This window comes from Richelia sinica FACHB-800 (assembly GCF_014698825.1).
Classification (GTDB): domain Bacteria; phylum Cyanobacteriota; class Cyanobacteriia; order Cyanobacteriales; family Nostocaceae; genus FACHB-800.
In genome coordinates this window covers 115,344-157,589 of sequence record NZ_JACJTT010000009.1, presented here as the reverse complement: position 1 = coordinate 157,589, position 42,246 = coordinate 115,344, and the positions used below count along the sequence as shown (strand labels likewise).

Annotated in this window: 37 protein-coding genes (1 of these 37 cut by a window edge); 19 read left to right on the top strand and 18 right to left on the bottom strand. The window is 39.1% G+C overall.

Annotation, left to right across the window (positions count from 1 at the left end):
- Positions 1 to 192: 192 nt before the first annotated feature.
- From H6G73_RS09800 to H6G73_RS09790, 3 genes are all read right to left on the bottom strand, one after another.
- Positions 193 to 1,161 carry a GDP-mannose 4,6-dehydratase gene (locus tag H6G73_RS09800; protein WP_190603784.1) on the bottom strand — a complete coding sequence of 323 codons (969 nt, stop codon included), beginning with the start codon at positions 1,159 to 1,161 and terminating at the stop codon, positions 193 to 195.
- 38 nt (positions 1,162 to 1,199) lie between these two features.
- Positions 1,200 to 1,625, bottom strand: coding sequence for a hypothetical protein (locus tag H6G73_RS09795; protein ID WP_190603783.1), 426 nt, complete (start codon positions 1,623 to 1,625; stop codon positions 1,200 to 1,202).
- A gap of 190 nt (positions 1,626 to 1,815) precedes the next feature.
- The gene (locus H6G73_RS09790; protein WP_190603780.1) at positions 1,816 to 3,252 is read right to left on the bottom strand and encodes a glycosyltransferase family 4 protein; all 1,437 of its coding nucleotides are present in this window, start codon (positions 3,250 to 3,252) and stop codon (positions 1,816 to 1,818) included.
- A 607-nt stretch (positions 3,253 to 3,859) separates the two neighbouring features.
- On the opposite strand from H6G73_RS09790, the gene H6G73_RS09785 reads away from it, so the two are divergent.
- Complete coding sequence (locus H6G73_RS09785; protein WP_190603778.1) at positions 3,860 to 6,082, top strand: GumC family protein; 2,223 nt, start codon at positions 3,860 to 3,862, stop codon at positions 6,080 to 6,082.
- A 75-nt stretch (positions 6,083 to 6,157) separates the two neighbouring features.
- Here H6G73_RS09785 and H6G73_RS09780 read toward each other — a convergent pair whose 3' ends face one another.
- Complete coding sequence (locus tag H6G73_RS09780; protein WP_190603776.1) at positions 6,158 to 7,408, bottom strand: competence/damage-inducible protein A; 1,251 nt, start codon at positions 7,406 to 7,408, stop codon at positions 6,158 to 6,160.
- A 62-nt stretch (positions 7,409 to 7,470) separates the two neighbouring features.
- A complete protein-coding gene (gene glyA / locus H6G73_RS09775) occupies positions 7,471 to 8,754 on the bottom strand; it encodes a serine hydroxymethyltransferase (RefSeq protein ID WP_190603774.1) in 1,284 nt (427 codons plus the stop codon).
- Between the two features lie 562 nt (positions 8,755 to 9,316).
- On the opposite strand from glyA, the gene H6G73_RS09770 reads away from it, so the two are divergent.
- Together H6G73_RS09770 and H6G73_RS09765 are read left to right on the top strand one after the other, a co-directional pair.
- Complete coding sequence (locus H6G73_RS09770) at positions 9,317 to 9,514, top strand: hypothetical protein (RefSeq protein ID WP_190603771.1); 198 nt, start codon at positions 9,317 to 9,319, stop codon at positions 9,512 to 9,514.
- A gap of 106 nt (positions 9,515 to 9,620) precedes the next feature.
- Positions 9,621 to 10,097 carry a Tic20 family protein gene (locus H6G73_RS09765; protein WP_190603769.1) on the top strand — a complete coding sequence of 159 codons (477 nt, stop codon included), beginning with the start codon at positions 9,621 to 9,623 and terminating at the stop codon, positions 10,095 to 10,097.
- 3 nt (positions 10,098 to 10,100) lie between these two features.
- On the opposite strand, the gene H6G73_RS09760 is transcribed toward H6G73_RS09765, so the two are convergent.
- Complete coding sequence (locus tag H6G73_RS09760) at positions 10,101 to 10,874, bottom strand: fumarylacetoacetate hydrolase family protein (protein ID WP_190603767.1); 774 nt, start codon at positions 10,872 to 10,874, stop codon at positions 10,101 to 10,103.
- Positions 10,875 to 11,040: 166 nt separating this feature from the next.
- Between H6G73_RS09760 and rpsF the strand changes: the two genes are divergently transcribed.
- Positions 11,041 to 11,364, top strand: a complete 324-nt coding sequence (gene rpsF, locus H6G73_RS09755; protein ID WP_190603765.1) for a 30S ribosomal protein S6 — start codon at positions 11,041 to 11,043, stop codon at positions 11,362 to 11,364.
- 447 nt (positions 11,365 to 11,811) lie between these two features.
- Complete coding sequence (locus H6G73_RS09750) at positions 11,812 to 12,369, top strand: Npun_F5560 family protein (protein WP_190603763.1); 558 nt, start codon at positions 11,812 to 11,814, stop codon at positions 12,367 to 12,369.
- A 176-nt stretch (positions 12,370 to 12,545) separates the two neighbouring features.
- Here H6G73_RS09750 and H6G73_RS09745 read toward each other — a convergent pair whose 3' ends face one another.
- Entirely contained in the window at positions 12,546 to 12,899 is a 354-nt protein-coding gene (locus H6G73_RS09745) for an STAS domain-containing protein (RefSeq protein ID WP_190603761.1), read from the bottom strand.
- Positions 12,900 to 13,373: 474 nt separating this feature from the next.
- On the opposite strand from H6G73_RS09745, the gene H6G73_RS09740 reads away from it, so the two are divergent.
- The gene (locus tag H6G73_RS09740) at positions 13,374 to 14,003 is read left to right on the top strand and encodes a DedA family protein (RefSeq protein WP_190603759.1); all 630 of its coding nucleotides are present in this window, start codon (positions 13,374 to 13,376) and stop codon (positions 14,001 to 14,003) included.
- Between the two features lie 79 nt (positions 14,004 to 14,082).
- Here the strand turns inward: H6G73_RS09740 and H6G73_RS09735 are convergent, their stop codons facing one another.
- Complete coding sequence (locus H6G73_RS09735) at positions 14,083 to 15,282, bottom strand: argininosuccinate synthase (RefSeq protein ID WP_190603758.1); 1,200 nt, start codon at positions 15,280 to 15,282, stop codon at positions 14,083 to 14,085.
- 126 nt (positions 15,283 to 15,408) lie between these two features.
- Between H6G73_RS09735 and H6G73_RS09730 the strand changes: the two genes are divergently transcribed.
- Both H6G73_RS09730 and H6G73_RS09725 read left to right on the top strand, forming a co-directional pair.
- Positions 15,409 to 16,377, top strand: coding sequence for a glycosyltransferase family 2 protein (locus H6G73_RS09730; RefSeq protein WP_190603756.1), 969 nt, complete (start codon positions 15,409 to 15,411; stop codon positions 16,375 to 16,377).
- A gap of 7 nt (positions 16,378 to 16,384) precedes the next feature.
- Positions 16,385 to 16,681: a hypothetical protein gene (locus H6G73_RS09725; protein WP_190603754.1), complete on the top strand. Its 297-nt coding sequence runs from the start codon at positions 16,385 to 16,387 to the stop codon at positions 16,679 to 16,681.
- A gap of 22 nt (positions 16,682 to 16,703) precedes the next feature.
- On the opposite strand, the gene mgtE is transcribed toward H6G73_RS09725, so the two are convergent.
- Entirely contained in the window at positions 16,704 to 18,056 is a 1,353-nt protein-coding gene (mgtE, locus tag H6G73_RS09720; RefSeq protein ID WP_190603804.1) for a magnesium transporter, read from the bottom strand.
- Between the two features lie 961 nt (positions 18,057 to 19,017).
- Positions 19,018 to 19,506 (bottom strand): hypothetical protein, encoded by a 489-nt coding sequence (locus H6G73_RS09715; RefSeq protein ID WP_190603752.1) that lies wholly within the window; start codon positions 19,504 to 19,506, stop codon positions 19,018 to 19,020.
- 166 nt (positions 19,507 to 19,672) lie between these two features.
- Between H6G73_RS09715 and H6G73_RS09710 the strand changes: the two genes are divergently transcribed.
- Positions 19,673 to 21,649, top strand: coding sequence for a serine/threonine-protein kinase (locus H6G73_RS09710; RefSeq protein WP_190603750.1), 1,977 nt, complete (start codon positions 19,673 to 19,675; stop codon positions 21,647 to 21,649).
- Between the two features lie 241 nt (positions 21,650 to 21,890).
- On the opposite strand, the gene H6G73_RS09705 is transcribed toward H6G73_RS09710, so the two are convergent.
- The 4 genes from H6G73_RS09705 to ndhL form a co-directional block, all read right to left on the bottom strand.
- Complete coding sequence (locus H6G73_RS09705; protein WP_190603748.1) at positions 21,891 to 22,556, bottom strand: heterocyst differentiation related protein; 666 nt, start codon at positions 22,554 to 22,556, stop codon at positions 21,891 to 21,893.
- 241 nt (positions 22,557 to 22,797) lie between these two features.
- Complete coding sequence (gene trpA / locus H6G73_RS09700; protein WP_190603746.1) at positions 22,798 to 23,601, bottom strand: tryptophan synthase subunit alpha; 804 nt, start codon at positions 23,599 to 23,601, stop codon at positions 22,798 to 22,800.
- A 164-nt stretch (positions 23,602 to 23,765) separates the two neighbouring features.
- Complete coding sequence (locus tag H6G73_RS09695; RefSeq protein ID WP_190603744.1) at positions 23,766 to 24,077, bottom strand: DUF3007 family protein; 312 nt, start codon at positions 24,075 to 24,077, stop codon at positions 23,766 to 23,768.
- Between the two features lie 24 nt (positions 24,078 to 24,101).
- A complete protein-coding gene (gene ndhL / locus H6G73_RS09690; RefSeq protein ID WP_190603742.1) occupies positions 24,102 to 24,311 on the bottom strand; it encodes an NAD(P)H-quinone oxidoreductase subunit L in 210 nt (69 codons plus the stop codon).
- 1,331 nt (positions 24,312 to 25,642) lie between these two features.
- Between ndhL and H6G73_RS09685 the strand changes: the two genes are divergently transcribed.
- The gene (locus tag H6G73_RS09685) at positions 25,643 to 26,974 is read left to right on the top strand and encodes a hypothetical protein (RefSeq protein WP_190603740.1); all 1,332 of its coding nucleotides are present in this window, start codon (positions 25,643 to 25,645) and stop codon (positions 26,972 to 26,974) included.
- Positions 26,975 to 26,991: 17 nt separating this feature from the next.
- Here H6G73_RS09685 and H6G73_RS09680 read toward each other — a convergent pair whose 3' ends face one another.
- Positions 26,992 to 27,909: a lysylphosphatidylglycerol synthase domain-containing protein gene (locus tag H6G73_RS09680; protein WP_190603738.1), complete on the bottom strand. Its 918-nt coding sequence runs from the start codon at positions 27,907 to 27,909 to the stop codon at positions 26,992 to 26,994.
- Positions 27,910 to 28,110: 201 nt separating this feature from the next.
- Between H6G73_RS09680 and H6G73_RS09675 the strand changes: the two genes are divergently transcribed.
- From H6G73_RS09675 to H6G73_RS09640, 8 genes are all read left to right on the top strand, one after another.
- A complete protein-coding gene (locus tag H6G73_RS09675) occupies positions 28,111 to 28,566 on the top strand; it encodes a DUF6658 family protein (protein WP_190603736.1) in 456 nt (151 codons plus the stop codon).
- A 36-nt stretch (positions 28,567 to 28,602) separates the two neighbouring features.
- Positions 28,603 to 29,205: a hypothetical protein gene (locus tag H6G73_RS09670; protein WP_190603734.1), complete on the top strand. Its 603-nt coding sequence runs from the start codon at positions 28,603 to 28,605 to the stop codon at positions 29,203 to 29,205.
- 900 nt (positions 29,206 to 30,105) lie between these two features.
- Complete coding sequence (ppsA, locus tag H6G73_RS09665; protein WP_190603732.1) at positions 30,106 to 32,559, top strand: phosphoenolpyruvate synthase; 2,454 nt, start codon at positions 30,106 to 30,108, stop codon at positions 32,557 to 32,559.
- A 98-nt stretch (positions 32,560 to 32,657) separates the two neighbouring features.
- Entirely contained in the window at positions 32,658 to 33,239 is a 582-nt protein-coding gene (locus H6G73_RS09660; RefSeq protein ID WP_190603730.1) for a GNAT family N-acetyltransferase, read from the top strand.
- 3 nt (positions 33,240 to 33,242) lie between these two features.
- Positions 33,243 to 34,745 (top strand): dolichyl-phosphate-mannose--protein mannosyltransferase, encoded by a 1,503-nt coding sequence (locus tag H6G73_RS09655; protein ID WP_190603728.1) that lies wholly within the window; start codon positions 33,243 to 33,245, stop codon positions 34,743 to 34,745.
- Between the two features lie 455 nt (positions 34,746 to 35,200).
- On the top strand, positions 35,201 to 37,498 hold the full coding sequence (locus tag H6G73_RS09650) for a sensor histidine kinase (protein WP_190603726.1): 2,298 nt from the start codon (positions 35,201 to 35,203) through the stop codon (positions 37,496 to 37,498).
- Positions 37,452 to 37,898: a response regulator gene (locus H6G73_RS09645; RefSeq protein ID WP_190603724.1), complete on the top strand. Its 447-nt coding sequence runs from the start codon at positions 37,452 to 37,454 to the stop codon at positions 37,896 to 37,898. Before H6G73_RS09650 ends, H6G73_RS09645 begins: the two co-directional genes overlap by 47 nt.
- 101 nt (positions 37,899 to 37,999) lie before the next feature.
- Positions 38,000 to 39,157: a hybrid sensor histidine kinase/response regulator gene (locus tag H6G73_RS09640; RefSeq protein WP_190603722.1), complete on the top strand. Its 1,158-nt coding sequence runs from the start codon at positions 38,000 to 38,002 to the stop codon at positions 39,155 to 39,157.
- Positions 39,158 to 39,165: 8 nt separating this feature from the next.
- On the opposite strand, the gene H6G73_RS09635 is transcribed toward H6G73_RS09640, so the two are convergent.
- Entirely contained in the window at positions 39,166 to 40,317 is a 1,152-nt protein-coding gene (locus H6G73_RS09635; protein ID WP_190603720.1) for an acyltransferase family protein, read from the bottom strand.
- Positions 40,318 to 40,429: 112 nt separating this feature from the next.
- Complete coding sequence (locus tag H6G73_RS09630; RefSeq protein WP_190603718.1) at positions 40,430 to 41,629, bottom strand: acyltransferase family protein; 1,200 nt, start codon at positions 41,627 to 41,629, stop codon at positions 40,430 to 40,432.
- Positions 41,630 to 42,003: 374 nt separating this feature from the next.
- Between H6G73_RS09630 and H6G73_RS09625 the strand changes: the two genes are divergently transcribed.
- The gene (locus tag H6G73_RS09625) at positions 42,004 to 42,213 is read left to right on the top strand and encodes a hypothetical protein (RefSeq protein WP_190603715.1); all 210 of its coding nucleotides are present in this window, start codon (positions 42,004 to 42,006) and stop codon (positions 42,211 to 42,213) included.
- Between the two features lies 1 nt (position 42,214).
- Here H6G73_RS09625 and H6G73_RS24770 read toward each other — a convergent pair whose 3' ends face one another.
- Positions 42,215 to 42,246: the 3' portion of a hypothetical protein gene (locus H6G73_RS24770; RefSeq protein WP_256443815.1), read on the bottom strand. It continues 97 nt past the right edge of the window; only the last 32 of its 129 coding nucleotides appear in the window; the start codon falls outside the window, past its right edge; it ends in the stop codon at positions 42,215 to 42,217.

The window sequence follows — 42,246 nt, the reverse complement described above, 5'->3', positions numbered from 1 at the left end:
GAATATCTTTGCTATCGAAATACTCTTAAAAATTGGCATACTTTTATGCTCCTCTGAGCAACTTCAAAACTATTTTTCTCACTGTTGTTACTCTACCACTTAGTCGCACAAAGTGCTGTAATCAGTTGCTTCTTGAGTAAATCCAGGTAGAGACGTTGTATATAACGTCTCTACAAATTTTATCTATGTAACTTATTTACCTGAAATATTCTCTAACCTAGCTGCAACCATCATTTTGACTACATCTTGCATCTTATACTTAGCTGCCCATCCTAGCTGCTGTTTGGCTTTAGCTGGATTACCTTTACCCACTGCTAAATCCGTAGGTCTGAATAGACTTTGATCAACAACTACATGGTTTTGCCAATCTAAATTGAGAGACGCAAATGCAGATGCTACAAACTCTTCCAAAGAACTACTAGTTCCAGTAGCGATTACATAATCATCAGGCTGTTTTTGTTGCAACATTAAATACATTGCTTCAACGTATTCAGGGGCCCAACCCCAGTCACGCTGAATTTGAATATTGCCTAAATATAATTTTTCTTTAGTACCCTGAGCTATACGACAAGCAGCGGCTACGATTTTTTGTGTAACAAACCTTTCTGGTCTCAGGGGAGATTCATGATTAAATAAAATACCTGAACAGGCAAATAAACCATAGGCTTCCCGGTAATTAGCCACTTCCCAAAAAGCTGCTGCTTTAGCTACAGCATAGGGGCTTCTGGGACGAAATGGTGTTGTTTCTGTGGCACCTATCCCTCCAGTATCGCCAAAACATTCGCTGGAACCAGCATTGTAAAGTTTAATAGGTAATCCTAAAAAGCGGATGGCTTCTAATAAATTGAGTGTGCCAGTGGCTACACTTTCTAGGGTCTCTACTGGTTGTTCAAAGGACAGTCCAACGGAACTTTGGCCTGCTAGGTTGTAAATTTCGTCTGGTTGGATTTTAGTTAATATCTGCAAGACGCTGCGGAAGTCAGTCAAAGCCATTGACTCTAACTTTACTTGGTCTTTGATACCCAAATAAACTAAGTTGCGGAAAGCAGACATCTGGGCATCCCGTGAAGTTCCACAGACACTGTAACCTTGACTGAGAAGTAACTGTGCTAAATAAGCTCCATCTTGACCTGATATGCCGCAAATTAGAGCTTTTTTCATGGGTTAGGGTTGCTCTTGTTAGAAAATATATTTAAGATTTAAGTAATAACGCGAAAGTCTTTAAGACTTTTGTTGTTTGTCATGCGTGAATGTCTGATTGTGAATTCACTGATAGCTGGACTCATATGTGGATGCAATACACCAGTGGCTTGCTGCCAAAGTTCTATAGGTGCAACTGAAATTTCATAACTGGATTTATGTTTGCGGACATGATACCATTTTTTTTCTTGGCAATGTTGACACCAAAAAGCTTCTAGCCACTCACCCCCTAAAGGAATCGCTGTTTTGGCTGCTACTAACATCAGTGCTTCTCTTCTGGGAATGCCTCGCTGTTGTAACTGTCTAGGACGTTCGGCAAAAAGCGGGTATTTAGGGCTAACACTGTCGAGATAGCAGCCATGTATCGGACAATAGATGGCTCTACGTTTAGAACGATTCCGATTTCGGTCACACCTTCTCTGCACTTCGGCCTCCTAACATTAGTAGATACAACATACATTCTCAGAAGGTTGCGTGGGAGGGGCTGAGATCCAAAGACCATCAAAGCCCAACTCCCCATATGAGTGAGTTATTAAGTTTGAGTAGTTCAGTTTCTTGAACTAGGAGTGCATAGTAGCACATGAATCAAAAATTAGACTATGGGAGTTATAGCCTCTATGAAATAGCCTGATGTAATACTTTCAGATATTCTTTAGCTATAAGTTCAGGTGTAAAGTGAGACTGCAAATATTGGCGGGAGGCATTACCCATCCGTTTGGCTAATTGGCGATCGCTCTGGAGTAAGCGAATAAAATCAGCTAAGGCTTTACTGTCGCCATTACTAACGGTGGTACCACACTGACCTTCAGTAATTAACTGTTTTAAATATGAAGATTCTGAACAAATTACTGCCACCGGTCTACCAGCCGCTAAGGCTGGATAAAGTTTACTGGGAGCTACTAAATTGTCCATTCCTGGCTCTACACTCACTAGCGATAAGTCGCAGGCTGTGAGAGAGTAAGGCAAGACTTTTTTGTCTTGATAGGGTAGAAACAGGAAGTTACTCAGTCCTAATTCTTTGACTGATTGAATCACACTATCTCTTTTCGCACCACCTCCTATGCAAACGAATTGAATAGGCTCGTCTTGGAGTTGTTGGGCAGTTTCTATAATGGTGTCCATATCATGACACCTGCCCATATTTCCAGAATACAAAACTGTAAATTTCTTAACAAGATGATGTTTTTGAGCAAACCAGTTGTCTTGTTTGGCAATGGGTACAATTAAGTCTGGGTCACCCCAACTATGAATTACAGACACCTTGTCAGCAACCTCTGGACAGTGGGATACTATCCGCTCTTTCATGGTAGGACTCAAAACAATAATGCCTTTGGCTCTGCGCCAAATTCTTTTGTTGAGTCCTAACCAGAGTTTTGCTAACCAATGATGTTTGGATACCACACCTAGTGCGATCGCAATATCTGGATAGAGATCATAAATTAAACATACATAGGTAACTTTAAAGCAAAGATGCGCTAGATATCCAGCAATAGTTAAAAAAGGTGGTGCTGATGTTAGTAAAAAAACGTTGTGACGCTGACAATTTTTGACAATATGTAGAAAAGCCCGCAATGTAAATAAAACACCATTGGCAGCTTTGCCTCTAATCCTACCCGACCACAGTTGAGTAGAACGGGAGCGTTGAATTCTTAATCGCCCTAATTGTTCAACAACAGGTGCTTTCTCAGTAGCAAAAGCATACCCTGGTTGTCCTGTAAAAACCTCTATTTTGGTTCCTTGTTGCTCTAATTGCTTAACTAATTCTTCGATTAACTGTCCTGTGGCAGCATAGTCTGGAGGGAAAAATTCAGTAATAACCGATAATTTTAGTAATTTACTATACCATTTATTTTCGTTTTCTAGCAAGTAATATTGATTTACAGATGCTAACTCAGAATCCTGAGGGTTTTGATCTTTGGGAGCTTGATATATTCCTGTGGTTGGTATGTCAGGAAAGAGCAAATCTGAGTGCTCCTGTTTCATCAACTGTTGCTTTTGAGATGTTGGGGTTGGTGACTTGGTTAATTTTTTGGGCCATTCACTGAATGCCATGAGTATATAGTCCCATAAAAAGATTTATAGAGATAGGTGTGTGATGAACAGCAATCCTCCCAGGAAATAGTTTGTCCTGATAGTTGAACTTGATTTTGAACCTCATCAGTATTTGACTATTCAACACTTACACTCTAAATGACAACAGGGTAAATACTTGATCCGGAAAGAGTAACATATATTCATGTCTAGAATCTTACCTTTTTGCAAAAAACCCTTACTAGGAAACTCTGAGTCCTAAAATAACGTCAACTAGGTGTCACCCCCCATACTTCTGAGGTCATAGAGTAAGAAAATCTAATCAATTCAGAAATTACCAAGGTTAAGATACAGAGTTTTAACTTTTTAGCCTCAGCAAATACAACCATGGATAATAGACAAACACTGATTCAATATACTTTTGTAAAACACGATTGTCACAACTCCTGACGAAGTAGAAATTTACCTGTTATATATATAGCAAGTATCTACTACAAATAGTAGTTTTTTATAAATTTTGTGCCAGATTGGTATCAAGTATGTTGTATTAAAAATAATTAACTTTTACAAAGTTAAGGCGATAAAGTTACTGAGCATAAATTACTTACTGAGTCAGATAATTACATCTATGGATAATCACTCTACTATCACCCCCCTTGCCAACAGCAAAACAATTACTGTGCCCCCTGCGGCTACACTTGCTCCTTTTATAGGGTTTGAAGCTAAAAATGGTGATGGTGATTTTCGTCAAATATTAGGAGTTCTCAAACGGCGCGTCTTAGTAATTTCTGGGTTGGGTGTGGCTGTTAATGGTGCTTTTGCTTACTCTACATTTCAGCAGGAGTCAGTATATCAAGGGAATTTTCAACTTTTAGTTGAACCTGTCAATGATGATAATAGCTTGGGTAAACTCACACAAATAGATGCAAATATCGCTAAACCAAGTCTAGATTATGAAAGCCAAATTCAGGTACTTAAAAGTCCTGAGCTATTGGGAAGTGTAGTTAAAAAATTACAAAGCTATTATTCAGATATTAATTACAATTCTTTGCTTCAAGACTTAACTATTAATCGTGTTGGTACGACAAAAGTTATAGAAGTTCGATATAAAAGTAACAACGCCCAAAAAATTAAAGTTGTATTAGATGAAATTTCCAAATTTTACCTCAACTATAGTTTAGAAAAGCGGCAAACTAAGTTACGTCAAGGAGTACAATTTGTTGATAAGCAGTTACCAGATATTAAAAATAGGGTACTGCAAATGCAAAAAGAATTACAAAACTTCCGTCAAAAATATGGGTTTATTAATCCTGAAACTCAGGCTCAAGTAGTTAATCAACAAATGCAAAGATTGGCAGAGCAAAGATTGAATATCAATCAACAATTAGCTGCTGCTCGTGCTAATTTTGTCAGTTTAAAAGGAACCCAAGGAGAATTAGCTGCTCTCAATAATGCTCCCACATATCAGCAATTAATCTCTCAACAGCGTCAATTAGAAGCTCAGATATCTGGCGAATTAGCTCGTTTCCAACCAGATAACCCAACCATCCAAATGCTAGAGGAAAAAAGGCAAAACTTGTTGCCATTATTACAACAAGAAGCCAAGCGAGTTATAGATATAAAATTCGCAGAAGCACACACAGCATTAAGAAATTTAGATGTACAAAGTCAGTCCTTAGCCCAAGCGGAACAAGAATTACAGCAAAGAGTAGAGCAATTACCAGTTTTGGCTAGGAAATATAATGAATTGCAGCGAGATTTACAAATTGCTACTGATAGCTTGAATAGATTTTTAACGACTCGTGAAACACTACAAATAGAAACTGCTCAAACAGAATTGCCTTGGGAATTAATCAAAGCTGCTACTTTGCCAGATACGCCTATATCTCCAAATATTCAAAGAAACTTACTGCTAGGGTTAGTTTCGAGCTTTTTATTAGGTATTGGTGCTGCTTTATTGATGGAGAAATTAGATAATACATATCATACTTTGGAAGACATTAAAGATAAAATTAAACTGCCTTTATTGGGTGTTTTACCGTTTGATAAAAGCCTGTCTACAGGAAATTTATTAACTTTAGAAACCAGAAAAACTGAGAATATATTAACAGGAACACCTGTATACGCAGGGATAGGTAAGTTATCTAATTTGTTCCCAAATCGTTCTGAACACCATGGCTATTATGGACAAGGACAATTTTGGGAGTCTTTGCAACTTCTCTATAGCAACTTGCAATTACTCAATACCGATAAACCAATTCAGTCTTTAGTTATTTCTTCTGCAATGCCAGGAGATGGAAAAAGTACAGTAGCTTTCCATTTGGCTCAAATTGCCACAGCAATGGGGAAAAAAGTTTTACTAGTAGATGCTGATTTGCGCCGCCCCCAATTACACACTTTATCAGATTTGAATAACTTCTGGGGATTAAGTAATTTAATCTCTAATCACATACCAATGGAGCAAGTGATCCAGCAATTTCCTGCTATGCCAGAATTATCTATTATTACTTCTGGCCCCACACCACCAGATCCAGCTAGGTTATTGTCATCAGACAAGATGAAGCAGTTGATGGCCCATTTTCATCAACATTTCGATTTAGTGATTTATGATGCTCCACCAATGATGGGATTGGCTGATGTGCGCGTACTTACCCCGCAAACTGATGGTCTTGTCTTAGTGGTGAGGATGGATAAAACAGATAAATCAGCTTTGATGCAGGTTGAGGAAAGTTTGAAAATTTCCTCAATGAAGCCACTGAATCTCTTAGGAATAGTAGTAAATGGAGATAAAACTCAAATGAGTGGGTACAACTACTATTACAATCGTTACAGAGAGAAAGAGTACAGATAAGTTTTGTCAAAGATAGGGAGTAGGACAACAGCGGGTCATTGACACAAATTTGCCTACCCATATCCATGATCCCTATCACTGACTCAATAAACATCGCCGTAAATGGTCTAATGCTGCACAAGCGCTTAAATGACGAATAATAGACCTACCGCGCATCGTACCCAAGCGATGCTCAAAGCTATAAACTTCGTTATTGGGCCCAGCTAAACCGATATATACCAACCCTACAGGCTTATCATCAGTGCCTCCGGTTGGTCCAGCAATGCCAGTAATGCTTAATCCCCAGGTGGTAGAGAGGCGATTTTTGACTCCCTGGGCCATTTGCTGGGCCACTGTGGCACTAACTGCCCCAAATTGGTCTAAATCTGCTGGATTGACACCTAGTAACCTGAGTTTTGCAGAATTATCGTAAGAAATGACTCCACCCCAAAAATAGTCAGAACTCCCGGAGATTTCCGTCAACATTTGCCCTAGTCCTCCCCCGGTACAAGATTCTGCTACAGCGAGAGTTTCCCCTGAAGACCTTAATAATTGACCGACAACAACAGCCAATGTATCGTTATCTTTGCCGTAATAATCTAGGCCACCGATGTCCCGAAGTTGCTGTTCAATAGGGGCAATCAATTCTTCTGCGACAGATGGGGAACTGGCTTTAGCAGAAATTCTCAGCCTCACTTCACCTTTGCCAGCGTAGGGTGCTACTGTGGGGTTGGTGAGGTTCAAATAGTCAGCAACTTTCTCGGCCAACACCGACTCACCAATGCCCCAAAATTTTAAACTGCGGCTGTAAATAATTTCTTGTCCCCAACCTTGACTTTTGAGAAAAGGAACTGCTGTTTCTTCCCACATCCGATACATTTCACTGGGAACACCAGGAAAAGTCAAAATGGTTAATTCTGGCCGCGGTTGCCAAATTATCCCCGGTGCTGTTCCTGTGGGGTTGGGTAAAATTTCTGCCCCTTGGGGAATCAACGCTTGTTTATAGTTACTGGGAACCATTACCCGACCCCGTTGGGCGAATTTCTGGGCAATGTCTTCGATAATTTCGGGACGTTCTACTAAAGGTACACCAAAGAAATCGGCAATAGTTTCGCAGGTGAGGTCATCTGGTGTGGGGCCCAGTCCACCAGTGAAAATGAGAATATTGACTCTAGACGCAGCAATTTCAATGACTTGCTGTAATCTTTCACGATTATCCCCAACTACAGTTTGATAGTAGTGGGGTATACCTAATTTTGCTAATTGCTGGGCTAGATATTGGGAGTTACTGTTGAGGATATCTCCTAACAGTAGTTCCGTACCAACACAAATAATTTCTGCACTCATCGGATTTTGGATTGGCAATTTTGGGTGGGGGATTTTGGAGCACATCCAAAATCCAAATTGGCTTAAGCTAGGACTGGTACGGGTATTTCTAAATGGGGATACAAGGGGAAGCGATCGCACAATGCAGCCACTCTCTGACGGCAATCGTGGGCTACTGCTTCTGAATCTGGAGACAGCAAGCGATCAGCAATAATATTACCAATTTCTGTGAATTCTGCTGTTCCTAAGCCCCTGGTGGTCATGGCTGGTGAACCTAACCGCAAACCACTGGTAACAAAAGGTGATTCTGGGTCAAAGGGAACGGTATTTTTGTTAGCGGTAATATTTACACCACTAACTAGCTGGTCTGCTTTTTTGCCAGTCATGCCAATTGACCGCAAATCTACTAACATCAAATGATTGTCCGTACCATCTGATACTAATTTAATGCCCCGATTTTGTAATTGGGTCGCTAAAGCACGAGCATTTTCAATTACTTGACCAGAGTAAGTGGTAAACTCTGGCTTCAATGCTTCACCAAAAGCTACAGCCTTACCAGCAATCACATGTTCTAAGGGGCCGCCTTGTGTTCCAGGGAACACAGATTTATCCAGCTTTTTACCTAATTCTGCATCACGGGTTAAAATCAAACCTCCACGGGGTCCACGTAAAGTTTTGTGAGTAGTTGTGGTAACAACGTCACAATAGGGGAGAGGATTAGGATGATGACCAGTGGCAACTAAGCCAGCGATATGAGCAATATCTGCTAGTAAGTAAGCGCCAACTTCATCAGCGATCGCTCGGAATTTTTCAAAGTCAATGATGCGAGGGTAAGCAGAATAACCGCAAATCATTAATTTGGGACGTTCTTTTAAAGCCAAATCGCGAATTTGATCATAATCTAGCTGTTCTGTGGCTTGGCTCACTCCATAGTGACGTACCTGAAACCATTTACCAGAAACATTCACTGGTGAACCGTGGGTCAGATGGCCTCCATGAGACAAATCCATACCCATAATGGTGTCCCCTGGTTCTAGTAGGGTGAGGAAGACAGCAAAATTGGCTTGAGCACCAGAATGGGGTTGGACATTGGCATGAGCCGCACCAAATAATTGTTTAGCTCTGTCAATCGCTATTTGTTCAATTTTGTCAATAAATTCGCAACCGCCATAGTACCGTTTACCTGGTAGCCCTTCGGCATATTTATTAGTTAAAACAGAACCTTGGGCAGCTAAAACTGATGGAGAGGTAAAGTTTTCACTGGCAATGAGTTCCAAGTGGTCACGTTGACGCTGTAATTCTTGGTTAATTAAATCGTTAACAGCAGGATCAGAAGATTGAAGAAAATCGGAGTTAGTTTTAGTCACGTTCACTATCCTTGTGCTGGGCAAAACTGGAAACTGAGCTAGGCTGTGGTATCACAGCTACTTTGTCAGTTGATTACAGACAATTCATCATACCGACGTGATGAGATGCTCAAAATCATGAGCGCTTTCACTGATCAGTAAGCTTTAGGTTGAATAATATATTGTGACACTTCCTACAAATAACTTAACGGAAATGCCGCTATCGACCCTGGCTGTGTGGAAAGAAAATATAAATAATAATATTTATGTATTACTTTGTACTAAAAATTTAGAAATGTCCCAATTATACAACATACAATAAAAGTAGGTGTAGTAGGGAAATTTTTCAAATTGCTCCTTCTTTACATCAGTGCCAACCCAAAACTCTGCATAAGTAGTAGAGTTTGGTCGAGGAGCATCCAGAAAAATTTTTCACTGAGATTCCTTTTTGATCAGCTAATTGTCCTGCTCACTGAATACAAGTAGAGATACTAAATATAACATTTTCCCAAACATTACCGTTAAATTCCTGAGTGTCCCTGGGTAATATGGCATTAGCTGATGATTCTACAGGAGGTGTTGGATGTTAGTCATTTTAATGGACAACCAAATCCTTGCCCCTGAGCAAGTTTGTCAGTCTTGTTTACTGGCTAACGGGAATGGTCAACCTCGATGGCGTGGTGGTCAACTCACCTGCGGTCAAGCCATTCGCAAACTAACTGAACAGCAGCCGATGCAATATGAATGTGTGATGGGTTTTCGAGTAGCCAACATAGATTGAAAGGACTATCAATCTGGGGCGGTTGGATGAGAAATTGGGATACTGCCAACAACTGCGTTATCCTATGCTCAATAGGTTTAAAAATATCATCTTAGGAGGATATACAATGTCTTGGCGCGGGTCTACAACTGTTAGCGATCGCCTGTTTGCTTGTTTACCTTATTTGCTACCCTTGGTAGAAGTCTTTGCCTTTGGGACATTTTTGTTCAGAGATTTTCCCCTGCTGCAAATTATCTTTTTACCTTTGATGCCATTGTTAAAAATTTACTATGGCGTTCGTTATGCCGGACTGATTATCTTCTTTGCTTTATGGTTGTTGGTAGTCAGAAATGAAAAAATCAGCCATTTTATTCGCTTCAATACAATGCAAGCAATTGTGCTAGATATAGTAATTGTATTGTGTAGCATTCTGACTGATATGGTGGGTTTAGTACCCAGTAGTGGTTTTGCGATTCAAACCCTCTACACCACAATTTTTATGGGAATAGTCGCCGCAGTTGCTTATTGTGTCGCTCAGTCGGTTCTGGGTAGATACGCAGAAATTCCTGCTATTTCCGATGCGGTGCATATGCAGGTGCGTTAACAGTTAGCGAGGCACAACAGTATTTTCTAGGCGACCAATACCTTCAATTTCCACACGGATGCGATCGCCTATTTTCACCGGACCCACACCCATCGGTGTACCTGTCAATACTATATCCCCAGGCATTAAGGTCATCACTTGACTGATATAAGAAACCAACACATCTGGGGAAAATACCATTTCATCAATAGTGGCAGATTGTACAGGTTGAAACTCATCGTTTACAAAAGTTTGTAATCTGGCTCCAGGATTTAATTCTCGGACAATCCAAGGGCCCAAAGGACAAAATGTATCAAAACCTTTTGCTCGCGTCCATTGACTATCCTTTTGTTGTAAATCCCTAGCAGTAACATCATTGGCGATGGTGTAACCCCAAATTTTGGTTTGGGCTTGGGCTGGAGTACAATCACTGGTGCGATCGCCGATGACCAACGCCAATTCCCCTTCATAGTCTACTCGTTGTGATTGTTGGGGATATTTTATTTCCATTTCCGAAGCGATAACCGCTGTGGGTGGCTTGAAAAAAATCAATGGTTCCGCAGGTACAGGGGTTCCCATTTCAGCCGCATGATCAGCGTAATTTTTACCTACAGCCACAATTTTAGAAGGCGCACAGGGAGCCAGAATTTTGTATTTCTCTGGTTCCAAGATTAAATCAGTGGGTTGACCATCCAACCAAGGAGGAGCGTCCAAAACCTCCACATTCAGGGATAGTTGTAGCAACCCATAGTAAATTTTGCCATCTTGACTTTGAACTCGCACGTAGCGCTGCGCCATAACCTTGAAGAATCTCCTTAGAGATCGAAATTTCGGCCGATTGGGTTAATGATTTAAATTGAAAACTGGTAAGATTATAATTCCTTGTTGCTTCAGATGTAGATAATGTCCCGTACAGTCAATCTCCATCGGCAGCCATTTTGTCCATAAGGTGACTTTCAAATATATGACGACAGTTTACGAAACAATGTACATCCTGCGCCCTGACTTAGGAGATGAGCAGGCCGAGCAAGCGATCGCTAAATATGAAAACTTGCTTCGTGACAACGGTGCTGACAATATCCAAATTCAAAACCGTGGTAAGCGTCGTCTCGCTTATGAAATCAACCGCCATCGTGATGGTATTTACGTTCAAGTCAACTACACAGGCCCAGCTACTGTAATTGCTATATTTGAACGTGCTATGCGATTGAGCGAAGAAGTAATTCGCTATTTGACCATTAAGCAGGAAGTTCACGAAGAGAAAGCCGAAGCCGCAGCGACAGCTTAAGCAACTCTAGCAGTGATGAATACTGATGAATTTCAGATATTCATCACTCACATCAAGTATACAAATGACAATTTAAATTCTCCATCTCCACCTAAAACTTAGGCCAGTATTTATTTTCCCTTCTCTACAACATAAGTAAAATTTGACCATTCAACAACTATGGGAGTAGTTGTCAATTTCTCGTAAGTACGATATGGTTTTGTTATTTCGGTGGTACATATAGCAATTCCTAGAGAAATGAAGACACTCACTAGTTGTGTCAACATAGCTTAGGCATAATCAAAACCAAACACCAACAGACTTTCCAGCCTGTTATCTGGTAATTGTTTAAAGTTTCCTGCTATACAACCACAAAACCCAACCGTGCTAAGTTTGCGGTACTTCATCGAGTACCTGCTACAGACATTATTATCGAATTGATACATAAAATAAGAGCTTTAAGCCACTGTGAGCCAATCTGACACATCAAACATCCAAGCTCTCTCTACCGAAGTCTCTCAGTTGCGCCAAGAGTTGCAACTCAGAGACCAATTAGTACAACAGCTATCTCAAGAACTCTTCCGGCTGGTTAAGGGTAATACTAACTTTATGCCTCCACCGCAGGAGTCTGAATATGACTCAAGTCAAGTACAGGCTCTCAGAGAACAACTCCAAGCTGTTGAACAACAGGTAACTTTTTACCAAGAGCAAATTACCACTCGCGATGCGGAAATTTATCAATTACGTCAGTCAGTCCAAGAACTAACTGACCGCAGTCGTATGTTAGAGCAAGTGGTTCAAGAATTACCTCAGATTTACCGTCGTAAGTTTGAGGAACGAATGACACCCGTCAGAGATAAAGTTGCTATGCTGCAACGAGAAAATCGCCAATTGCAGGCAGAGTTGCAAAGCGTCAGTTATCGTTTAGCACTCAAAACTCGCTATACCCAGCATAGTGGAATTGATTTACCAACCTTTCCTCGTCCAGGTGGTATGAGTAGTATTTCTGAACCCCAAAATGCCTAATATTTGTGAATTTAGTTAAATTTCCCATAAAATGTAAATTCCGCAATTCCTGAAATTAAGAATTGCGGATTTGATTTATGGGTTGGTTGTGAGGATGCGATCGCTTATAGGTTTTTTGGCTATTTGAATGAAAATTTAGTTTGAAAAAGAAAGATTACCCTGAGTAATAGATGAATTTAACTGGCTAATTGTAAACTTGCCCCTTGGGTCGAGGCAAAAATTTCTTCATAACTATCGAAAATTTCAAATACCGAGTCTAACTGACTAAGTTCTAAAATCAATCTTACAGGTGCTTTGACATTGCAAAGAACCAAACGACAACCAACTTGACGAGCTACGGTTAACCCTTTGACTAAAGGGACTAGCCCAGAACTATCCATAAATTCTACTTCTGAAAGGTCAATCACCCAGAGTTGATGTGGTTGAGGTTTGGCTTTAGACATCTGTTCACTCAAAACCATCCCACCATGCAAGTCTATACTGCCTTGGGGTTTGAAAAAAATCACTTGGGGTTCTTGTGTAAGAGTCATGGATTTAACTGGGTAGTTGAAATACTCTGAAAACAAGACTGACATCAATACTCTTTAGGTTCCAACGGTAGAATTACTGTTTACTTTAACTGCCAAAGCTGACACTAATACTCCGTGGATGGAACATTACTAAGTATTAATGCCCTATAACTTTTGGTTATCCATGAATATAAGCACAAATTCTAGGGAGATTTGGTAGCAAAGATATCTTTTACAAACTTTTTATAATTTTTTTAATTATTTATATTTTTAGATAAAAAAGATTAATTGAAATCTGAATTATGATATATGGAATTAGGTGGGGATTTATTGGATCAATAAATATTTTTGGCTATTTAAATAAATAAAACCGAATAGCTACAATAGTATTCACACTATAAATTCATCAACACCAGTGTCAGCTTAATTGACACCCCAAGCAAACACAAGCGAAGATATAGTAAAAGTAAAAATTTGTAAAGTCGGCGGTGCTGGATGTCTTTTGAGGTAATTTCACTAGAAAACATCCAAGAAATAGCTCAATCTTATGGTTATTGGGCTATTTTTTTGGGAATTTTGCTAGAGAATTTAGGCATTCCTCTTCCTGGTGAAACCGTTACTCTAGTAGGCGGCTTCCTAGCTGGTAGTGAAGAACTAAATTACTGGCTAGTTCTCAGTGATGCAGTTGCAGGAGCCGTTATCGGCGGTACGTGCGGCTATTGGATTGGTAGGTTTGGCGGTTGGACTTTCCTGCTGCAAGTGGGTAAGGTCTTCCGCATATCTGAGGCGCGTCTACTGAGTATTAAAGAGCAATTTAGTGAAAATGCTGCTAAAGCTGTATTTTTCGGCCGCTTTTTCGCTTTGCTGCGAATTTTTGCTGCGCCCTTAGCTGGTATTGCGGAAATACCTTTTGGCAAATTCTTAATTTATAACTTTGCTGGAGCATCAGTCTGGGCTAGTGTGATGGTCACTTTAGCTTTCTTTGCGGGGAAGATTATTTCCCTGGAACAGTTGGTAGCATGGGTGAGCCAGTTTGCACTCCTAGCTTTACTAATTTTAATTGTTGTCATTGTTGTGCCGATTTGGTGGGAGTCTCGCCAAATCAAGCAGGAAGCAGGGGAATAGTTAACTGGAGACAGGAGACAGAAAGTCAAGAAATATTTTTCTCAATCTATCTGTTCCCTGTCGCCTTTTCCCTGTAGCGTTATTTACCTGTCTGGGCCCAAATCCGGGTGGGTAGTCCCCAAACGTAGATAAAACCTTCTGCGGCTTTGTGATCAAATTGGTCTTCCGCACCGTAGGTGGCTAAGTCAGGGGTGTAAAGGGAATTATCACTCCAACGACCAACAATGGTAGCGTTACCTTTAAAGAGTTTAATTCTGACGACTCCAGAAACTCGTTCTTGGGTCTTTTGAACAAAAGCATCTAAAGCAGCTTTGAGGGGGCTATACCAAAGACCGTTATAAACTAATTTGGTGTAGGTTTCTTCAATACCTCGTTTATACTGACTGACATCTGCTGTCAAGGTGAGGCTTTCTAAATCACGGTGAGCATTAATGAGGACGACCATTGCCGGTGACTCGTAAATTTCCCGTGATTTGATACCTACTAGGCGGTTTTCAATCATATCAATCCGCCCAATGCCATGACTACCAACGATTTGATTGAGTTCTTGAATTAATTGGACGGGGGCTTTAGGTGTACCGTTGATGGTAGTGGGAATACCTCTTGTAAAACCAATTTCTAAATATTCTGGCTCGTTGGGAGTATCAACGATGGCCTTGGTCATTTCATAGATTTCTTCTGGTGGTTCAAATTTGGGATCTTCTAGGACACCAGCTTCGATACTGCGACCAAGTAAGTTTTTATCAATACTGTAGGGAGAAGATTTTTTCACAGGTGCAGGAATGCCAAATTTTTCTCCGTAGGCAATGGTTTCTTCTCTGCTCATTCCCCATTCTCTAGCTGGGGCCAGGATTTTTAAATTGGGGTTGAGGGCTGTGCAGGAAACATCAAAGCGTACTTGGTCATTACCTTTACCTGTACAACCGTGAGCGATCGCATCCGCACCATATTTTTCGGCGACTTCGACTAAAATCTTAGCAATTAAAGGTCTAGCTAGGGCTGTTCCTAAAGGATAGCGATTTTCATATAAAGCGTTGGCTTGAATCGCTGCAAAGGCATAATCTTTAACGAAACTATCTTTTACATCTACTACCAAGGATTCACTGGCACCAGATTTGAGAGCTTTTTCCCGAACTGGCTCTAATTCATCTCCCTGACCTAAATCTGCGGCTAGGGTAATAACTTCTTCTACACCCCATTCCTGCTTTAAGTAGGGTATGCAAACGGAGGTGTCTACTCCCCCAGAATATGCTAAGACAACCTTTTTGGCGCGACCCATTGGTTTCTCCAGTTAGGAAAACAAAATAATGAGTCATTATTATATCCGAGTTACCCAGTGTATATTTTGCTGATGCAACTGGATTTGCTCAGGGACTGGTAATTGATTTTTTGTCCTATCCTGAATATGGGAACTAGTGATGTGGGTAAAACTGTGTTTTTCAGTGTTGTAATTCCAACTTACAATCGTCTGCCGATTTTGGAAAAGTGTCTCCGTGCTTTGGAAGCACAGGATTTGAGTGCATCCAGTGTCGTAACTGGATATGAAGTGGTGGTAGTAGATGATGGTTCTACAGATGGCACATTAGATTGGTTGACAACTCATCAAGAGGAGTTTCCCCATGTAAGGTTGTTTGAGCAAGACCATGCTGGCCCTGCTGCGGCACGAAATTTAGGTGTAGAAAAGGCTGTAGGGGACACAATTATTTTTATTGATAGTGATTTGGTTGTCCTTAACAACTTCTTGCAAGCTCATGGGAATGCACTCAAACAGGGGCAAGAGAAATTGGGGAGCGATCGCTTTTTCACCTATGGTGCAGTTATTAATACTTGTAATTTTGACAATCCTACTGCTGAACCCTATAAAATTACTGACTTTTCGGCAGCTTTTTTTGCTACAGGCAATGTGGCGATTCCTAAACATTGGTTAAAAACAGCAGGTCTATTCGATACTGGATTTCAACTCTATGGCTGGGAAGATTTGGAATTAGGGGTAAGATTGAAAAATTTAGATTTGAAATTAATTAAATGTCCTGAAGCCGTAGGTTATCACTGGCATCCACCATTTAATTTAGAACAAATTCCTAAATTAATTGACCAAGAAATCCAACGGGGACGTATGGGGGTTTTATTTTACCAAAAGCATCCTACTTGGGAAGTCAAGATGATGATTCAAATGACTTGGTTACATCGATTGCTGTGGGGAATTTTATCTTTAAATGGGGCATTAAATGAAAAAACTATGGCACCTTTCTTGCAATGGTTAATTAATTTAGGCAAACCGCAATTAGCCCTAGAAGTGGCACGCATTTTCCTCAATTGGTACAACGTCAAGGGAGTTTATGAAGCTTATGGAGAAATGCTCAAAGCTTCATAAATTGCCATTGACAAAAATAATTCTGTTTTTAGACCACATCTTAAATCAATCTCTGACTTTGCGTCTTTGCTCCTCAAGCATCTTGGCGAGAAAATATCCTGAAGATGGGGAGCATCCCAATTTTGCAAAAATAACCGCAGCAACACCAAAAACTCTCTTCTTCCTTCTTACCTATCCCTACGGGACGCTACGCGAACGTGTCCTTTCCTCCTATGCCTTCGGCACGCTTCGCGAACGTGGTTCGTTTATTTCAAGTCTTGAACTCAAGCAAAAAATAAACTTACACATTTGGGATGCTCCCTGAAGATGTGGTTTATTTCATCCCATCAAGGATGTAAATGAAAAACATTCAAGGCAATAGAAATTAAACTGAGGAAAGTTAAGAAACCAATAGTATCTAACATAGTTGTCACTAATGGGCCACTCACTAAAGCAGGATCTAACTTTAAGCGCTTCAATCCCATGGGTAACAATGTCCCCAATGTCACGGCCACAATGGTATTAGTTGCCATCACTGTGCCCGCAATTAAAGCTACCCATCTTTCTTCTGGTTTGGCCCAAATTAAGGACAGCAAAATCATCGTTACACATAAAGCTACTGCTGTCCCTAACCCTGCTAAAAGCTCTTTACGGAGGATTTTCATGGTGTCTTTAGGTGTGACTTCACCTACACCTAAACCGCGAATAGTGACGGTTAAAGCTTGAATACCCACTGTTCCCCCAGTGTTAGAAAAAATCGGCATAATTACCGCTAACACAGGTACAGCAGCAATTACTTGTTGAAAAGGAGCGATCGCACTAGCTGCACCGATGTACAATGCCATAATCGCTAACAACCAAGGCAACCGTTTGCGAATTGTCACCTGGGGAGGAGATAAGGCTTCTTCATCACCACTCACCCCTGCCAATTTTTGAATATCTTCTGTCGCTTCTTCCTGTAAAATATCGACAACATCATCGATAGTAATAATACCGACCAATCTTTCTTCCCTGTCTACTACAGGCATGGCGATTAAGTCGTAACGCTGCATAATTCGGGCTACTTCTTCTTGAGAAGTTTCCGTTTTCACTTTGATGACATGATCACTGGCAATATCTTTAATTAAGACATCGGGAAAAGTAAATAACAATTGACGCAAGGAAACAACACTCACCAATTTACGGTTATCATCGGTGACGTAAGCATAGTAAATAGTTTCCTTATCTTCGTCTTGACGACGAATTTTGCTTAAAGCTTCACCTACCGTCAAACCTTCCCGCAGACGCACATATTCTGTGGTCATCACCCGACCCGCAGTTCCTTCGGGATAACCAAGAATAGTAGCTGTAGCTTGTCTTTGTTCTTGACTCAGTTCTTGCAATAACCGTTTAACTACCCCTGCTGGTAGTTCATCAAATAATTCTGCCCGTTCATCAGGACTCATTGCTTCTACTAGTTGCACTACTTGCACATCATGCAGGGAATTGATGAGTTCTTCCTGTATATCTGTTGGCAAATATTCAAATACATCTATTGCTTGAGTTTTGTTGAGGAGACGGAAAGCGATCGCTCTTTGTGTTTCCGGTAATCTTGTAATATATTCTCCCACGTCTACAGGCTGCAAGCAATTTAAATCAAACTTGAGTTGGTTTAAATCTGCAACATCAATAGTGGAATTGCAAATATCTTGTGTGAGCATGATACCTCCTAAAGTCTCCCCCGCGCTGGGAGACTTACTCACCAGCTTAGAGGAGGATACTACTGCCATCTGTTGGACTTTTGTCCATAAAATCTCAAGAATTCAATATCGATAACCTATATGGCATCGCTAAGTCATAATCTTAGCTTGGAAGTGTAATTTCCGATAGATGCCGATTTTATTTGCTAATCTCGTGTTTACTTACACAAGTAGCTTTGTTTTTACCTGCTTTTTCGTTCAATTAATGTAGATTTTACTACTCATATATTATGTGTCAAGCTAAAACCATAAATTACTTGGAAACTTCACATAGTCAAAATATTTACAAAATAATAAGGAAATATTACTGTTAAAGAGAAGGTTAACACTATGTAAATTTTCTGAAGTATTTATTTACTGTTTGCTAACACAGAAAAAACATACATAGATGTAACTGAGTTAGCCAGAATTGCCATCCACTCGCTGAGTTAAATATGAAAATTGTCTATAGTGAATTTTGCAGGGGCTTTTCGTGTAAATAAAGTCATTTTCTGGCTAAATTTCTGAAAATTTCTCACCTAATTCCTTAATATTCATTCTATCGTCAATTTAAAATAGATATGGTTAGACAATGAATTTTGTAGATTTTAAACAATTATGTTTTGATATTACAAACCTTATGTTATTCCGCACCGAATCCTGAAATCTATTGTTTATCATGATATCTGTATTTATCCCCGGTTATCTGCATTCAATTATTAATTCTATGCAACTTGATCTGAATTGGGGATAGAACTATTGTCTAGATCAAGACAAAATCAATTATGTAATTATCTCTCTTATGGGCAGGTCATTAGAAACTGCTGTTATGATATTCAGGAAAATTTGCCTGTGAATTTTGAATTGCTGTTGTGCATTGAAAATGCACAACATACCCGCCCCCAACATCTAAAATTAAGCCTCTCTGTTTCCCCTAGTATTATCAATCTCCTGGCAAAGTTACAAACACATTCCTGACTAACCTTTTGGTTTTATCTTCTAATTGTTGCCAATCCACATCCCCAAATTCATCAATTAAACTAGTATCAATATTCACTACATCTTCTTCAGAACTGTAATTTAAAAAACATACTTGATAACACAGATCCCATAAATCAACACTGACTTCTTGCTCTTGACGTTGTAAACGCAAATGATATCCTGGATGGGGCATAGGCAGACGACTGAGATTTTCTCGAATTGCTTCAGCCTGTTCTGGTGTTGCATTTTCCATCTCTTGCAACAACTGAGTCACCACAGCCTTAGTTTCATCAGTGGTATGAGGTGGCCAAATCAGCACATCATGGTAAGTTCCTTTCCAGGAAGATTCATCCAGCTGCTTGCGAATATTATCAACTACACGAATGAAAGCAGGCTGCATTAGGAGTTCTGCTTGCTGCCAGACGGTAGGATTAGTTATCTTAGGTGGCATTGCTAGTACACAGAGATAGAGAAAAAAAAGTTAACAAATTGGTTTTATTAAAAAAACTGCATTGCTAGTCTAAATCTTTTCTCAAGATAGCGGATTTATTGGCAGAAAATTTGGAGATACTAATTACCATCTAGAAAATTAGGTGTGAAAACTGGGGAGGGAATTTATGATAGGCAAGTTACTAGACCATCGTTACCAAGTCACAAGCGTTTTGGCGACGGGAGGATTTGGTCGCACCTACATTGCCCAAGATACCAGACGACCAGGCAACCCAATCTGCGTTGTCAAGCACCTGAAACCCAACAGTTCTGACCCGAAGATTTTTGAAACTGCCAAACGTCTGTTTAATATTGAGGCGGAAACCTTAGAAAAACTGGGTAATCATGACCAAATACCCAGGCTATTAGCCTACTTTGATGAGAAGCAAGAATTTTTCTTAGTCCAAGAATTTATTGATGGCAATACTCTAGCGGAGGAACTTATCCCTGGACAACGCTGGAGTGAAAAGCAGACTATTCAAATGTTGATTGAAGTGCTGGAAATTCTGGAATTTGTCCATCAGCAAGGAGTAATTCACAGAGATATTAAGCCAGACAATATCATCCGTCGTAGTGCTGATTATAAGTTGGTGTTAGTAGATTTTGGGGCTGTCAAACAGTTGCGTTCTTCTCTCGTGACAGTTGGCGCACATCCCACTGCTACAGTAGCCATTGGTACTCCTGGCTACATGCCAACAGAACAAGGACAAGGTAAACCCCGTCCGAATAGTGACATATATTCTCTGGGAATTATTGCTATTCAAGCTTTAACGGGTGTGCCCATTAATCAGTTAGAAGAAGATGCAGACACAGGAGAAATCGTTTGGCTGCATCTAGCATCTGTTAGTCCTGGTTTAGCAGCTGTTTTGAGTAAAATGGTGCGTTATCACTTTAAAGAACGTTACCAGAATGCTACAGAGGCTTTGGCAGCTTGCCAAGAGGTAGTGAACTTTTCTTCTGGACAAAAAACACCTTCTGTTTACCCTCCCCCTCTTCCCACTACCTACAGACCTTACAAGCCGACTACTGGTGTGGTCAGACAGCAAACTATGGCTGTGGCCCCTGCTAATCCTGTCCGTTCTCCCTCGATTCGTAAAGATTCTGGTAAAGCTGACCCATTACCTCTATTAATTGGCATTTTATTAGCGAGTGGTGCTGCGGCTTTAGCTACCAATATATATCCCACCTTTAAAGACTTTGCTAGTAATTTAACTGCTAGTAATACTAATTTAGGAAAAAGCTGTGTGGCTGTGGTAGAAGCTAATTCTAATATCCGTTCTGAACCTAGTAGTATTAATGAAGATAATGTTTTGAGAAGTATTGGTGAAGATAGCGAATTTGCAGTGACAGGTAGAAGGACGAAAGGTGGTTGGGTAGAACTGAAACTATCTGATAGTTCTTATAAGTCAGCTTGGGTCAACTCTAAAGTAATTACTAATAATGAACAATGGACTGCTTGTTTAAGAGATAAGGGAATACCTATTAGCATTGTAGATGATAGTAAATTAATTGCAGCGCGACCAATGCCGAAGGTTGAACCTAAATCTGCTGAGTTAGATCCTCCTGAATCTGAAGAAGAAGTAGAAGTAGAAGAAAAAGAGGTTGAGGAAAAAACACCCTCTAAAAATTCTCAACCTGCTTCAGCACCGAAAAAGAAAAATGAGGTTGTGGAACAAGCAAGACAAAAGTTTGAATCAGGGGACTTACATGGTGCGATCGCTACTCTCAAATCTATTCCCGCTAATGCTGCCTTAGGTATCAAAGAAACAACGGAAATTATTTATCAATGGCAGCAAGATTGGGCAAAGGCAGAAGCTATAGCTAATGATATCAATAAAGCAATTGATAATGGTCAATGGGATAAGGTACTCGCTTTTAAAGATCATCCAGAAAAATTACCAAATATCAAATATTGGCAAGATAAACTAGAACCTTTGTTTAAAGAAGCGGCAGAAAATGCCAATAAGAAAGCTATTTCTCAGGGTAAAAAATTACTCAATAAAACTAGTACATCACCAAAGCCGAGTAATAGTGGTCATGAAGATAAAGCTTCTACGAAGAAAGAAAAGTCCCATTCCAGCAAAAAAGCTGAAACTGAATTATAGTCTTCGATAAAATTGATTAATTCCAGCTTAAAGTGTGCGTTAAGCGTTTACGCAGCTAAATTTTATAATCCTGATATAGTTAAGTCTTGTAGTGCGGGCATCTTGCCCGCTAGACTTATACCCAATTTACTTGCTAAATAAGCTGTGATTGACCAATAATTTAACAAAACAAATTGGTTAGAAGAAAAGTTACATCATTCTGCTTTCCTCTAACCTATGGAATTTTCGATGTTGAATTACATTAGTGCATTTCGTCGTATTCTGGCGCTCCCACTCTTCTGGACTCGATGCGCGATGGTAAAAATTCAGCGCGCCGAATAGGGGCTAAAGGGGGTACAGAACTGTTATATGGATGGATAACTTGTACTGTCCGAGCAGGACGTTGACGAGGACCAAATAAAGCCAGGACTCCTGCCACAACTATACCACCACCAATGGTTAAACTCATCCCACCAACGGCCCAAACTATGGGTGAAGACCACCAGGGATTTTGTGGCTGTTGTTGCTGCTGAAAAGCTACCATTCTTTGTTGCTGTTGTTGCTGTGCTAATTGCCACTGTTGTTGAGTGAAATTCTGCACTTGACCTTGCAACTGTTGATTTTGGAAGCGTAACTGTTCATTGTCGCCTTTCAGCTTTTCTATCTGCATGTTCAGCTTTTCCATTTCCAAGCGTTGGTCAGGGTTAGCTGCTGCTGATGGTTGGTTGGGAGAATTAGGGTTAGTTAAACCAGGATTTGGTTGTTGATATATGGGAGGCTGCCAAATTTGCGGTGTAACTCCTGTACTCGTTATTTGGGGAGGAATGGGAAAATTTGTTTGGATTGGGGTATTAGTACCTTTGAGAAGTAAGAGTGCTGCCAGTCCAGCTACGGCCACACCACCGATAAATGCCATACTTTCACTCATCGCTTTTACCCCTCAACTAGGACGGAACCATAACCAAGTTTCGACTGACTTACTCTCACACTCATAATTTTATGCCTACGACATTTCACATAAAGTCCAGGTATAAACGGACTTGTCAGGCAGTTTTGGGGCTACCTGAAACTTGCTGTTAATATTCAAAACTATAACAGTCAAATTGTCTACCAAGGGAGGACAAAAAAAATACGCTGTTATACTTTTTTAATCTACTTTTTCCGAGTCATCAAGTGGTAGTTTTGACCGAGTGTTTCAAATCTTGGCAAAATTGCGCGATCGCTTCTAATCCGGCTGCTGGTGTATCTGCTGCTAGGCGTTTGACAAAGGCGCTACCAACTATTGCTCCATCTGCCCCCCATTCTCTCACTTGCTGGGCTTGTTCAGGGTGGGAAATGCCAAAACCTACGGCAATGGGTTTATCAGTCACACTGCGAATTTGGGTAAGTAAATCAGAAACACGGCTTTCCATTTGTGATCGCATCCCGGTAACACCAGTGACACTGACCAAATAAATAAATCCTTGGGAAGCACGAGCGATCGCTTCAATTCTATCCGCAGAACTCGTAGGAGCTACCAACAAGATTAAATCTATCCCTATTTCACTGGCTGGTTGCAGTAATCCTGCTGCTTCCTCTAAAGGTAAATCAGGAACTACCAATCCTGAAACCCCAGCAGCCTTAATTTGCTGGAGAAAAGGTTCAATTCCCCGATGCAAAATCGGATTGTAATATGTGAATAAAATGATGGGTGCTTTGATACTGGGAGTAATTTTGGTTAATATTTCCAGCACCTGTTCCAAGGTCGTACCCCGTTGTAATGCACGAGTAGCAGCCGCTTGAATCACAGGACCATCTGCCAACGGGTCGGAATAAGGCACACCTAATTCAATGATGTCTGCTCCACAACGATCTAGAATCTGTAGAGCTTGGGCAGTAGTTTCTAAATCAGGATCTCCAGCAGTAATAAACGGAATCAGAGCGCACTCCTGATTCCGTCTCAAAGATGCAAAACAATCAGAAATAGCAGTCATTAGTTAGTTTTAGTCTGGGTTCAGGCAATTTTGAATTTTCGACTTTAAATTTTAGATTGTTTCTTCCCTATAATCAAAAATCCAAAATCCCCAATCTCAAATTGCTATGGTCAGTAGTCAATAGTAACAAACAACTGACAACAACCCACTGTACCAACCAAACTCTACTGCTGGGACTTTTGCTCCTGTTCAATTTCCTCTTGAATTTTCGCTAATTCTTCAGGAGTTAACTCATCCAAGCGTTTTTGGAAAAAAGCCTGTTCATAGGCTTCTCGTTGTTGATGGTAGGTCATATTCTTTCCTGTTGCTCGTACCGCATAGGTAACTACCCAGCCAACTAATCCCACTACCAGTAAAACCTGACTCCAAATACCAGCGTTTTGACTGTCTAGACCAATTAGCTGTAATGCTACATACGCCAAACCACCAGCAACAAACACGCCTAAAACAATACTAATCGCATCAATACGTCGCATGAGAATTATGACCTACCCAATTTGCTAAACGATTTGTCGCCGTTGGGGTCGAAAATTTAAAAACGGCGAGAGAACTAGTAAACCTGGAAAGAAAAAGAAAACCAAAAAGTACATAAAAGTACGTTCAATCGAACTAGCACTATACCAGCGCCACTTCAAGTACAACAACACAGCCACAGGGATAACCAGCAAATAAGCGCCAGCTAAAATCAGATAGAGTAGGGCTACAACCATAATTCTGCGAATAAGGATTTGGTGCTTCTGTCTTTCATCATAGGCTGAACGACTAGAGCAAGGGAAGCCTTCTCCCTGGTTTTTGCCATAGAAGCAGTCAAAGGTTGACTATAAATTTTCACCAAGTGGATCAAAAATAAAAAGTTGTGTTATAATAGAAATCGCTTGACAATTGCTAAGTGCAACACAAATAGCCAAAGCTACTATTTTGTTGTTACCTAAAGCTCTTTTTTAGGGTTTAAACACCAGGAAGTAGCGATCACGAAAAAAATTTTTCGATCTTGTTGGACAAAAAAGGCAATTGTATGGTGGAATAGATGAGGAGGTAATTGCTGCCTCTAAATCAGTAACCCTACGGGGGTGTGGCGGAATGGTAGACGCTACGGACTTAGAAAACTGAGCCTTGCGAAAGAAATTTTTCAAGTGTAAGCTCTCAAATTCAGGGAAACCTAACTCTGGCAACAGATATGGCAATCCTGAGCCAAGCCCGAAAAAGTCTGGAAATTAAAACTTGTTTTGTGGTGCTCGTACCAAAACATAGTTTTTAATTACCAATCTTCAGGGAAGGTGCAGAGACTCGACGGGAGCTACCCTAACGTCAAGACGAGGGTAAAGGGAGAGTCCGATTCTCAAAACCTAAAATTGCTTAAGCAATTAGGTAGTAGTGAAAGCTGCAAGAGAATGAAAATCCGTTGACCGTAAAAGGTCGTGTGGGTTCAAGTCCCACCACCCCCATATAAAATAAGTCAACAACACTTGATTTGTGTGATAGTTTGTAAATCTACGGTATTTATCGTCGATGACACACTGGTTTGAATGCCAATTCGTGTTGTGTATAATATACCCCATAACACAGCTGATGTGAAATTGTAGGGGCAGGTTAATTAAATATCATGAACTATTAACGATGATATCGGTGAACCCGCCCCTACAAATGTTTATTGAATGCGCCAAAATGCTCAATTGCATTAGATTGCTAATTGTTCATAATAATTTATAGATTTTTACTTTTCAGTAGTAATACATAGGTAATTTATTGGTTATAATTTCTGCAAGGCAAGAAATTGAGTAAGAAGCTACCAAAAAGCCTGTGAAACAAGCTTTTTTCGGGCTAAATTTTTATGCACAGACTTTTTTGTTAGGCTTTCTAAGATTTACGTATATTTACTGAGTTGCTCCTTGAAAACAATAGTAAAGATTTAACTCGTTCATTCTACTGAATTTACTTGATAAATTATCGAATCTTTATACATATATATTGATAGCCTTGAGAACCTAAAGTTAAGCTGATAACAATAAGGTTAGACGATTCAATCGTATTGAGAACTGGCATGACCTATAATAGTTTACCTAATGAAAAAGTACATCAAAATATACATAAGTCTGACATTAAAAATATAAACGTACAAAATGAGCAAGATAGGATTTATAGCTTCTTTCTTAATCTTCTCAAACAGCGTACTGCAACAGAAGTTATTCAGGAATTTAAGAACTTATTTATAGACTGTTTATATGTGGTAGAAGATGATAGTAAAATACCAGCAGTATATGCAACTTTTCTTGATCACAAAGAATTAGACTTTCGTAACACAATTAAACGCTGTTGTTATATTCTTGTCAATAATTGGGAAGGAGAAAGAAAGTATAAGTATATTGTTGATTTGGTGAATGTATTTGAAGCTTACCAAAATGATACAGAGAGACCAGAAATAGAAAAAGTAGCAGTTTGTTTTTCGTGGTTAGATAACTTTGTGAAAAGTAAAGATTATCAAGACCTAAAAACAATAGCAGCTAAATATGAATCTCAAAACCAAGTCCATTGGAGTAACCGCTACACAGCATATTTGTTAGCCGCTCAAGCTAGCGATGAAAATAATTCTGAAGAACGAAGAGAAACTGCTAAAAAATTATCTAAACGCCTCAAAGATAAATTTAAGTTTGATTTGGCTATGTATATTACATATGCTCAATCAGGTTCTGCTAGGGCTAATAAATATAAAAATCCCACTATACTGGGTGATAACGTCATCAGACTGATTAAAATTATTGTGAGCAAGAAGGGAGCTTTTAGTTATACAAATATTGCCAATATATTTATTCGCCAAACTCAAAGTCAAACTTTAGCAGAATTTAAAGAGAGTTTGCAAAAGTACCTTTTATTTTCATCTGTAGAGTTACCAGATTTCGTTGCCAATTTAGGTAAGCAGTTAACAGAAAATTTAGATGCGTGGAAATCTGAAAGTAATGATGCTGTAATTAATCCAGGATTATTTTTAAGAACCTGTAACCGAGTTATTGATTTATTAACTACTGAAAATGGTAGGGAACCAGCTTCATTATTTAATTCTTTAATTTCTGAGGGACGCTCTCTGACCTTGGTAATTTTACTATTAAAAATAGTCCTAATTTCTAAAAACTCCCGGAATCATTTGGAAGTCCGCATTGCGAAATTAATCAATATCTATGAAAGTTATCCTGAAGATGAATGTTATTGTTTAATTAACTTTATGGAAGTTTTTAATATTACATTTGCGATTCATGGAGAAGATATTGAATATAATTTAATTCATATGAAAGGAGAAAAAAAACCTTTCAACCCTGCATCTAATTTAGATGATTACCGTGTGTTTTCTCAACTGAAATTAGGTGATGCAGCAGAATAAAGAAGATTGAGTATTCTTTAACCTGACAGCTTGCGATCTAACCAAGCTAGGACTGCACCCAAGGTTTCAGCTACAATGCTAATGAGACGATAAAGAGCGATCGCACCAATCACTAGGGCTATGGGAAACTTGTGCTGTAATATAGCTATAGCCGTCGCTTCAAACACACCCAAGCCTCCAGGTGCACCGGGAACCACTAACCCCAATAGCCAAGCAAAACTGAAAGCACCGATTAATAAAGGAATTTGCTGCCAATGGAGCGTACTTAAAGCAAACATAGTTAAGATAAATCCCATAGCGCGCAAACCTAAAAAAGCTAATTCTCCTAACAAAGGTTTTAGAGGATAGCGTTGTATCTTCAGAAAATTCTGAGATGGTGTTGTGAGGTTTGATTTTTTAGCCTTGAAACGTGATAACAGGTGAATTGCTGGATTGAGACACCAAGGATGAACAGCAACAAGAATTACACCTAAACTTAACAGTTTGAGTATTTGTAGCCAAATATTCGGATGAGCAACAGCTAATTTACTACCAAATAAGACGATGATAATTAAAGCTGCTGCCATCATCAGCAGTGGTTCCAATAAGACACTGAAAGTAGCAATTTCTGTGGCAATATTGGCATTTTTAGCAGCAACTATACGCCCATAATAATGCCATACATTACCAGGTAAATATTTAGCAATGTTGGTTTGCAAATACACTTGAATAAAATCAGCAGATGAAACAGATTGATTTAATTCTTTCAGTACCCAAGTCCAGATCCAACCGGCCCAAATATGTGCTAGTAAAGTTACACCTGTAGCAATGGTCAAAATTGCCCATCCTGGAGCATCGATATTAATTTGACTGACTTCTAGCCAATTATCCTTAAAGGTTTTAATTAAAAAGAAGGCGGTGAAACCGCAAATCAACCAGCGAAAAATTTGCTTCATTATGGTGAGTGAATATATCCCTGAAGTTAGATAAAAATTACAGTTTCATCCATTTAGAATGTGGACTGGGTTAGAGCTAAAGATTAATTTACTGGTTTTACTCTTGATTAAGGTTGGTTCTACAGCTAAATAAAATCATATTTTGGCTACCACAGTCAATCAAGAATATCGTGGCTTGTTCTCAATGCTCAGGAGGACGAAGTGAAATATTTGATTACTTTGTTGAAAAAATTGCCTATTCGCTCAATTCTCAATATCTTTTTAGCTGGAATATTTTTGTTAGTGATCACTGCTTGTAGTGGTGCTGATAAGTTGGGAGCAAATCCTCAAAATCCAGCAGTACAAGCTAGTTTATTCTCAAATCCACAAATATTATTAGCATCTACGAAACAATCAGAAATTCTCTATCCTGGTGCTGAAACACCAGCAGGTAGAGTGAAGAAAGAAGCTGAATTACCAATTATTACTGAAGAAGATTTTCAACATCCTGAACCTGGTGGTTTAATTCAACGTGACTCAGATTTAGGAACTCGCATTCAAGAGCGAATAGATACTGTTAAAGAAGCAGTAAAAGATGCTTCTGGATTTTTGCAAGATAAGGCAGATGAAGCGAGTGTTAGACCGGAATTGCAGAAAAATTCCGCCGTTGGTAAATAAGCTGGGTATGCAGTTGCAAACTACAAGGAGAGGAATATGCAAAGATTCAAGAATTGGTTAAATAACTTGCAGCCATTGAAAATTTTGGGAATTTTTTTAGCGGGAATATTTCTCTTTTTAGCACAAGCTTGTAATCGTCCAGGAATTGCGGCTCAACCACCCCAACCAGCGAGTCAGCCACCTAATGTAGAAAGATATGACCCTACTAAAGATTATCCCATATCTCGTCCCGCAGGTGGGATGAATAACTTTAGTGATGTAGATCCTAGAGCCAACAGATTAGAAAAATATTCTGATGCTAGAGCTAAGGCTTTAGTGGAAAATTCACGTCGGAATATTGAACAGAAAGGTGTTGATAGTCCCGAACAATATGTACGTAATTATCAACGAGGTACACCATTTGATGAAAGGGTGAAAAACTTAGGTGAAGATGTAAGTAGTTCTGCGGAAGAAGTTAGAGAAGGTTTGACTAGGGGTACAAAAAGAGGGGTGGAAAATCTACAGGAAAATCTTGGTGGCGCGGCCAAGGATGTGACTAAAAATGTGCAGCGTGGCGCTGAAGATGTAAGAAAAAATGTTCAACGTTCTATTGAAGATACAGGAGAAGCGGTGAACAGGACTTTACGGGAAGCAGATTAAGTTCATCATTTTTGAAACAGATAAAAAACAGGCTTTTCTGCATTGTTGGTATGTCACTATACGTAAGTGTGGAAAAGCTTATTCTATGCCAAAGAAAAAACCAAAATCCCTCCCGCACTAGAAGAAGGGATTTGGTGTAGCCTAAGGGTCTCGCATTATTGTCTTTGGGTTGCAGCTATTTTATTGGCAGAAATAAAAAGTGGAAACATCCTCTCACCCACTAAGAGTATCTACCTCTCAGGTTCCTGACCTCTGAGACTTTTACACTGCATCCCCAAATGAAAATCTGGCAATAGGATACTATTTAATGCTTTCTGGTTATCGCAAGCTGAATCCCCCGGCGCAACACTGGGGGAGTTTTCCCATCAATTAGCAATTTCCTTACACCCCTGGAGGCTTTCTACTCCTGTGGCTGTTACACCTCATCCAGATATTTGAATTCGGGGATAAGATATTTTTTAATCTGATACAAGCCTAAATCAATACCCCCTGTTGTACGCACAGGGGAATTTATTTCATTTAGGGGAAAATATCAAAACTTTTTTCCCTCCGTAGAGAGATGTGAAAAGAGTAAATAAGTTTTTTCACAACAGGCTAAACTATATTTTTTGAAATTAAAAATAATAATCAACTTGATAATATTTAGTTATCGGACGATCTGAAGATTAAAAGTATGGTTGTCGTGCCTTTAATTAGCAAATAAATAGCCAGAATGGCAAAAATTTATTATTTAACAGTGAATAAAATGTAGTACAGTTCTTCTCAAGGCGAAGAATTATTAATTGTGGGTAAAATCTGCATCAGCGCGCCTAATCAAAAGTTTCAAAATTAAAATTAAATTTAGCCACAAGATTTTCACATTTACATACTGGCAGAGCATCTACTAGAGAGGTAATACTGATGGTTACAGCGTCTAATCGGACTGTATCTCAATCTGGCGGTAAAGATGACTCATTTGTTCTCTGGTTTGATGAAATAGGAATTGGGGATATCCCTTTAGTGGGTGGGAAAAGTGCCTCGCTAGGGGAAATGATTCAGCAATTAACATCCCAAGGTGTGAATGTGCCAATGGGATTTACAACTACTGCTTATGCTTATCGTTATTTTCTGGAATCAGCAGATTTAGAAGCACAATTACGAGCTTTGTTAGCTGATTTGCATGTAGAGGATATAGAGAGTTTACAACTGAAGGGGAAACAAGCGCGATCGCTACTTATGCACACACCCTTTCCTCACGAGTTGGTAGAGGCGATCGCTACAGCTTACCAAAGTCTCTGTGAACTATACAATGGCGAAGTTGATGTAGCGGTTCGTTCTAGTGCGACGGCTGAAGATTTACCTGATGCAAGTTTTGCTGGACAACAGGAAAGTTATTTGAATGTAGTGGGTGTGGACGGGGTTTTAGCAGCTTGTCATCGCTGCTTCGCTTCTCTATTTACAGATCGGGCTATTTCCTATCGTCAAAGGAAGGGATTCGACCACTTTAGTATTGCCCTAGCTGTGGGTGTGCAAAAAATGGTGCGTTCTGATTTAGCCTCTTCTGGGGTGATGTTTTCCATCGACACGGAAACAGGGTTTAAGGATGTCATCTTAATTACCGCAGCCTATGGTTTAGGTGAAAACATTGTCCAAGGAACGGTAAATCCAGATGAATATTATGTGTTTAAACCAACTTTTCAGGCAGGATTTCAACCAATCATAGATAAAAAATTGGGTAGTAAAAAGCTACAAATGGTCTATGATGATGGCACAAAATTTACAAAAAATTTACATGTTCCCGAAAGTGAACAAAATAAATTTGCCCTCACTGATGGAGAAATTTTACAGTTATCTCACTGGGCTTGTTTAATTGAAAAGCATTATTCCCAAGTTCATCAGAGTTACTGCCCAATGGATATAGAATGGGCAAAAGATGGTATCACGAATCAACTATTTGTAGTCCAAGCACGACCAGAAACAGTACAATCACAAAAGCCCAAAAATGTCCTAAAAACATATAAATTAGTATTAGAAAATCAACCACCTATTCCTTTATTAACTGGTCGGTCAGTGGGAGAGGCTATTAGTGATGGGGAAGTGAATATTATTCTAAATGTAAATAGAATTGACCAGTTTCAACCAGGTGATATTTTAGTAGCTGAAAGAACCGATCCTGACTGGGAACCCATCATGAAACATGCCAGTGCAATTATAACTAATTCTGGGGGTCGGACTTGTCACGCGGCGATTATTGCACGGGAGTTGGGTGTACCTGCCATTGTGGGTTGTGGTAATGCTACGGAAATTTTACAAAATGGACAACAGGTAACTGTATCTTGTGCAGAAGGTGAAGAAGGGAAGGTTTATGCAGGTTTATTACCTTTCATGAGGGAAGAAGTATTTTTAGATAACTTACCTCGTACCCAGACTCAAATTTTGATGAATGTGGGTAATCCCCAAGAAGCATTGAGTTTATCAGCCATTCCTAACGATGGAGTGGGGTTAGCGAGAACAGAGTTTATTATTGCTAACCAGATTCAAATTCACCCCATGGCATTAATTCACTACGATGCCTTGACAGACCATTTTGTCAAAAACAAAATCGCAGAAATTACAGCTAATTATGCTGATAAACCTGAATATTTTGTCCAAAAATTAGCTCAAGGAATTGGCAGAATTGCTGCTGCTTTTTATCCTAAACCTGTAATTGTTAGGATGTCGGATTTCAAAAGTAATGAATATGCCAATTTATTAGGTGGTAAACAATTTGAACCGCAAGAAGAAAATCCGATGCTGGGTTGGCGTGGTGCAGCACGCTATTATGATACAGGTTATAAAGAAGGCTTTGCTTTAGAATGTCGTGCTATGAAACAGGTACGGGAAGTGATGGGTTTAACAAATGTTATCCCGATGATTCCCTTTTGTCGGACACCAGAAGAAGGGACATTAGTATTAGCAGAAATGGCTAAAAATGGCTTAAAACAAGGTGTTAATAACTTGCAGGTATATGTAATGTGTGAGTTGCCTAGTAATGTGGTGCTAGCAGAAGAATTTGCTCAAATTTTCGATGGTTTTTCCATTGGTTCTAATGATATTACCCAATTAACATTAGGCATTGATAGAGATTCGGCCTTAGTTGCCCGGTTATTTGATGAACGCAGTGAAGCTGTTAAACGGATGGTGGGAATGGCTATTAATGCTGCGAAAAAACATAACTGCAAAATTGGGATTTGTGGACAAGCACCAAGCGATTACCCGGAATTTGTGAAATTTTTGGTAGAACAGGAAATTGATTCTATTAGTTTGAATCCAGATGCGGTGTTAAAAACCATGCTGGAAGTGGCAAAATATGAAAACTCGCGAGGGAAAAAATAGTATACCCAATTGGGAAAAGTTGCTGTATTCTTCTGGGAGGGTAGGTCAGATTTGACCTCCAATTGTTAAACTCTCAGGTAAGTTGAACCACAGGCAAGATGACGACTCTGGTAGAAACTGAACGCTTGATCATTCGTACTTGGATGCCTGACAGGGACGCACAACAAATGTTTGAAATGTATAATGATCCGCAAGTTATACATTTTCTCGGTAGTGCTGCTCGTCCTCCGAGTGTGGAGTCACAGCGTCAGCGTCTAATTGACAGTGTAGAGCGATCGCGTTTACGAAACAATGGCTCTGGATCTTGGGCTATAGTTGCAAAAGACGGTCAGCAGATTTTGGGGAAAATTATGCTGTCCCAGTTACCAGATCGCGATCGCATCCCCACTCAAGATTTTGAAATTGGTTGGCATTTGAGACGTTCAGCCTGGGGTCAAGGTTATGCCACTGAAGCTGGACATGCTATGCTTACCTACGGTTTCAATGTTGTTCGACTACCAATAATTTACGCTGTAGTTAATCCAGAAAATCATGCTTCCCTTCGCGTTATCAAAAAATTAGCAATGGAACCATTAGGATTAACAACCAAATATTACGGTATTGAATTGCTGCTGTTCCAAAAACATCCACCTGTGAATATAAACAACAGTAATTCTTCATTAAAAATCCACGACCAATGACCAATGACTAAAAATTTATTCAGACTGGGAATGTTAGGAATATTTATCCTGGCATTCTGTTTACGTTTTTGGGGACTAGATAGATTTAATACTTTAGTTTTTGATGAAGTTTACTTTGCTAAATATGGTAATAACTATCTAACCAATACGCCATTTTTTAACGCTCATCCTCCACTCAGTCAATATATCATTGGTGTGGGAATTTGGATTGGTAGTCACATTCCCTTTTGGCAGGATACTGTGAATGGACTGGCAGGTTCTGTCTTATCTCCTTGGCATTATCGGTGGGTAAATGCCCTCACAGGTTCCTTTATTCCCCTCGTTGTTGTTCTACTGACCTATCAATTAAGTTATCGGCGCAGCTTTGCTTTATTAGCGGGATTTTTTACAGCTTGTGATGGCTTATTTCTTGTTGAGTCTCGCTATGCTCTGAATAATATTTATATAGTAATTTTTGGCTTACTAGGTCATTGGTTTTTATTATTATCCTTAGAAAAACAGCATCAAAAGCGTTGGTTTTGGTTAGTGTTAGCGGGTATTAGTTTTGGTGCTTCCATTGGTACTAAATGGAATGGATTATGGTTTTTAGCTGGTGTTTATGGCATGTGGATTGGTGCTTGGTTAATTCGCTGGCTTCAATCTTTTTCTCCTCGTCCACGTATACCTTTATTTAAATATTTAGGTTATTTGGTGCCACCGGAAAATTCCCCAGACAAGAACATAATTCAGCCACAAACCCCACTGCAAAATATTACCCAATTAAACATCGAGCAAATTTTTTCTTGCTTAATGATTATTCCCGGATTAGTTTATAGCCTGATCTGGATTCCTCACTTGCAATTAGATCAAAGATTTGGATTTATTGCTGTCCACAAAGAAATTTTTGGCTTTCATCTACGAATGGGTGGTAATTTACCTAGTATTCATCCCTATTGTGCTGCTTGGTATAAATGGCCATTGTTAACTAGACCAATGGCTTATTACTACAAAACAACCCAAAGTTTCCAAGACCCTCTACCCGTATTTGAGCCAAATTTACCTTCCGGTGCCGGGAAGGTAATTTATGACGTTCATGCCCTTGGTAATCCTTTTTTATGGTGGTTTGGTATCGCTGCCATCTTATTTTTACTGGGGATGTTGTTTGTTAAACTTGTATTACCTAGTATTAAGAAACAATATTTATTTATACCAAAAAATTTACATCTTGATACTTGGATCGCCTTTTTTATAGTCATGAATTACGCGGCTAATCTTTTACCTTGGGTAAAAGTCACACGATGTACCTTTATCTACCATTACATGTGTGCAGTCATATTTACTTTTATCGCGATCGCTTGGTTTGTGGATCAGTGTCTGCGTAGTTATTATCAGCAATTGCGCGTCTTAGGTGTAACTATTACCTTTGTCATTATTGCAGCATTTATTTTCTGGATGCCTATTTATTTAGGCTTACCTCTCTCCCCAGCAGATTATGGAATGAGAATGTGGTTTAGGTCTTGGATTTAAGTCTTTTTTCAGTCAAGATGATCTCTAATTGACTTAACACAGGTACACAAACAGTGCTTATTTAATCGCATCATTTTTACATTTATTATCAGCCACCCTATGTACTGTCGGTTACACTGGAATCAACTTGCAGATTAGGAAAATTATGTCTAAGACTACTGTAAATTTCAGTCACTTAGATGCCAAGCAACTTTAACTCAGTAGTTAAGGCACAGAAGACATTAAATAAACATTGATACTCAAGGAAAAATTTGGTAATTTTGGCAATTATTAATGGTTTTCTCTTCCTAGCTCCAGCATAGGAAAAATAGCACAGTTGAAAGTATAAGTAAAGCGGCTGTGCCTGTTAATCTGCGAGGGGAATGAGTTAGTAAAGTAAAAATTTATCTAAATTGATTGGGTTCTAATTTGATTCACAAATTATCAATACTCTCAAATCAACAGAGGAGAAAAAGATGGATATCGACTCAAGATTATCAACCCTCAATATCAATAGCCTCAAGGAAGCACCCATCCATCTATCGAGTCAAATTCAGCCCCATGGAATTCTGTTAGTCCTAGAGGAACCAAGTTTACAAATATTGCAAGCTAGTGAAAATACCATGGAAATTTTCGGGTTGACTCCCGAAAAGATGATCCAAAAGAGTTTAGAAGATTTATTAGATCCCTATCAAATCAGTAAAATTAAATTCTGGTTATCTGAACCGAATCTAGATTTTATCAATCCTACTAAAATTTGGGTAAGAAAACAGGCAGATGACTATACAGTATTTGATGCTGTCTTTCAGCGGAATAGTGATGGTTTTTTATTACTAGAATTAGAACCGGCAATTTCTGCCGCTAATATTCCCTTTTTAAGTTTTTATCACTTAGCCAAAGCTTCTATTAACCGCTTAGAAAAGACTGCTAATCTGCAAGAATTTTGTCAAATTATTGTCGAAGAAGTGAGAAAAGTCACCGGATTTGACCGAGTGATGTTATATAAATTTGACGATGATGGCCATGGTTGTGTAATTGCAGAAGAAAAAATTCCGAGTCTAGAATCTTATTTAGGACTGCATTATCCAGAGTCAGATATTCCTCGACCAGCTAGACAGTTATTTATTTCTAATTCCATTCGACTTATCCCCGATAGTCATCTGCAACCAGTCGGCTTATTTCCTCTTTTAAATCCTCTCAATCATCGACCTCTAAATTTAACCAATTCTATCCTCAGGAGTCCTTCTCCCTGTCACCTTGAATATCTGCACAATATGGGTGTAGGGGCTTCACTGACAATTTCCTTAATCAAGGATAAAAAATTGTGGGGTTTAATCGCTTGTCATCATCAAACCCCCAAATATGTAGAATATGAATTGCGAAAAGCTTGTGAGTTTTTAGGGAGAGTGATTTTCTCGGAAATTTCTGCCAGGGAAGAAACAGAAGATTATGATTATCGGATGAATTTGACATATATTCAATCACGCTTAGTGGAATATATGTCTCAATCCGAAAGCTTTGTGGATGGTTTAGTAAAAAACCATCCCAATCTACTGGATTTAACCAGTGCCCAAGGTGCAGCTGTTTGTTTGGGAGGAAAATATACTTTAATTGGGGAAACACCGAAAGAAGAAGAATTAAATTTCTTAGTGGAATGGCTGAAAAATAATGTGGAAGATGAAGTATTTTCCACAGATTCACTGCCAAGAATTTATCCTGATGCTATTAGTTTTAAAAATGTGGCTAGTGGCTTATTAGCTATTCCTATTTCCAAGCAAAATTATGTCCTCTGGTTCCGTCCAGAAGTGATTAAAACTGTGAATTGGGGAGGTGATCCCAACCAAGCATTTGAAGTGAATGTCTCTGATGAAAATGTCCGTTTATGTCCACGTAAATCCTTTGAATCATGGAAAGAAACGGTTAGACTCACATCCTTACCTTGGCAATATGTAGAAATTAAAGCTGCACTGGGATTGCGAAAAGCAATTGTCAACTTAGTTTTGCGTCAAGCGGATGAATTAGCACTGTTAGCGCAAGATTTAGAACGTTCTAACGCAGAATTGAAAAAGTTTGCCTATGTAGCTTCCCATGATTTACAAGAACCACTCAATCAAGTAGCCAATTATGTGCAACTGTTAGAGATGCGCTATGCTACAGAACTCGACGCAGATGCAAAAGAGTTTATTGGCTATGCGGTGGAAGGGGTAAGCTTAATGCAAACCTTGATAGATGATGTATTAGCATACTCCAAGGTAGATACCCAAGCGATCGCTTTCCAAGTTACTGAAGTAGAAATAGCTTTAGAACGCGCTTTAAGCAACTTACGTCAGCGCATCGCAGAAACCGGTGCAACTATCACCCATGAACCCTTACCAACAGTCATGGCTGATGGTACCCAACTCATGCAGCTATTCCAAAACTTGATTGGTAACGCCATTAAATTCCGGAGTCATCAACCACCCCAAATCCATATCGGTGCAGAAAGATTAGAAGACGAATGGCTATTTTCTGTGCGGGATAATGGCATTGGCATTGACCCCCAATTTAGCGATCGCATTTTTGTGATTTTTCAACGCCTACATACACGGGACGAATACCCCGGTACAGGTATGGGTTTAGCAATATGTAAAAAAATTATCGAATGTCACCGGGGACGGATATGGGTAGAATCACAACTTGGTCAGGGTGCAACTTTCTACTTTACGATTCCAGTCGGAGGACGTGAACGTGAGCGTAGAAACGGAAGAAAAACACAAAACCATCTTTTTGGTTGAAGATAACCAAGCTGACATCCGTCTCATCAAAGAAGCCTTGAAAACTAGCTTAGTTCCCCATGAGATTATTACAGCTAGGGATGGGATGGATGCCATGGCCTATCTTCGTCAAGAAGGTCAATATTTAGATGCTCCACGTCCAGACATAATTTTGTTAGATTTGAATCTACCCAAAAAAGATGGACGGGAAGTATTAGCAGAAATCAAAGCTGACCCCAATTTGAAACGTATACCCGTTGTCGTGTTGACAACTTCAAGAAATGAAGATGATATTTTTCACAGCTACGATTTACACGTCAATTGCTACATCACCAAGTCTCGTAACCTGACCCAACTATTCCAAATTGTCAAAGGAATTGAGGAGTTTTGGTTATCAATTGCGACTTTACCATCAAAGTAAGTAATGTGAGATGAAGGAGATGGGGAGTTGGAAAGATAGGGAAAACATTTTACCCTATACCCTCTTCTTCAGCGTCACCAATTATCAATCACCGATTTCCAATGACCAATTTAGTCAACATCTTGTTAATTGAGGACAACTTAGCAGAAGCTAGGCTGCTAAAGGAGTTTTTGCACCAAACACAATCAAAAGCGTTCAATTTAGTTCATGTACAGCGATTGAGAGATGCACTACAGGAGCTAAATCAAAGTGTTTATGATGTAATTTTACTGGACTTAACCTTGCCAGACAGTCAAGGTTTATCATCCTTACCCCTATTGACGAATCAAGCACCAAGTCTTCCCATTGTCGTCTTGACCAATACCAACGATGACCAGTTAGCTATTGAAGCTGTACGTCAGGGAGCACAAGATTATCTAGTCAAACGACAAGTTAATCCCGATGTTTTAGTGCGATCGCTCAGTTATGCCATTGAACGTAAACAACTGTTAGAAAGAGTTCTAACCGACAATAAAGCCTTAGAACATACCATTGAAGAACGCACAGCCGAACTGATGAAAACTCAAGAACTCTATCAGTTCAAATCAGAATTTGTCTCTATGCTTTCCCATGATATTCGTAATCCGTTAAATACAATTTTATTAGCTGCTGGTTTATTACAAAACAATGATGACAAATTAACCAAAGAGAAAAAAATTAATCACTTTCAAATCATTCGTTCAGCCGTCAAAAATATGGCTAACTTATTAGATGAAGTATCATTTATTGGTAAAACAGATGTAGATAAATTTCAATTTCAATTAAAAGAAATTAATTTACAATTATTTTGTGAGCAAGTAACAGAAGAAGCGCGATTAACAGCTACAGAAAAAAACCTCACTTTAGTATTTAAGAGTAGTGGCAAAGTAATTAATAGTCAGTGGGACGACAATTTATTAAGACATATTATTACTAATTTACTTAATAATGCTATTAAATACTCCTTGCCTGGTGGCAAAGTACAATTTGATTTAATCGGTCAAGAAAATACAGTGATTTTGCGGTTTCAAGACTGGGGAATTGGTATACCTTCAGTAGACCAACCACAACTATTTCAACCATTTCACCGGGGTGAAAATGTAGGAGTCATTACTGGCACAGGTTTAGGTTTGGCTATCGTCAAAAAATGTGTAGAAGCCCATCACGGAGAAATCATGATTGAAAGCCAAGTGGGAGAGGGTACAACTGTCACTATTACCCTACCTTGCAAGCGCTGGTGAAAAATATTTTAAGTGCGGACTACTTTTGAACTATGAGATATAAATGGTTTTTCAAAGCGTAAGTAAAACAAATAAGCAAATAGTAATGATAATCCTACACTGAGTAGATAGTGCATAGCTGTAAATAAAACAGGAGATAACTGTAGACTAATCAGCCAATGACGGACTAGTGTTACTATTGGCCCGTGAGTGAGATACAAACTGTAAGAAAAACTTCCCAATGTTAGTAACCAAGTATGCTCAAATAAACGGAGAATGAAAGGACGTGTTTTATTTTCAATCACAATCTGAGAACAATATATAATCAAACAAGCAGCAGCCATAGCTGCAAAAGTTTCACAAATCCAAACATCTATTCCTAATATCTGCCACTCAGTTAATATTGCCAAACCAGTGAAAATAATAGCCAGCTTCTCCCAATGCCAACATTTTCTGAGTTTCATCAGATGAGGCTTGTCCGAAAATACAATATCTGCTGCTAACATACCAAGACTGAATGCACCCACAAACCAAGGGCGGCTGAAATCTAGATAACCACTAAATAAATAATGGGGTGTCAATCCAATCAAAAAAGCTATAGCAATAACCACAAACCAGTTCCATCGCCGCCATAAAGGTAATAATATGAGGGGAAATAAAAAGTAGATTTGCCATTCTAATCCTACACTCCAAAGTGGCAAGTTGAGAACATACTCTTGAAAATCTGGAGTCAAATTATGAATCAATAAAAGATGTAAAATGACATTTTTGACAGTAAAAGTGGTAGAAAACCAATCGTAAGGAAGTTTGCTCCATTGAAAATTAGTAAATTGCTCCCCAGCTAAAATAAATAAACTTAATAAACAGCATAAAATAAGCACAACATAATAAGGTGGAATAATCCTTCTCACTCTTCTGTGAAAATAGCCATATAAGTTGCCAGAGAGAGTGTGAGTTTTTGAGCGGACAACTGGTAGCATTAAACAATATCCAGATAAAACAATGAACAATGCCACACTAAATGAACCATAACGTAAAATTTTTGATGGTAAACTTATCCATTGAGATAAATTCTCTGGTTGATTTAGAAAAACATGGCAAAGTACCACATATAAAGCTGCCATGCCACGGATACCTTCTAAGAAGGAAAGGTGCAGTTTATGATCTTTCTTTTGATCCATTGTATTAATAAATTTTGATGCCTGTGGGGAATGAATTTCGCGGTTAGACTTATCACTAACTTTGGTGATGTACTGTAACCTCTATGTACAACAACATCAATACTTTCTCCGGTTAATTTTTTGTCGATGTTTCAGAAATTAGGACATCCTTAATTTTCCGCTGTTTCAAAAAATTGGACATAAATGGTCGTTCACAGAATAAGTAAAACCAATAAGCAACAATTAATGAAATTGCCGTACCTACTACATAGGATGCGGCTGCAAACATATCTGGTGAAAGGGGAAGATAAAACAGTCCGTAACGCACAAAAACTAACACTGGCCCATGGGTGAGATATAAACTATAGGAAAAGGTACCCAGGGCGATCGCCCAAGGATGTTGTAATATTTGTAATGCTAAGGGTGGTTGCTTGTTTTCCATAATTGACTTAGTTAAATAGATGATTAAACAAGCAAATGCCAGACCAGCGAAACTTTGATTAATCCAGATATGTAAGCCTAATCTTCGCCATTCAGTAATCACAGCCATACCAGTAAAGATAATAGCCAACCGTCCCCAAGGCAGAGAATTTTTGATCGCTACTAGCTGAGTTTTTTGAGAAAATCCAATATCTGCCGCTGCCATTCCTAAAGTAAATATACCTAAAAACCAAGGATTAGCTGATGCTAAGAAGCCATTAGTAAAAGATATGGGAATTAAGCCAATAGTAAAGGAAATGATGACAACTGATAATAATCCCCAACATCTCCAAATTGGCAGTAATAATAAGGGAAAAATAAAATAAGTTTGCCATTCCGTGGCAATAGTCCACATAGGTGGATTAATAGTCAAGTATGTACTACTGTGCAAATTATGAACTAATAGCAAGTGAGAAATAACATCAATCCACGAAAAGTGAGGATCAAATGCACCAGCACCAGCTAGTTTATTCCATCGAAAACTAGTAAATTGCTCCAGAACAAAAACCACAGCACTTATGAAAATACAAATCAATAAGGCTATGTAATATGGAGGTAAAATTCGTCGTGCTCTCCTTTTCAAATAATTAATGAAACTGCCTGTTAAATGTCCATTTTCAGAACGTGCCACTGGTAGCATCAAAACATACCCAGAAAGCACAATAAAACTAACAACACTAAATGCACCATATTGCATAATTCTGACTAATAACAACCAATGCAACGGCAGTTCTCCCCCCATGGAAGGTTCAACGTGAACAAGTACAACATACAGCGCAGCTAATCCACGTAATCCATCTAAGTAAGGAAGATGCAGCCTTTTTTGGTTATTTTTTTCTATAACTTGAGTCATTTCTTTCATCTCCCATAACGGTTTCGATATTAGAGCATCAGTTTTCTGATAATTGGTGTAACTTCTGTAAATTCCCTACATATCTGCATGGAAAAATTGCAGATTTATACAAACATCAGCTAGATTTGGGCTTTCATCCCATATCTAGAGCCAGATGCAATTAATTAGTTGTTGTAAAGATATTTACCAACATCTTTACCACATTCATGAACTGCAAATTATCACAGCATCGATATCAGTGGTTTGTCATTTCACCACTAAGAACAACTATTTAAAAATTGAGATTATTAATGCCTGTTTTGAATTCTCATTCAAAACACAGCAAATTCTGTAATGATTATTTGATGACTTGACTTGGAGAATTTGAGAAAATCATGCTTGCTGTGAGTTGGTCAAATATCATTTGTCTCTCTTCCCAACTCATGAGTTTTATTCATCAACAATCATCTGGTGTCTACTATCAAAGTGGTAATGGTTACGACACCAGTAAATCATATGACCTAGCGATGAGAATTCCTTCTCATGACAATCAAGCTGTGATTCCACAATTACTTTCAAATTTCCAAGCAAGCAAAGCACATTAAACTAAGGGGGAGTTTCTCCAACTTCAGCCATGA

What these genes read in the sequence shown, in the direction of transcription:
- H6G73_RS09655 (WP_190603728.1), top strand. Translation starts at nt 33,243, where the DNA reads ATGACTAAAAATTTATTCAGACTGGGAATGTTAGGAATATTTATCCTG.
- mgtE (WP_190603804.1), bottom strand. Translation starts at nt 18,056, where the DNA reads ATGCTCACACAAGATATTTGCAATTCCACTATTGATGTTGCAGATTTA.
- ppsA (WP_190603732.1), top strand. Translation starts at nt 30,106, where the DNA reads ATGGTTACAGCGTCTAATCGGACTGTATCTCAATCTGGCGGTAAAGAT.
- H6G73_RS09780 (WP_190603776.1), bottom strand. Translation starts at nt 7,408, where the DNA reads ATGAGTGCAGAAATTATTTGTGTTGGTACGGAACTACTGTTAGGAGAT.
- H6G73_RS09640 (WP_190603722.1), top strand. Translation starts at nt 38,000, where the DNA reads ATGACCAATTTAGTCAACATCTTGTTAATTGAGGACAACTTAGCAGAA.
- H6G73_RS09680 (WP_190603738.1), bottom strand. Translation starts at nt 27,909, where the DNA reads ATGAAGCAAATTTTTCGCTGGTTGATTTGCGGTTTCACCGCCTTCTTT.
- ndhL (WP_190603742.1), bottom strand. Translation starts at nt 24,311, where the DNA reads ATGGTTGTAGCCCTACTCTATCTGATTTTAGCTGGCGCTTATTTGCTG.
- H6G73_RS09740 (WP_190603759.1), top strand. Translation starts at nt 13,374, where the DNA reads ATGTCTTTTGAGGTAATTTCACTAGAAAACATCCAAGAAATAGCTCAA.
- H6G73_RS09800 (WP_190603784.1), bottom strand. Translation starts at nt 1,161, where the DNA reads ATGAAAAAAGCTCTAATTTGCGGCATATCAGGTCAAGATGGAGCTTAT.
- H6G73_RS09660 (WP_190603730.1), top strand. Translation starts at nt 32,658, where the DNA reads ATGACGACTCTGGTAGAAACTGAACGCTTGATCATTCGTACTTGGATG.
- H6G73_RS09770 (WP_190603771.1), top strand. Translation starts at nt 9,317, where the DNA reads ATGTTAGTCATTTTAATGGACAACCAAATCCTTGCCCCTGAGCAAGTT.
- H6G73_RS09715 (WP_190603752.1), bottom strand. Translation starts at nt 19,506, where the DNA reads ATGCCACCTAAGATAACTAATCCTACCGTCTGGCAGCAAGCAGAACTC.
- H6G73_RS09695 (WP_190603744.1), bottom strand. Translation starts at nt 24,077, where the DNA reads ATGCGACGTATTGATGCGATTAGTATTGTTTTAGGCGTGTTTGTTGCT.
- H6G73_RS09735 (WP_190603758.1), bottom strand. Translation starts at nt 15,282, where the DNA reads ATGGGTCGCGCCAAAAAGGTTGTCTTAGCATATTCTGGGGGAGTAGAC.
- H6G73_RS09625 (WP_190603715.1), top strand. Translation starts at nt 42,004, where the DNA reads ATGCTTGCTGTGAGTTGGTCAAATATCATTTGTCTCTCTTCCCAACTC.
- H6G73_RS09670 (WP_190603734.1), top strand. Translation starts at nt 28,603, where the DNA reads ATGCAAAGATTCAAGAATTGGTTAAATAACTTGCAGCCATTGAAAATT.
- H6G73_RS09785 (WP_190603778.1), top strand. Translation starts at nt 3,860, where the DNA reads ATGGATAATCACTCTACTATCACCCCCCTTGCCAACAGCAAAACAATT.
- H6G73_RS09710 (WP_190603750.1), top strand. Translation starts at nt 19,673, where the DNA reads ATGATAGGCAAGTTACTAGACCATCGTTACCAAGTCACAAGCGTTTTG.
- H6G73_RS09705 (WP_190603748.1), bottom strand. Translation starts at nt 22,556, where the DNA reads ATGAGTGAAAGTATGGCATTTATCGGTGGTGTGGCCGTAGCTGGACTG.
- H6G73_RS09765 (WP_190603769.1), top strand. Translation starts at nt 9,621, where the DNA reads ATGTCTTGGCGCGGGTCTACAACTGTTAGCGATCGCCTGTTTGCTTGT.
- rpsF (WP_190603765.1), top strand. Translation starts at nt 11,041, where the DNA reads ATGACGACAGTTTACGAAACAATGTACATCCTGCGCCCTGACTTAGGA.
- H6G73_RS09760 (WP_190603767.1), bottom strand. Translation starts at nt 10,874, where the DNA reads ATGGCGCAGCGCTACGTGCGAGTTCAAAGTCAAGATGGCAAAATTTAC.
- H6G73_RS09745 (WP_190603761.1), bottom strand. Translation starts at nt 12,899, where the DNA reads ATGACTCTTACACAAGAACCCCAAGTGATTTTTTTCAAACCCCAAGGC.
- H6G73_RS09730 (WP_190603756.1), top strand. Translation starts at nt 15,409, where the DNA reads ATGGGAACTAGTGATGTGGGTAAAACTGTGTTTTTCAGTGTTGTAATT.
- H6G73_RS09685 (WP_190603740.1), top strand. Translation starts at nt 25,643, where the DNA reads ATGACCTATAATAGTTTACCTAATGAAAAAGTACATCAAAATATACAT.
- H6G73_RS09630 (WP_190603718.1), bottom strand. Translation starts at nt 41,629, where the DNA reads ATGACTCAAGTTATAGAAAAAAATAACCAAAAAAGGCTGCATCTTCCT.
- H6G73_RS09635 (WP_190603720.1), bottom strand. Translation starts at nt 40,317, where the DNA reads ATGGATCAAAAGAAAGATCATAAACTGCACCTTTCCTTCTTAGAAGGT.
- H6G73_RS09790 (WP_190603780.1), bottom strand. Translation starts at nt 3,252, where the DNA reads ATGGCATTCAGTGAATGGCCCAAAAAATTAACCAAGTCACCAACCCCA.
- H6G73_RS09650 (WP_190603726.1), top strand. Translation starts at nt 35,201, where the DNA reads ATGGATATCGACTCAAGATTATCAACCCTCAATATCAATAGCCTCAAG.
- trpA (WP_190603746.1), bottom strand. Translation starts at nt 23,601, where the DNA reads ATGACTGCTATTTCTGATTGTTTTGCATCTTTGAGACGGAATCAGGAG.